53 protein-coding genes, 1 tRNA gene and 1 riboswitch (1 of these 55 only partly in view) are annotated in these 57,671 nt (G+C 38.1%); of the genes, 3 read left to right on the forward strand and 51 right to left on the reverse strand.

Going from position 1 to position 57,671, the window contains the following annotated elements; genetic code table 11:
* Window positions 1-141: 141 nt before the first annotated feature.
* From HBB17_RS15690 to HBB17_RS15720, 7 genes are all read right to left on the reverse strand, one after another.
* Window positions 142-2,505, reverse strand: a complete 2,364-nt coding sequence (locus HBB17_RS15690) for an ABC transporter permease (RefSeq protein ID WP_167958456.1) — start codon at window positions 2,503-2,505, stop codon at window positions 142-144.
* 9 nt (window positions 2,506-2,514) lie between these two features.
* Window positions 2,515-3,234, reverse strand: coding sequence for an ABC transporter ATP-binding protein (locus tag HBB17_RS15695; RefSeq protein WP_330588246.1), 720 nt, complete (start codon window positions 3,232-3,234; stop codon window positions 2,515-2,517).
* A gap of 121 nt (window positions 3,235-3,355) precedes the next feature.
* Window positions 3,356-4,531 (reverse strand): HAMP domain-containing sensor histidine kinase, encoded by a 1,176-nt coding sequence (locus HBB17_RS15700; RefSeq protein WP_167958457.1) that lies wholly within the window; start codon window positions 4,529-4,531, stop codon window positions 3,356-3,358.
* On the reverse strand, window positions 4,521-5,210 hold the full coding sequence (locus HBB17_RS15705) for a response regulator transcription factor (protein WP_167958458.1): 690 nt from the start codon (window positions 5,208-5,210) through the stop codon (window positions 4,521-4,523). Before HBB17_RS15705 ends, HBB17_RS15700 begins: the two co-directional genes overlap by 11 nt.
* A 135-nt stretch (window positions 5,211-5,345) precedes the next feature.
* Complete coding sequence (locus tag HBB17_RS15710; protein WP_167958459.1) at window positions 5,346-6,191, reverse strand: sugar phosphate isomerase/epimerase family protein; 846 nt, start codon at window positions 6,189-6,191, stop codon at window positions 5,346-5,348.
* A 27-nt stretch (window positions 6,192-6,218) separates the two neighbouring features.
* A complete protein-coding gene (locus HBB17_RS15715; RefSeq protein WP_167958460.1) occupies window positions 6,219-6,950 on the reverse strand; it encodes a ThuA domain-containing protein in 732 nt (243 codons plus the stop codon).
* 83 nt (window positions 6,951-7,033) lie between these two features.
* Window positions 7,034-7,897 carry an AraC family transcriptional regulator gene (locus tag HBB17_RS15720; RefSeq protein WP_167958461.1) on the reverse strand — a complete coding sequence of 288 codons (864 nt, stop codon included), beginning with the start codon at window positions 7,895-7,897 and terminating at the stop codon, window positions 7,034-7,036.
* Window positions 7,898-8,175: 278 nt separating this feature from the next.
* Between HBB17_RS15720 and HBB17_RS15725 the strand changes: the two genes are divergently transcribed.
* Complete coding sequence (locus tag HBB17_RS15725; protein ID WP_167958462.1) at window positions 8,176-11,196, forward strand: glycoside hydrolase family 2 TIM barrel-domain containing protein; 3,021 nt, start codon at window positions 8,176-8,178, stop codon at window positions 11,194-11,196.
* Window positions 11,197-11,466: 270 nt separating this feature from the next.
* On the opposite strand, the gene HBB17_RS15730 is transcribed toward HBB17_RS15725, so the two are convergent.
* Window positions 11,467-11,808: a YolD-like family protein gene (locus tag HBB17_RS15730; RefSeq protein WP_330588247.1), complete on the reverse strand. Its 342-nt coding sequence runs from the start codon at window positions 11,806-11,808 to the stop codon at window positions 11,467-11,469.
* Window positions 11,798-13,066 carry a Y-family DNA polymerase gene (locus HBB17_RS15735; RefSeq protein WP_167958463.1) on the reverse strand — a complete coding sequence of 423 codons (1,269 nt, stop codon included), beginning with the start codon at window positions 13,064-13,066 and terminating at the stop codon, window positions 11,798-11,800. The genes HBB17_RS15730 and HBB17_RS15735 overlap by 11 nt, the downstream gene beginning before the upstream one ends.
* A 218-nt stretch (window positions 13,067-13,284) precedes the next feature.
* Here HBB17_RS15735 and HBB17_RS15740 point away from each other — a divergent pair, with 218 nt between their 5' ends.
* Entirely contained in the window at window positions 13,285-13,452 is a 168-nt protein-coding gene (locus HBB17_RS15740) for a hypothetical protein (protein ID WP_167958464.1), read from the forward strand.
* Between the two features lie 48 nt (window positions 13,453-13,500).
* On the opposite strand, the gene gnpA is transcribed toward HBB17_RS15740, so the two are convergent.
* The 5 genes from gnpA to HBB17_RS15765 form a co-directional block, all read right to left on the reverse strand.
* Window positions 13,501-15,663: a 1,3-beta-galactosyl-N-acetylhexosamine phosphorylase gene (gene gnpA / locus HBB17_RS15745; RefSeq protein ID WP_167958465.1), complete on the reverse strand. Its 2,163-nt coding sequence runs from the start codon at window positions 15,661-15,663 to the stop codon at window positions 13,501-13,503.
* A 15-nt stretch (window positions 15,664-15,678) separates the two neighbouring features.
* Complete coding sequence (locus HBB17_RS15750) at window positions 15,679-16,731, reverse strand: glycoside hydrolase family 88/105 protein (RefSeq protein ID WP_167958466.1); 1,053 nt, start codon at window positions 16,729-16,731, stop codon at window positions 15,679-15,681.
* A 41-nt stretch (window positions 16,732-16,772) separates the two neighbouring features.
* Window positions 16,773-18,455 (reverse strand): type 2 periplasmic-binding domain-containing protein, encoded by a 1,683-nt coding sequence (locus HBB17_RS15755; protein WP_167958467.1) that lies wholly within the window; start codon window positions 18,453-18,455, stop codon window positions 16,773-16,775.
* Window positions 18,456-18,544: 89 nt separating this feature from the next.
* A complete protein-coding gene (locus tag HBB17_RS15760) occupies window positions 18,545-19,459 on the reverse strand; it encodes a carbohydrate ABC transporter permease (RefSeq protein WP_238483774.1) in 915 nt (304 codons plus the stop codon).
* Window positions 19,460-19,470: 11 nt separating this feature from the next.
* Entirely contained in the window at window positions 19,471-20,433 is a 963-nt protein-coding gene (locus HBB17_RS15765) for an ABC transporter permease (protein ID WP_167958468.1), read from the reverse strand.
* 395 nt (window positions 20,434-20,828) lie between these two features.
* Between HBB17_RS15765 and HBB17_RS15770 the strand changes: the two genes are divergently transcribed.
* Window positions 20,829-21,770, forward strand: coding sequence for a helix-turn-helix domain-containing protein (locus tag HBB17_RS15770; RefSeq protein WP_167958469.1), 942 nt, complete (start codon window positions 20,829-20,831; stop codon window positions 21,768-21,770).
* A gap of 155 nt (window positions 21,771-21,925) precedes the next feature.
* On the opposite strand, the gene HBB17_RS15775 is transcribed toward HBB17_RS15770, so the two are convergent.
* The 37 genes from HBB17_RS15775 to HBB17_RS15955 form a co-directional block, all read right to left on the reverse strand.
* Window positions 21,926-23,992, reverse strand: a complete 2,067-nt coding sequence (locus HBB17_RS15775; protein ID WP_167958470.1) for a beta-galactosidase — start codon at window positions 23,990-23,992, stop codon at window positions 21,926-21,928.
* A gap of 70 nt (window positions 23,993-24,062) precedes the next feature.
* Window positions 24,063-26,084, reverse strand: coding sequence for a beta-galactosidase (locus tag HBB17_RS15780; RefSeq protein ID WP_167958471.1), 2,022 nt, complete (start codon window positions 26,082-26,084; stop codon window positions 24,063-24,065).
* Window positions 26,085-26,122: 38 nt separating this feature from the next.
* Window positions 26,123-27,835, reverse strand: a complete 1,713-nt coding sequence (locus HBB17_RS15785) for a glycosyl hydrolase 53 family protein (protein ID WP_167958472.1) — start codon at window positions 27,833-27,835, stop codon at window positions 26,123-26,125.
* Window positions 27,836-27,868: 33 nt separating this feature from the next.
* Window positions 27,869-28,846, reverse strand: a complete 978-nt coding sequence (locus HBB17_RS15790; RefSeq protein ID WP_167958473.1) for a LacI family DNA-binding transcriptional regulator — start codon at window positions 28,844-28,846, stop codon at window positions 27,869-27,871.
* A 209-nt stretch (window positions 28,847-29,055) separates the two neighbouring features.
* Window positions 29,056-30,663 carry a DUF3502 domain-containing protein gene (locus tag HBB17_RS15795; RefSeq protein WP_167958474.1) on the reverse strand — a complete coding sequence of 536 codons (1,608 nt, stop codon included), beginning with the start codon at window positions 30,661-30,663 and terminating at the stop codon, window positions 29,056-29,058.
* Window positions 30,664-30,695: 32 nt separating this feature from the next.
* A complete protein-coding gene (locus HBB17_RS15800; protein WP_238483775.1) occupies window positions 30,696-31,619 on the reverse strand; it encodes a carbohydrate ABC transporter permease in 924 nt (307 codons plus the stop codon).
* Window positions 31,620-31,631: 12 nt separating this feature from the next.
* Window positions 31,632-32,567, reverse strand: coding sequence for an ABC transporter permease (locus HBB17_RS15805; RefSeq protein ID WP_167958475.1), 936 nt, complete (start codon window positions 32,565-32,567; stop codon window positions 31,632-31,634).
* Between the two features lie 234 nt (window positions 32,568-32,801).
* A complete protein-coding gene (locus tag HBB17_RS15810) occupies window positions 32,802-33,236 on the reverse strand; it encodes a hypothetical protein (protein ID WP_167958476.1) in 435 nt (144 codons plus the stop codon).
* Window positions 33,237-33,390: 154 nt separating this feature from the next.
* Window positions 33,391-33,951, reverse strand: coding sequence for a TetR/AcrR family transcriptional regulator (locus tag HBB17_RS15815; RefSeq protein ID WP_167958477.1), 561 nt, complete (start codon window positions 33,949-33,951; stop codon window positions 33,391-33,393).
* Between the two features lie 379 nt (window positions 33,952-34,330).
* Window positions 34,331-35,122, reverse strand: a complete 792-nt coding sequence (locus HBB17_RS15820; protein ID WP_167958478.1) for an ABC transporter ATP-binding protein — start codon at window positions 35,120-35,122, stop codon at window positions 34,331-34,333.
* A 36-nt stretch (window positions 35,123-35,158) separates the two neighbouring features.
* Window positions 35,159-36,238 carry a FecCD family ABC transporter permease gene (locus HBB17_RS15825; protein WP_238483776.1) on the reverse strand — a complete coding sequence of 360 codons (1,080 nt, stop codon included), beginning with the start codon at window positions 36,236-36,238 and terminating at the stop codon, window positions 35,159-35,161.
* A 30-nt stretch (window positions 36,239-36,268) separates the two neighbouring features.
* A complete protein-coding gene (locus HBB17_RS15830; RefSeq protein ID WP_167958479.1) occupies window positions 36,269-37,231 on the reverse strand; it encodes an ABC transporter substrate-binding protein in 963 nt (320 codons plus the stop codon).
* Window positions 37,232-37,268: 37 nt separating this feature from the next.
* Window positions 37,269-37,488, reverse strand: a riboswitch (cobalamin riboswitch).
* Between the two features lie 96 nt (window positions 37,489-37,584).
* Window positions 37,585-38,148, reverse strand: a complete 564-nt coding sequence (locus tag HBB17_RS15835; RefSeq protein ID WP_167958480.1) for a YIP1 family protein — start codon at window positions 38,146-38,148, stop codon at window positions 37,585-37,587.
* Between the two features lie 3 nt (window positions 38,149-38,151).
* Complete coding sequence (locus HBB17_RS15840; protein WP_167958481.1) at window positions 38,152-38,427, reverse strand: hypothetical protein; 276 nt, start codon at window positions 38,425-38,427, stop codon at window positions 38,152-38,154.
* A complete protein-coding gene (locus HBB17_RS15845; protein ID WP_167958482.1) occupies window positions 38,414-38,974 on the reverse strand; it encodes an RNA polymerase sigma factor in 561 nt (186 codons plus the stop codon). The genes HBB17_RS15840 and HBB17_RS15845 overlap by 14 nt, the downstream gene beginning before the upstream one ends.
* Window positions 38,975-38,984: 10 nt before the next feature.
* Window positions 38,985-39,392 carry a hypothetical protein gene (locus HBB17_RS15850; RefSeq protein ID WP_167958483.1) on the reverse strand — a complete coding sequence of 136 codons (408 nt, stop codon included), beginning with the start codon at window positions 39,390-39,392 and terminating at the stop codon, window positions 38,985-38,987.
* Window positions 39,393-39,409: 17 nt separating this feature from the next.
* Window positions 39,410-40,189 carry an ABC transporter permease gene (locus HBB17_RS15855; protein WP_167958484.1) on the reverse strand — a complete coding sequence of 260 codons (780 nt, stop codon included), beginning with the start codon at window positions 40,187-40,189 and terminating at the stop codon, window positions 39,410-39,412.
* A gap of 2 nt (window positions 40,190-40,191) precedes the next feature.
* Complete coding sequence (locus HBB17_RS15860) at window positions 40,192-41,064, reverse strand: ABC transporter ATP-binding protein (RefSeq protein WP_167958485.1); 873 nt, start codon at window positions 41,062-41,064, stop codon at window positions 40,192-40,194.
* A gap of 177 nt (window positions 41,065-41,241) precedes the next feature.
* A complete protein-coding gene (locus HBB17_RS15865) occupies window positions 41,242-42,555 on the reverse strand; it encodes a glycoside hydrolase family 125 protein (RefSeq protein ID WP_167958486.1) in 1,314 nt (437 codons plus the stop codon).
* A 290-nt stretch (window positions 42,556-42,845) separates the two neighbouring features.
* Window positions 42,846-42,931, reverse strand: a tRNA-Ser gene (locus HBB17_RS15870).
* A gap of 23 nt (window positions 42,932-42,954) precedes the next feature.
* Window positions 42,955-43,932 carry a DNA polymerase III subunit delta gene (gene holA, locus HBB17_RS15875; RefSeq protein WP_167958487.1) on the reverse strand — a complete coding sequence of 326 codons (978 nt, stop codon included), beginning with the start codon at window positions 43,930-43,932 and terminating at the stop codon, window positions 42,955-42,957.
* 114 nt (window positions 43,933-44,046) lie between these two features.
* Window positions 44,047-46,044, reverse strand: a complete 1,998-nt coding sequence (locus HBB17_RS15880) for a methyl-accepting chemotaxis protein (protein WP_167958488.1) — start codon at window positions 46,042-46,044, stop codon at window positions 44,047-44,049.
* Window positions 46,045-46,568: 524 nt separating this feature from the next.
* Window positions 46,569-47,399 carry a methyltransferase domain-containing protein gene (locus HBB17_RS15885; protein ID WP_083655179.1) on the reverse strand — a complete coding sequence of 277 codons (831 nt, stop codon included), beginning with the start codon at window positions 47,397-47,399 and terminating at the stop codon, window positions 46,569-46,571.
* Between the two features lie 168 nt (window positions 47,400-47,567).
* The gene (locus HBB17_RS15890) at window positions 47,568-48,197 is read right to left on the reverse strand and encodes a hypothetical protein (protein ID WP_075720625.1); all 630 of its coding nucleotides are present in this window, start codon (window positions 48,195-48,197) and stop codon (window positions 47,568-47,570) included.
* A 47-nt stretch (window positions 48,198-48,244) separates the two neighbouring features.
* Window positions 48,245-48,448, reverse strand: coding sequence for a hypothetical protein (locus tag HBB17_RS15895; RefSeq protein ID WP_075720626.1), 204 nt, complete (start codon window positions 48,446-48,448; stop codon window positions 48,245-48,247).
* A 10-nt stretch (window positions 48,449-48,458) separates the two neighbouring features.
* Entirely contained in the window at window positions 48,459-48,725 is a 267-nt protein-coding gene (locus HBB17_RS15900) for a hypothetical protein (RefSeq protein WP_167958489.1), read from the reverse strand.
* 115 nt (window positions 48,726-48,840) lie between these two features.
* The gene (locus HBB17_RS20370; RefSeq protein ID WP_207717367.1) at window positions 48,841-48,987 is read right to left on the reverse strand and encodes a hypothetical protein; all 147 of its coding nucleotides are present in this window, start codon (window positions 48,985-48,987) and stop codon (window positions 48,841-48,843) included.
* A 113-nt stretch (window positions 48,988-49,100) separates the two neighbouring features.
* A complete protein-coding gene (gene mef(A) / locus HBB17_RS15910; RefSeq protein WP_075720623.1) occupies window positions 49,101-50,327 on the reverse strand; it encodes a macrolide efflux MFS transporter Mef(A) in 1,227 nt (408 codons plus the stop codon).
* Window positions 50,328-50,517: 190 nt separating this feature from the next.
* On the reverse strand, window positions 50,518-50,679 hold the full coding sequence (locus tag HBB17_RS15915; RefSeq protein ID WP_153903692.1) for a hypothetical protein: 162 nt from the start codon (window positions 50,677-50,679) through the stop codon (window positions 50,518-50,520).
* 4 nt (window positions 50,680-50,683) lie between these two features.
* Window positions 50,684-51,061, reverse strand: a complete 378-nt coding sequence (locus HBB17_RS15920) for a TnpV protein (protein WP_009288846.1) — start codon at window positions 51,059-51,061, stop codon at window positions 50,684-50,686.
* Between the two features lie 300 nt (window positions 51,062-51,361).
* Window positions 51,362-51,856, reverse strand: coding sequence for a lincosamide nucleotidyltransferase Lnu(C) (gene lnu(C), locus HBB17_RS15925; RefSeq protein WP_075720624.1), 495 nt, complete (start codon window positions 51,854-51,856; stop codon window positions 51,362-51,364).
* A 143-nt stretch (window positions 51,857-51,999) separates the two neighbouring features.
* Entirely contained in the window at window positions 52,000-53,574 is a 1,575-nt protein-coding gene (locus HBB17_RS15930) for a recombinase family protein (protein WP_167958490.1), read from the reverse strand.
* Window positions 53,559-55,067 (reverse strand): recombinase family protein, encoded by a 1,509-nt coding sequence (locus HBB17_RS15935; RefSeq protein WP_167958491.1) that lies wholly within the window; start codon window positions 55,065-55,067, stop codon window positions 53,559-53,561. The genes HBB17_RS15930 and HBB17_RS15935 overlap by 16 nt, the downstream gene beginning before the upstream one ends.
* A 20-nt stretch (window positions 55,068-55,087) precedes the next feature.
* Window positions 55,088-55,288 carry an SHOCT domain-containing protein gene (locus HBB17_RS15940; RefSeq protein WP_167958492.1) on the reverse strand — a complete coding sequence of 67 codons (201 nt, stop codon included), beginning with the start codon at window positions 55,286-55,288 and terminating at the stop codon, window positions 55,088-55,090.
* Window positions 55,281-55,697: a helix-turn-helix domain-containing protein gene (locus HBB17_RS15945; protein WP_167958493.1), complete on the reverse strand. Its 417-nt coding sequence runs from the start codon at window positions 55,695-55,697 to the stop codon at window positions 55,281-55,283. The genes HBB17_RS15940 and HBB17_RS15945 overlap by 8 nt, the downstream gene beginning before the upstream one ends.
* Before the next feature lie 301 nt (window positions 55,698-55,998).
* Complete coding sequence (locus HBB17_RS15950; RefSeq protein WP_167958494.1) at window positions 55,999-57,537, reverse strand: glucosaminidase domain-containing protein; 1,539 nt, start codon at window positions 57,535-57,537, stop codon at window positions 55,999-56,001.
* Window positions 57,537-57,671: the 3' portion of a holin gene (locus HBB17_RS15955; RefSeq protein ID WP_167958495.1), read on the reverse strand. 75 nt of this gene lie beyond the right edge of the window; 135 of the gene's 210 nt are visible here — the last part of the coding sequence; its start codon lies off the right edge, out of view — the gene reads right to left on this strand; the stop codon is at window positions 57,537-57,539. The genes HBB17_RS15950 and HBB17_RS15955 overlap by 1 nt, the downstream gene beginning before the upstream one ends.

Consider the following 57,671-nt stretch of genomic DNA (forward strand, 5'->3'; position numbering starts at 1 on the left):
GCAAGATTCACTTGCACTCTCCTTTCATCCTTGTTTCTATATTTTACCTTTTTTTCGACAATGATGCAAGATATTTATCATATTATGGAATTATTTATAACCATTTATTGATGCAACAACTTTGTTTCTCCATATCCAAAATTATTCTGTTACCAATTCCCTTACTGCTACACTCTTTACTTTTCTTGCACTTATATAAGAGAAGAGGAAGAAACAGGTACATACCAAAAATGTTGGTAAGAAGATGGTACTCGTGGTGTACGTGAAACGAAAACTTGTTATTCCAACATAACGAAAGAGAATTAACATCATGTCGCTATTCCATAAAGCATTACAAATCAACCCAATCACCGTTCCAATCACTGCAATCAACAAAAATCGTAATGCAAATTGAACACGTAGCCGCGTAACTGTAAATCCCATTGCTTTATAAATTCCAATATCCTGCCTTTCCTTTAGGAACGTCTTCTTACAAACCATATTGACCACGATCAAAGCAAAGAGAATGGTATTGCAGTAGATAAATCCCATTACAACTTTTAAGGACAATTGAATCAGATCACTTAATTGGTCTGAATTCTTGGATTCGTTTGCTGTTAGAACATCACCATACGTTTCATTACACATAGTAATTATCTCATCCACTTTTTCTGTGTCTTTCACTCGCAGATATCCCTTTATCGGCTCGAATTCTCCAATCTTTCTCGCCCCTTCTAGGGATATACCAATACATTTTCCAACTTCAACTGTGGATTGGTAGATTCCGGATATGACATAGGTATCTTCCTTATCTCGAAAAGCAAGCGTTACCGTATCCCCCACTCCCTTTTCAATGGTCTTTGAAACCAATTCCGTTACTAGGATTTCATTCGCATACTTTGGTGCTCGACCTTTTAAGATACTCTTGAATTCCTGTGGGTCATCATAGATGGTTGCATTATATTGCGTTCCATCTACCGTAATATAGCGGTTTAAGGAAAATACAGAAAATGTTACCGGGGTAATTTCCTTGATTCGGTTCACTAATTCTTCCTGCTGTTCTTCATTGGAGTAGGTATCCTTTAGATCAAGCTCCACATCACTGACGATTCCTCCAAACACTTCATAAATCGTTTCAACGGAAATCCCCTTCGTTAAAATGGTAATTGACATTAAAAAGTAGATTAATATGGCTACGATGCACGTAATTCCAATATATTGTCTTCGATTGGATGTGAATTGTTTGTATGCAAGGCGTAGGCCCATTGCTGACCGTTTTATTGGTATCATTCCTCTGTTACTAAAATACACACTATCCCGTCCTCCCGAAATTGCGCGTACTGGCGATATTCTTGTTACTTTCTTTGTCTTAACGAAGATAAATACCGAACTAACTCCAAGGATTCCTGCGATAATACCGCAACAAGTAAGCAAGGAAAGATCACCACGTGTTAGTAAACCTGTAATCTGTTGAAAAACGGAACCTAGTATCTTGACCATAGGAATTGATATGACTAGGCCAACAACTGCTCCCACAAATTCAGCAATCAAATACTGTAAGAATAAGGCCAACCGGATCTTGCCTTTTGTGAATCCAAGGGCTTTCAGAACACCAAGATTAACATAATCCATCTCAATACCTGTACTTATGCTATGTCCCATTACAATCAAAACAATTACAAATAGCAATGCAACGAATACCAACAAAATATTCCCGAAAATTTCTGGTACCATCAATGTATATTCCTGCGAATCCTCCTTCGATAAAGTTCCAAAGGAATAATTAATCAATTTCGTATCGTCATTCAATGCTTTCTTAAATGCGATCATATCCAATTGGTGAGGTGTCTTTTGATAGATATGTAAGACATGATACGGTAGAATAAACAGCTGTTTTCCTACGATTTCCTCATCTTTTACTTCTTGTAACTTTTCAAAATCTTCTTTTGCTATATACCCTAATTTAGACGTAATTACATAGGCACCCTCAAGTGGTTCTTCTACAAAACCTTTAATGATAAATGTTTGTTCTCCCGCTTTTGTTGGAACCACACACTTGCTGCCAATTTCACAGTTATACATAGTACGAAAAGTAAGTGGTACTAAGATTTCTCCACGTTTTAACTCTGGTACCTTCTTTTGAAAACTCTTTTCCTCTTTGGTATAGACACGATCTTCAAATTCTTGGGACTTGTATTCACATAGATCAAAATATCCCTTTATCTTTTTCCCATTTACCGTACATTTTAAGGTTATGAGGGCTTTAATGTCGCGAATATGATCTACATACGAATTATCAGCCAAGGAAGACAATAGGGTATCGTCTACATTTTTTTCTGGAACTATCGCAACAAAGTCCCCTGTATCCGCTTTGTCAAGCGCAGTCTTCATCTGCTTTTTTAGATTATCGTTAACACTAATTATTACGGTCATTGACATGGTAATCAGAAGCATGAGCAATGTAATACTAATGAATACGCCCTTTCTTCTTTTTATATTTGCTTTTAATAATGTAATAATCTCCATCGCCATCACCTACCATTCCAATGAGGATAACCAAGCATTTACTTGTGTCTCTCGCTTCTTATCATCCTGACTGCCATATGGTGGTAACGTTAATTCTCCAACAATGGTTCCATCCTCCAGATACAGGATTCGATTTGCCCGAAGCGCCGCTTTCATATCATGGGTTACCATTAAGATACTCTGTCCATCTTCATGGAGCTGTGATAGCAGATCCAATACTTCATTGGTGTTCTTTCGGTTCAATGCTCCTGTGGGTTCATCCGCAAACAACAAGGCGGGTTTGCTAATCACCGCTCTTGCAATGGCGGCTCTTTGCTGTTCTCCCCCTGATACCTGTGATGGAAGGCGATTGTATTTATCTTGTAATCCCATGCGATCTAGTAATTGTTTTGCATAGGATTCTACATCTTTTGCTGCCATATCCTTGTTCAGATAACCCGATACCACAACATTCTCATACAACGTAAGATTGCTTACTAGATGCATCTGCTGGAACACAAATCCAAAATCCTTTTGCCGTAATTTTGCAAGTGTATTCTCCTTCATCTTACACAGATCTTCCCCTTTATATAGAATTTCTCCTGCATTCACACAATCCATTCCACTCAATGAATATAGTAAGGTTGATTTTCCCGAACCAGATGATCCCATAATAACTGTAAAATCTCCCTTATATATCGCAACCGAAACCTTTTTTAGGATATGGTTCTGTTTTCCCTTCATTGGCATAACTTTTGAATAAACTATTTGCTTGCAATATGCTTTCTCTCATGTTCTTTTTTCCTTTCCCTTTTTGATAGTTGCATTCTATCAGAAAAGATATTAAGAAATCCTTAAGGGTTGGTGTGACTTAACAACATGGAAATGTAATCTTCACTTCTAAGCCTGGTTCTTTGTTCTGTAACAAGATTCTTCCATTCATTCGATCCACAATATAGGAAACGATGTAAAGGCCAAGTCCGGCTCCATTTTCCATTCCTTGATTGGAACCACGATAGAATTTGTTCGTTACAAAAGGGAGTTCTTCCTCTGGTATGCCCAGACCATGGTCACGAAATCCAAGCTGTACTTCTCCTGCATCTTCAGTTACTGTGATCCATACATCTGTCTTAGCATACTTTCTTGCATTACCCACAATATTTTCCACAATCTGTACGAATCGTTTTCGATCAAGGGATACTAGACACTTGTCCATTTTCTTTTCTAGATGAATGTCCTCTTTATCCGATGATAACTCCTTAATTGTTTCTTCTAGTACCTTTATGATGTCATACTTCTGTGGTTGTATCTGCAATTTATCCAAATCCGATAAGAAATGCAAGAGCAGATCCTCTGTTAATGCCGAAACTTCATCACATTTATTCATGATTACCCTGGTATACACCGCTCGTTTTTCAGGTGAATCATCAAAATTAGCTTCCAAAGCCTCTGCATAGGCACGAATGGAAGCAATGGGTGTTTTAATATCGTGAGATAAGGTTGCAATAATGGTCTTATTGTTTTCAATGGCTTCTTGCTCACTGGCACGCGCTCTTGTCACTTCACAACGCATCTCATCAAAAGACCAGGTAAACTCTCCAAAGTAATTGGAACGTTCATAATTAAGTGGCAGATCAAACTCTCCCCTAGCAATCATCGAGGTATATTGTTTCATCTTCTCAAATGGCCGTAAAATGGCTCGGTCAATATACAGATTCATCATATAAAGGCAAGCAATACATATCCCACCTACGATCATCCACGCAATCTTATCTCGTTCCACTTTATCTTGTTGCTCTGTGCTCTTTATAAATTTTCTTTCATTGGCAATGCTTGTATAGAATTCATTCGCTACATCTTGGTTTTGTTCCTCAATGGCCTGTTTGGCCAACTGCTCCAATTCATTCAGTCGCAATAACTGTTCTTCTGTGTTTGTGGTATTCTGGTTTGTTGTTTCATAATCTTGAATCTTCAATACCATAACGAAAAGAATCGCCAGTAGACCCAATGCAAACACCGTTGTAATCCTTTGTAATCTACGTCTCATTCTTTACCTCCAACATATATCCCACACCCCAAACGGTCTTGATATATTGTGGTTTTGCAGCATCTTCCTCTAATTTTTCTCGTAACCACCTGATATGAACCGTCAACGTGGAGGGTTCTACCTCACTGAATGCACCCCATACTTCACATAATAATTGTTCTTTCTTAATCGCTTCATTCTTGTGTTCTGCAAGATACGCCAATAGATCGAATTCACGTAAGGAAAGAGCAACATTCTTCCCTTCTTTATGTACGGTTCTTGCTGTAGTATTTACTTCAACTGTTCCAAACTGTATCTTCTTTTCTTCTTTGGTGAAACCATACGTACGACGAATCAGTGCATTTACCGTAGCAAGAAGTTCTTTCATCGAATACGGTTTTTTCAGATACCCGTCTCCCCCCATCTCCAAGGCAGTAATCCGATCATCTTCACTGGTGCGTGCACTGGCGAAGATGACAGGGACCGTTGATACTTCACGCAGCTGTTCACAGATTTCAAACCCAGTTGAATCTGGGAGATTGATGTCAAGAAGGAGCAGATGAAAGGTTTGGTTTGTTAACTGTTCCAATGCCTCTTCCTCATCTGCTGCACATGTCACATCGTACCCATAATTACACAACATCTCTTTCATAATAAAAGAGAGATCCTGATCATCATCGATAATTAATATCTTTTTCATCCTAATACCTGCCTTTCAAGAAGTCAGCTTTATTATCTATTCAAACTTCGCACTTAGATACTTCGTATACGTAGGTGATTTTTTGATATGCAAAGTTTGCGTTATAGTTAGGGTATCAAAAGCCCTTAGCAAATCTTACACTGCCTTGAGAAACTCTGCTGACTGTTGTAGGAACGCAATCTGGTCCTCTGCTCCAAAATGCTCGATTGCAAAGTAATCCTCATATCCATTACTTCGTACCGTTCTCACCATTTCACCAATTGGCATATAGCCTACACCTACTGGACATGGTACTAACCCATGATTAAACCGATTGTTTTTGTTACACGCTACATCCTCTCCACGATCCTTACAATGTACATGAACCACATACGGTTGCAATATGCGATAGGCTTCTCTAACATCTTCATCGCTATACGCAAAGTTTCCCATATCGAATGTATACTGTAATCCAGGGACATGTTTCATAAACCATAACAATTGATTCATTCTTGCAAATGGTGCAAGAATGGAGTCAAAATCCTCCAAAGTTACCGTAATCCCATACTCCTTGCCATACTCCACTAAGGTGATCAGATTTTCTTTCATTTGCACCACAGCATGGTTTTGTTCCATTGCAACAGATTGGTTTTTGTACTCCTTTGATGCTGACTGAATGCCTTTTGCTTCTTCCTCTGCCAACAATCCTGGAACAACTAAGATCTTTTTCGCTCCTACTTCCTGCGCCGTTCGTACATGTTCCTTTGCTTTCTCCATGGAAGGGTCATTTCCCCAGTCATAAAATTCATAGATACAACTGATTTCCATACCCGCATCTTTGATTAAGGATAAAATCTCTTCTTTCCGCTGCAATAAGCAAGTAAGATTGATCTCAAACCCCTGAATTCCAGCTTCTTTTGCAAAGGCAACTGCTTGTTGCTCTGTTATGTTTCTTTGTTCACACGCTTCTACTATATGGTCATAAAATACAGATAATTTCATACATTCTCTCCCATGCTTTAATAAAGATCAGTTACTTTTAGCCGACTCCAAAGGCCGTGTAATCTCTGGACAATCTAACCGCGTTACTCTTCGAATCTGGGGTTTTGCCCAATGTACTGCATTTCGAATAATCTGCTGAATTTCTTTTTGATAATAAACCGGATATTCCTCATGTCCCGGTTGGAAATAAAAGATTTTTCCCAACCCTCTTGTAAATGTTACTCCACTTCGAAATACCTCTCCGCTAGCAAACCAACCGATAAAAACTACATCATCTGGTTTTGGAATGTCAAAATACTCTCCATAACACTCTTCCTGTGGGATTTCAAACTGTGCTGGTACACCCGCTGCAATGGGATGCGCAGGAGCAGCGCACCAAACACGTTCCCGGTCTCCATGATGCCAACGTAAAGTCATGGAAGTTCCTAATAATTCTTTCATTGGTTTACTATAGTGTGCAGAATGTAAGGCAATCAGCCCCATTCCCATATGTACATGGTCTCTCACCCTCTTAACAACTTCGTCACAAACCTCATCTTGCCTTGCATGGCTCCACCAGATCAATACATCGGTGTCAGCAAGCACTTCCTCCGTTAACCCATGTTCTGGCATAGCAAGCGTAGCTATGCGCACCTGTACGTCTTCCTCTTTCCCAAGAAATTCTGCAATACATTGATGAATTCCTTCTGGATAAACGTTCTTAATTTCCTCTAATTCTCTTTCATGTATATATTCATTCCATATCGTTACTTTAATCATACCTCGTATCCTTTCTTCCTGGTAGGGTGACAGAATTATTATACCCCTTTTCCTATGCGATTCCCAGTCCCTTTGACCTCCCTCTACATAGTAAGATTCTCTTGTGTCATCTGACTTCGATACGCAAGAGGAGAAATTCCTACTGTTTGTTTAAACAATCGGCTAAAGTATAAAGGATTCTCATACCCTACCAAATTGGCGACTTCTGAAACAAGAATATTTTCATTCGTTAAGAGATCTTTTGCCCGTCGCATTCGAATCTGAATAATATACTGTTTCGGTGAATACCCTGTATATTTCGTAAAACTATCAATAAATCGGTAATAATTTAAATGCTGTTCTTTGGCATATTCTTTGATCAGGATTTCCTCTTCTGCTCTACTGTGAAAGTAGCGAATTGCCTTTTCCACCTGAAAATTATATGCATATGGTTTATCCTTTTTCTTATCCATATTTCTTGACATTAGCAGCAATAATTCCATAAGTAGTAAAGTCGCCGATTGTTCATAATGTGACTCCTTCATCTGCAATTCCTGTATGATTTTCATAAATAGTTCCTCATACCCTGTATGTACCCCAATGTCAAAGATATGTTCCTTGTCAAACGACAATTTTTCCAGATAAGGATGTCCCACCTCACAAGAAAAATGAACCCAATATACATCGGTTTGATCCTTTTTCTGGTATCGATAATACTGTGCTTCACATGGGCGGTATAAGACACAACACCCTTTTTCTACCATGACAAGCTTATCATTTACCAAAAATTGTGCTCTTCCTTCTGCAACATAAAGCAGTTGATACGTCTTCGTCCCCCACTGCCGCCTCGTCTCGAATTGTTCCCTATGGATCATCTTATATCTACCACAACAATGGACAAAAAAATTCTCCTTGGATACCGTCTCTTCAATCCGCTGGTCATCATAATATCCTGTTATTGTGTACATTGCTTTTCACCTCTTCTACCTTTCTTACATTATTGCCCTCTCGATCTTTCCACTCAACAGCCGTGAACCCATTGCATTCCGATTGATTTGAACGATAGACACCTGAAGGAAAGATTCGCCTAACCGAATACACAAACATTTGCACTCCAATTTAAACAAAAGTGAAAACTTTGTGCATATCCTTAATACTTTGTGTATGGAGTATATCATAATTTTCTGCTATATTCAATGCAAGGCAATCGTTATATCATAAATCACCGTTGAGAAAGGAGCCTTTTATGGAAACAAAGACAATACAATTACCAAAATACTATGAAGACCCAATGTCTCTTCATGTTAATACGATGGATAATCGTTGTTACTATATTCCTTATTCTACATGCGACAACGAGCAACACTCGGAACAGATTCTACTAAATGGAACATGGGACTTCAAGCTCTATGAAAACCCTTTTATTGTTGAAGATTTTACTGCTCCTGGTTATTCCTATGCAGATTTTAAGGCAATACCAGTACCTGGTTGTTGGCAGATTCACGGATTTGATCACCATCAATACACCAATGTGAACTTTCCATTTCCTTATGATCCACCTTATGTACCAAGCCAAAACCCAACTGGTGTCTATCATCATACCTTTTTCATACAGAACGAACAGCTAGAACAGAACATTTCCATTAATTTCGATGGTGTTGATTCCTGTTTCTATCTCTATATTAACAATGTCTTCGTAGGCTATAGCCAGGTTTCACACTGTATTAGTGAATTTGACATTTCAAGTTTTGTTAAGGCCGGTGTGAATGAGCTTACCGTAATCGTCCTAAAATGGTGCGATGGTAGTTACTTAGAAGACCAAGACAAGTTCCGTATGACTGGTATCTTCCGTGACGTGTACCTACTTGTTCGTCCAAAAGAACACATCTACGACTATTTTGTAAAAACCAAACTGGACCAAGGCTATCATACTGGACAATTACATGTTACCTTCACTTATTTTAACCAAGAAATACCTACTACTTGTACCTTGCTTGATCAACAAGGCAATGTTCTTGCCATAAAGCAGGTTACAAACAAGGAGTTAAGCATTTCTGTTGAAGAACCAAAGTTGTGGAATGCAGAAAATCCATATCTCTATACCTTACTGATTGAAACCAATGAGGAAGGTATCAAACAGCAGGTCGGATTCCGCGAAATCACCATAGAGCAAGATATCGTCTACATTAACGGACAGAATGTGAAGATGAAGGGTGTTAATCGTCATGATAGCGACCCTTACACAGGCTTTACCATCAGCAAAGAGCAAGCCATTCACGACCTAACTTTAATGAAGGAACATAATATTAATTCGATTCGTACTAGCCATTATCCTAATGCTCCTTGGTTCCCAATGCTTTGTAATGAATACGGGTTCTATGTAATTGCCGAAGCAGACCTTGAATGCCATGGTGCAGTCAATTTCTATGGTGGTGGTTATGATAAAACCTATGGAGATCTGGTACAACGTGATTTCTTCTATAAAGCAATTATGGACCGAAACCAGAGAAATGTCATTCGTGACAAGAACAACCCTTGTATCTTCATGTGGTCAATGGGAAATGAAGCAGGATATAGCAAAGCGCTCGAGGATACGGGACGCTGGATCAAAGCTTACGACGATACCCGTCTGTTACACTATGAGGGAAGCATCTGGGAAACTGGTACTCATAAGAATGATACTTCCATGCTTGATGTGTACAGCAAGATGTATGATTCCATAGAGCAAGTCGACGAATACCTTGCCAACAATCCAAAACCTTATGTCTTATGTGAATATGTACATGCGATGGGAAATGGACCTGGGGATATGGAAGATTACTTCTCTTATATATATGCACACGATCGTTTCCTTGGAGGCTTCGTATGGGAATGGTGTGACCATGGAATCTACATGGGCAAAACCGTTGATGGACGAGATCAATTCTACTACGGCGGGGACTTTGGTGAATACCCTCATGATGGCAATTTCTGTGTCGATGGTATGGTAGCTCCAAATCGAATTCCTCATCCTGCATTACTAGAATATAAGAATGTCATTCGTCCTGTTCGTGCGCAATTCATTGATGCAAAAACAGGAACGGTTCTCCTTACGAATAAACTTGATTTTACCAATACGAACGACTTTCTATCCATTGCATACGAAGTAACGGTTGATGGTGAGATTCAATCTACGGGTATGCTTGAGACGCTGGAACTTGCACCACATGAACAAAAAGAAGTAACGCTATCTTATACCCTTCCAAAAGAGATTACTGGTCGCTGCTATCTTAAGTTAACGTATATTCAAAAGACGGATTCTACCTTGACCAAAGCTGGTCATATACTTGGTTTTGACCAACTATTAATTCAACATGCGGCAACGACATATGAAGACGTGACCGTATCTCAACCTGTTGGTGCACCAAAAGAACAGACACCTGCATCAATCAAAGAAACACAAACAACGATCACCGTTACTGGATTAAACTATGAATATGTCTTTAATAAATTAACGGGTACCTTCGACACGATTGTTGTCAACCAATCTGCACGAATTGTAAAACCATTGGAATTCAACATCTGGCGTGCTATGATCGATAACGATCGACGCAATGCCCAGGACTGGTTAGCAGCTGGCTACGACCGTAGTAAAGTACGTGTGTATGCTACTCAAGTAGAAACCGAAAAGAACGTTACCAAGATTCAATGTACGATGGCTATTACAGCTATTCAGATTCAGCATATTCTTGACTTAGATGTTACTTGGATGATCGGTCAAGACGGAACATTATCCATTGCAATCAAAGCCATCCGTAATACCGATTTACCATTCCTGCCTCGTTTTGGACTACGCTTCTTCTTACCAAAAGATTATGAGCAAGTTACTTATCTAGGCTATGGTCCTACAGAAAGCTATATTGACAAACATCATGCAACGTATTATGGAAAATTCCATGCAGCAGTAAAAGATATGTACGAAGACTATATCTATCCACAGGAAAATTCCAGCCATTATGACTGTGACCGCGTTACCCTCCAATCAGACCGCAATGCAATCTGTGTCACAGCAAAAGATCCGTTCTCCTTCCAAGCTACTAATTATTCCAGTGAGCAGCTTGCCGAAAAAGCACATAACTACGAATTAATACCTGAAGATTATACCATATTCTGTCTCGACTATATGATGAGCGGCGTTGGTTCTAGTGCATGTGGTCCTACACTGGATAAAAAGTATCAACTTCTTGAGAAAGAGATTAATTGTGAATTCACTTTATCCTTTCAGTAATACACGCAAACTTCACACTTGAAAGTTTTGAACGTTTATGTGATAGCGATATTCAAAGGAAAAACACACTCTCCTTTCGCTTCACACGTATCGGTACTAAGGTTGCCCATACTAAGTAAACAAACAAATGTAAGTGAACAAATGTAACGAACAAACACAAACTAAAAAATCTACATGAATTTTCCGAATAGAGAGCGCCGAGAAGGGATCCTCTTTAGCAGGAATTCATGTAGATTTTCTATTATTATTCTATTTTCAATTTAAGTCGTCTTACTCTAACCACTGGATTCTTCCCTGTATATCATAGATATCATCAAAGGAGATTTTGGTATTCACAATCTTTATCGTACGAGATGTCGTATCTAACCTTGAAACGAGTCCTGTCACTTTCAGATATACTCCCTGTTCGAAATAAATAACTGTGATCATATCATTTTTCTGTACTTGATGCAGTTTTTCGTCTAATATGCTTTTGGCATAGTCTGATAACTCCACTTTTGGTACAATAATCTTCTCTTTCTCTCGTAATGCCTCTCGAAATCCTTTCAGTGCATCAAAGGGCATGAACTGTTTTGCTCGTTCTGCTGGACTCATATGCCTTCTATTCCCCACTTTTATGCCCTCCAATCTGATGATTTCGCTCGATGGTCGTCCCACCTGCCTGTAGATTCATTCCTTTTAAAATTGCATTGTTACCAAATTTCTTCTTGATGGAAAGCATTGCTGTCTGCATCTTCCGTTCTCTCTCAAGTTCGGCAGGATCACAGAATAGATCATATTGCTGGTAGGCTTCTTCCACCACTTGATTAAATGTCAGATTCACTCTTCGAATGGGAACATGGCGATCCACAATCTTTTCATAAAGTTGTTCCACATGCGAGAGGATACTTCTTGCAGAACTTGTTGCCGTATTCATAGAAATCGTTCCTCTTGCCGAATCCATTTGAAATTCTTTGGCATATCCTAGATATAACGAAATCGATTCGGTTACCAAGCCTTTCTCTACCAGATCCAAACTAAGGAGATCTGCCATCTCTTTTACAATCAGTTTCCCTTCTTCAAAATGGTAGTCTCTTGGCAGTATTTGACCACTGGACAGACAATTTGTCTTCGCCTTATATGCGTGAATATCTGCTATCGTTGTGGTTTCCCTTCCCCATGCATGATCAATTAATAACTCCGCATCAATCCCAAACAAACGATACAGGATATCCTCGTCCGCCTTCGCAATCTCTCCCATCGTGTGGATTCCGACTCCTTCTAACCGTTTCGCTGTTCCTGATCCCACTCGCCAAAAATCCTTCAATGGTTTATGATTCCACAACATGCTTCGATAGCTTTCCTCATCTAATATACCAATGCAGTCCTTTGTATGCTTCGCCGTAATATCCAAAGCAATCTTAGCCAGATACAGATTGCTCCCTATCCCACAAGTCGCTGTAATACCTGTATTCTGCATGATATCCTGCATGATTCGTACTCCAAGTTCTTTTGCTGTCATTTGATACATGGCAAGATAATCTGTTACGTCCATAAAAGCTTCATCAATGGAATACACGTGTATATCTTCTTTTGCAATGTATTTTAGATAGATTGCGTAAATCTCAGCTGAATACGCAATATACAACTTCATCCTTGGTGTTGCCATAATATAGTCCACCTGCTTTGGAATTTGAAATACCCTGCATCGATTGGGAATACCTAATGCTTTCATAGAGGGAGAGATTGCTAGGCAAATGGTCTTCTCGGAACGTTCTGGATCCGCCACAACAAGATTGGTTGTTAGGGGATCTAAACTCCGCTCCACACATTCCACTGAAGCATAAAAGGATTTTAAATCAATACATATATACGTTCTTTCTGAAGCCATTCTTCTCTTCCTCCCTCCTAACTTCGAATATATGTTCTATTATAGCACATTCTTATTTGTTTGAAAAGCTATGGTCGTAACTGCTATTTCATTTCAGTATTACATTTTTCTCCCATTCTATAACAATACATATTTCCATATATTTCAACATGACTTATCGCATAAATCCTCTTCCTATTTGCACATACTAATTTTAACACTTCAAAGGAGAATCCATTATGTCCTACGTAGCACCCAAAGTTCAACACCAATTTGAAACGCTCTCCATTGACTTAAAAAACGAGATTCTCAAACGTGATGTTGAGATCTACGATCTTACTGATCTTATCCGCGTATTAAATGAGATAACAGAAGAAGCAGAAAAGGTGCCCATGCAAAAGGGATAATAGTCCCTGGGGCGACAACTCCGTCGTCCTTGCATAGCACCTTTTCTTCTATTCCTTTACGGTTCGAATCTGAGACTCGTTTGCTGCTAATTGAAAGATTTCCTCTCCATATGGTGTTCTAACCTTTGTCTCTTGTATTTCCTCTGTGTTATTTATAGCGACAAGTGTTTTAACCTTTGGATAATACGCACATTCTGTGTTTGGATTATCCGTTATATACATTGGTTCTTGGTCCTGATGAACTGCTTGTAACAGAATCTGTAATAACATTCTTGTATTCTCGTTCCCATATTGAAAACTTGCCAGATAGACACCTCTACCTTTTCCATATTCATGAGCCGTTATGGTTGGAATACTATTTTCTTCTGCATAGACTTTCGTATCTTCACATACAAGATAGCGATTTTCTCTTCCAGAAACAGAGGCACCTTTCGGTATCATATCCTCTGATGGAGAACATTCATAGCTCCATTTTCCATGACAGACCCGTTCTCCTCTGTCCTCGTCAATTCCAAGAACATGTGCCATACGAAAGAAGGTTGCATAACCACCTACTGCAGATGGTTCATTAACTCCAAGAAATGTACCGCCCTGATGAACCCATTCACTCAGCTTTATTACAACAGCCTCATCTTTCCAGGCATCTCCACCGCTCCATGCACTTCCTGCAGGTCCGGCATTCACGATTACATCAAATTCCGTTACTCTTCCATTCTTCACATCTTCAAAATTCAAAAAATCAACAGAAACAGGTAATCCAGATAACGCTTCGTTTATATGAATCAAATCAAACTGATCCGTTTCATGAAAATGTCCAGATAAACTCCAAGCTCGAAGTTTTCCCCAACTATGCAATACCCCAACTTTACAAGGAAATTGATAGACTTCACTTATTTCATGCAGTTTTTTGATTCTTCGGAATTCATTCGCAATCTCCTCCATATAATCGCAAAACTCCTGATATGGTTCCACCAGATGAAGATAACCACCCAGTCCAATCCGTTCGATGGGTTGACGCAAAAGCGCCCGTCGAATATTTCTCCAATAGTTTCTTGCATCCGCAGTAGGGTCTCCACCTTCGCTAAAAGTTGGTGTCCCTCCTAAACCAATTGGGAATAGGTATGGGTGCAATCGAATCTCATGTATCTTAACAGGAACATTGGCACAAAGTCGTACCTCATATCCTGAGAATACACATTTGATTATCCCGTCAAATCCCAACTTAGGGAATCGTGAACTATATGGCTCCACTCCAATCCAGCTATCATCATAGAACACGTACGCTTTTTTCCCAAACTGGTGAACCAAATCCACTAGCTTTCTTCCTAATTCCACAACAAATTGATTGGTAAAATGAAGATAATCCAATTGCTGTTTCGTAGGTGGCATATGGGTAACATGGAATTTCCCTTGATTTATAAAATCTTCTGCCGTTAGTGCATATTTATACTCTTTTTCAAACTTTCTTAACGCTTCTGGACTCACTGTAAAATCATAGGAAGCCCAGTCTGAGTATAGAGAACGACATCGCGAATCTTCTCCCCAAATCCACGTAAAATTATAAAACAAAGACGTAAACCGTACCACTGTCGTACTTGTATGTTCCATACACCACTTCTTTAGCCACCCATATAGATACTTTTGCGCTTGTTCCGACCTAGGGTCAATGGGCATCAGATGCTCTTTCTTCCAATCATTCGTTACATGATTATACATCGAGATTTCTTCCCATTGACGATATGCCAAGAAATTAACCGAATACTCATGAAATGGCTTTGTGGACTGCACCACGATATTTCCAGCTTCCTTTTCATAGGTCCACAGATATCGTGGTACCTCCTTGTTTATGGTACGATCAAATACTTGCCAGTATCTTAATGCATCTTCTTCATCGTTAAGGATAAACTGCTCTGTAAAATAGCCTTTTAATAGATGAATTACAAGATAATGCTCTTTCGCAATCTCCATCTTAGACATTAGAAATGTTTGCTGTAATTGATCCATATGCTCTTTCGCCCATTCATTATGGTCTCTAATTATACAGATTGTAGAATAGATACCATAACCAGATTGGGTAATCTGATCCGATAGTTTTGTTCCATCACTATCCCGTATTACATCAGCTCCCCATTTCTTTGCCAAATCCAAAGTCAGTTTTTCAAAGCCGGCTTCCCCTGGTAGCGTAAAACTTCCTTTCTCATCAAATACCATTTCCCAGCCTCCTAATTATAAGATTTCTGCAAAGAAAGTTAGCGCCAGCCCTTGCCCCCAGCCTTGTATCCACTCTTTTGTAATCTCACGGTACCCGTGGCGGTCTTTCATTACTGCTGTACCAGCAGAGACATTACGAACTTTTCCATGATCACTAATATTCTTTCGAACTCCAAGTAATGCTTTTGCTATGTATTTCTGATGAAGAGGGTTTCCACTTACCGCCATTGCTGCTGCAATTCCACAAGAGGCAGAGACTTCTTCGTAAGATTCCTGATCATCTAATATGGTTCTCCATAACCCATTTTCTGTCTGTAGCAGCTTGATTGCGGATAACTGCTCGCTGAGGGATCCTGCTATTTCCATGTACTTCGGATACAAGTAGCATTCCGGAAGGATACGCCCTACTTGTGACATGGTATATGCCGCCCAAGCATTTGCTCTTCCCCAATAGAAACCAGACATATGATTCTTCTCGATGTTATTATATCCGTGGTACCACAACCCCGTCTCTTGATTCTGTAGATACTGAATGTGCCAGTAGTACTGGTTTAACGCGTCTTCAATTACCGTCTGGTCTTGTAGCTTAATACCCACACGTAGTAGGAAAAATGCTGCCATAAACAACGTATCCGCCCAAGCCTGCTCCGGAAAATCATTTTTAGATGACACGGTGTGTTGTAAAACTCCATCACCAAATCGAAGGGCATCTTTCTGCAAATAAGCTAACTTACTCAATACAATATCCCAATATCTTGTATCTCCCGTTGCTTCATATAAGGTAATCAGGCTATGTCCCATTGCACATGTATTCACATTCCATGTTGGTAGTCCCAATTGAATTAATTCATCTATACGCTCTTTCATAAGGGTAAGATACTTTTCATTCTTTGTTGCCTCATAAGCTTTACTAATTCCATAATAAGCAACACCACATGGCCAATCCCAAGTCAGATCCATCTGCATCGTACGTTCCACCATATGATTTATACATTCAAGAAGATCATTCTTATCCATTTCCTCTCCTGTTACCTTATCGCCTTTTTCAAGTACTTTCACTGTTTTCATTCTCTGCCTCCACTTAATTATGTTAACAATGTATTTGCCTGCTATTCGCTGAGATACTCACCTGCATCAAGTAGTTCCTGCTTTTCATCCAGTATTTCCTGATATCCACAATCTAGATATTCATCACAATACGATGCATACTTGGACTCAAATTCATCTGGAGAGCAAGTCACACAATCTACATAGAATTCCTGCCACATGGCATTTAAGTCAGCAGAATACTCACTTACCGATTCAATAGATTTTGTAAAGATCGGAGTAATCAAGCCATACTCTGCATTCTGTTTGTAATAATCATATGCATCCTGAATCAAAGACTCATACCCTGCAGGTGCTAATATTTTCAGATTGGCCTTGAAATTCAGTTCTTCATCCCCATAGTTAGCAACTTCTTGAACAAGGCACCAATAATCTTTGTTATTGTTATTGGATAATTTAGATTCTCCATTAAAATCTGCAACTGGTTCTGCAATACCATCTGCATTCTTTGTATAGTTTGTACCTTCAATCCCATTTTGTAAATAGAATAAATTATCATCTTGAATCATCCAGTTTAAGAACAGCCAGATTGCAGCACGTTCTTCTTTCGAAGTGGTTGAATTAATTCCCATAACCATACCATAAGCAGGATACTCATAGTAATATCCTTTTCCATCTGGTGAACCTGCTCCCGTATTCATGGTAGCCACTTTTGCATTTGGATCATTGGCTAATAAAGAGCTGATCACATCTGTTGTACTATTGATATAGAAACCATAGGTTCCTGTCTTACCTGCAACAAAATCTGCTTTTGCATCTGCATCTTCTTTATTCAGATAAAATTCTGGATCGATCAATCCTTCATTGTACTCTGCATTCAATGTTTGCAGATATTGTTTGGAAGCGTCCCAAGTAAATGGTGCCACATTCAGATCCAGATATTTTGCCAAGTCTGTTGTAGAAGTATCTGCTGCTATAAATGGATATTCATAGGTAAAACTCTTTGTAAGCAAGGTTTCCCCTAATGTTCCAAGTCCTGCTTCTTTCCAAGCTCTAGCTACATCTTCTAACTCTGCACGATTTGTTGGCATTGCTTTTCCAACCTGATCAAGCCAGTCCTGACGAATCAAGGTAACCCAGTTATAATAGATTGCTTCTCTTTCTGCGAAGAAAAATGCATTCTTTCCATCAAGTTTTCCATACTTTTCAATGGTATCTTTTAATTTACCATAATAATCTGGTGCATAATAAGCGATCTCTTCTAAATCCAAATCTTGAATCGCTCCTTCATTATAATAATTTACTGCTTGTGGCATATCATAGTGCATGATAATATCTGGTGCATTCCCTGCTGCAATCATCTGCATGTAATCCTGTACTTCTGTAGTTCTTCCAATTGCAACATATTGTACCTTCACATTGTATTTATCACCGAATTCTGACTGAATCCATTTCGTATAATAATTATCCGTTACATTCCATCCTTCAAATGCACGGTCATATACAGGAATCTGAATCGTTACTTGCTCTTTAAATCCATTGGAATAATCTGTATATCCACTTTCTGCTTCTTTTGTATCTTCTGTCTTCGTATCATCTGTGTTTACGTCTTGTGTTGCCACAGGATCATCAGCTGTTGTATCGGTATTCTTCTTTGATGATTTTCCACAACCCGTTACCATACTGACTACAAGTGTTGCAGTTACAATAACTGCTGTTAGTTTCGTTACCATTCTCTTTCTCATCGAATTCCTCCCTTTACATATCCATATTGATTCATTTTCCTACCCAAATTACTGTTCTACCCATTCTGCTCCACATGATGCTTCTTGTTCTATTCTTTCACTGCACCAACCATTACGCCTTGAACAAAATATTTTTGCGCAAACGGATAAATACAGATAATCGGTAACGTTGCAAAGATGACACAAGCAGCTTTTAATACCTCTGGATTCGTGATGGTTCCAGTTGCAACCCCTTCTGCCTGAAATGACTCTTGTGCTGATACGATTAGATAGTATAATTTTAACTGCAATGGACGTAGATCTGTTCTTTGTTTTATGTAGTATAGTGCGTCCTGATAAGCATTCCACCTTCCAACTGCATAGAACAAGGTTATCGTGGCTAATATTGGTTTTGTTAGCGGTATTACAATATTTTTCAAAATTCGAAAATGGTCAGCACCATCAATAATTGCTGATTCCACCAAACTCTCTGATACACTAGCAGAAAAATTATTCCGCATGATTAAGAAATTATACGCGGAAAAGGATAACGGTAAGATTAAGCACCACCAAGTATCTAACATATTCAGATTACTCATAAGCAAGTAATCTGGAATTGTACCACCAGCAAAATACATGGTAACCATGATCATAAATGCCATCACTTTACGTCCCTTTAGCTCTTTCCTACTCAATGCATATGCTGCACTTGTTGTTAAGAACATACCGATCATGGTAAATGCGGTAGTTACTATGATCGTAACAAACATGGAACGTAAGATTGACTGATCGGCAAAAATCTTCTCGTAAGCTTTTAGACTAAACCCTTTCGGAAACAACAATACTTTATTAGCTATAACATATGCTTCCTTACTAATTGATTTTGAAAAGATATGTATAAATGGTAACACGCAAGTCAGGGACACTACTCCTATCAGGAAACAAAATACGATCTCATATATTCGATTTTTCCTTTTCATTGACTTCATCTTTTCTTTCTGAATGAACTTTTTCTCATTTCCCACACTCTCACCCCCTAGATTAGTCCATCTTCTCCAAGTTTTTTAGCAATCTTGTCTGCTAGTAAAACGAGTAGTAATCCAATTACAGACTGGAACAACCCAAGTGCTGTCGCTTCACTGAATTTTCCACTTTCTATACCCCAGCGATAAACCAAAACTGGAATGGTTGTTGCATACTCTGTTGCTTTGGAATTTGATAAGGCATAGATTCGTTCAAAGGAACCTTGCATGATCTTACCTAGATTCATAATAAGCAACGTTACAATTGTTCCTCGTATACAAGGAAGTGTTACATGAAAACACTGTTTTAAACGACCAGCACCATCTACCCTCGCTGCCTCATACAATTCCGTATTTACATTGGTAATTGCAGCTAGATAAATAATTGTTCCCCACCCCATGGATTGCCATACACCAATTGCTACGTAGGAGATCAACCACCAGGTATTCTCTTGCAGAAAAGGTATTGGACTCTTTCCCATGTTTGCAATGATGGTATTCACAACGCCATTGCTTAAACTAAACATCTGATATGCCAATGACCCAATAATGATCCAAGATAGAAAATGAGGTAAATACAAAAGCGTTTGTGATACTTTCTTAAACCATTTTGTACGGATTTCATTCAAAAGCAGTGCCAATAAAATCGGCATTGGAAAACTAAAGATTAAATCCAAAATATTCAGATATAATGTATTCCAAACTGCTTTCCCAAAATTTCTTTTTGCAAAGATCTTTTCAAAAATATCCATCCCTACCCATTTACTATCTGCAAACCCCTTTGCAACTTTGTAGTCTTTAAAAGCAATGCTCAATCCAAAATAAGAACCAAACTTGAAGATGATGATAAAGGCCATTGGCAAGATCATCAGTGCATAAAGTTGCCAGTTTCTCTTCATATATAATCGAAATTTATTTTTTCCTTGTTTCTTTTGGAGTTGCTTTTTGCTGATTGCTACTTCCATAGATTCCTGCATACATTTCCTCCTTTTCGATTTGTAGCTCCGATTCATTTATACAGACATTGTATCGATTTTCCTGTACTACTTCTCTGCAAGCTCATAGAAATACTATGCATTTTCAACCATTTATTTTTCCCCGAAACAACTCCCTCTTTCCTTTTTTTCGTCATTATTATAACTTTAACACTTGTCCCTCTTTATTTTTTATTACTTTTTCCCTAATTTTTTTGTTTTTCATACTATACTGTAATTTTCTTTAGATATTTTTATTTTTAAGAAGTCGTATTTGCTCATTCTAATCTTGCTTGTTTTTGTAACAGGAACTATACTAGGAATAGACAGAACGAATAAAGTTAATGCTCTTTGTTTTTACGGTATACGCGTATAAAAATTTAGGAGAGGTGAATTCTTTGGGACGACGAAAGAAAACGATTATTGAATATCGAAATTATGAGTTATTGCCTTACTTTCCAGTTCTCCTATTAACTGGTGAGAAGTGGCGAATCTCCGACATTCCATCTGGAAGACTTCATTTTCACAATTGTCTTGAGATTGGATTATGTGAAACCGATAGTGGTACAATGGAATTCATGGATACCATTCACTCTTTTTCTGCAGGTGATGTTACCATAGTTGCCAGTGACATACCTCATACTACGTATTCAAAAAAAGGAACCTCCAGCAAATGGTCCTACCTTTTTTTGGATATTGAAGAGCTTTTTCATCCATTTTTCCAACTTCATTCTTTGGAGAATTCCACTGGCCTTCATCGATTACTCCATGATTATAGTGCAATCTTATCTCGAAATACTTACCCGAACATACATACTCTTGTAACAATGATCATACAGGAATTAGTACAGAAAAAACAGAACTATCAATTTACCGTTCGTGGATTAGCGGTTGCACTTATGACAAACTTGCTAAATATATACTCGCAAACCGAAGCACACCCTACCATACAGATTCACGAGAATTCTCTTGCAATTGCTCCTGCACTTGACTATATGGAGTTAAATTATAGAAACACTTTCTCTATGGATTGTTTGGCAAATGAGTGTAATTTAAGTCCATCACATTTTCGTCGTCTCTTTTTGGCGATTATGAATATGACTCCACTTGATTATCTCAATAACCTTCGTGTTCAAAAAGCATCTGTACTCCTTCGTTCTACAGAAATCCCGATCTTACTCATTTCGGAAGATGTTGGCTTTGGTTCTCTGTCCAGTTTTAATCGGCATTTCTACAATAAGTTTGGGAAGACGCCAAGAGAGTGGCGCTCCCAGCTATCGTATATACGAAATCAATCCATCCAGATGTATAGCGGTTGGCTATTGCCACCATCACAGTAGACTCATATACTCTTACCGTCACAAAACAACAGGGAAAACAACAAAAGAAGCTATACAAAATTGCATCGCAAGATGATTTTGTACAGCTTCTTTATAAGAATATTCTAATGTCCAGTATAACTCTATTTTCCTCTGTAATGATAGTAATCTTCTCTCTATAATACGCGAGTTACCGTTTCAATATCAACACGAATTTGATTTAATTCACATGCGATTCCATTATAGAACTCTGGCCATTTTTCTAAGTATCGTTCTTCCTTCCATCTTAATGGTAGAATCTCAATTTGAACTGTTTTAGGGAACCCAAATCTCTTCAAGCCAATTTCCCATGTCTCCCCAGTATAAAACCAATCATCAACCCATTCTGAATCCACATACAATTTCGCCTGGTCGCCGCCGAAATCCACTCGCAAAAAGCAGTCATTTTGTTGTTCAGGATAGCTAATGGTAACCTCATATATCATTTTATCATCCGTTGATTCTAATTTTTTATATGTTACATGACCTTCTGGGTGATTTCCCTTACATTCATAAATGCTGAATCCTCTACAATCTTTTCCCAACAAGGAGTACCCTTCTGGTATACTTGGTAGCGCAGGATATGCAAGTATCTTATCACTGGATCTAGAAAGAAGTTCGAATCCGTCATCGGTTTCTACAACCTCCCCCTCTGTACAGAGAAGATAGTCTTTTCCCCTACTAATCTTCCATGCATTCAATGCTTCGTTACGGGATAAGGTAAGTACACTGGCATTGTGTGGTTGTTTCTTCCAACAGTATTCAGGGTCTATATCCGCATAGAATACATACCGTTCCTGTCCATTCTCTTGTATCTTACATAATGGTGTAGCACATGCTTTCTTCAAGATTCCATCTCCCACCTTCATGTTGAATGGGAGGAAGAAGTAATCCTGATTCTTAATATCCATCACTGGATACGTGATTGTTTCATTGTCCAATTCTACTTCTAAAGTAGTTTTCCTATGTTCCTTCATTTGATGGCCTCGCTGATAATTGTTCACAAACAAGTATCCTTGCTCTCCATCTCTTCTGATCGATGTACGAAGATCTTCCCAGTTTTCTGGTGAAAGTGGATTAGTTGCTGGGAAGAATGCTTTCATTTTACATAGATCACTTCCAAAATCAGCAATAAACATTGCTAATAGCTTTATCTCCCGTAACGTCTTCGACATTTGTCCAAATTCTCTAATTGGTGCTGCAAAATCATAAGAGTATACAGGAAGATCATTCAAATATCCAGTTGCCCTTGACTCTTGCAATGTTGAGAGTTTTCCCTTCGGATTCGTTCCTCCATGATACATATAGTATCCAAGTAGATTAACCCCACTTCCAAGCTTAACCATAGACATAGCTCCAATGTCCTTTGGCCGGGCAACTGGTCGTCTGTGATGAGTAACCTGAAGTCCACCACCGAGTTCTGCTGTTAAGAACGGGAATTTTGTCATATCAAAGGTAATCCCATAACCAATCTTGTGATCGCTTCCAATATTATGATCATTTCTTTCGGCAGTAAAGATATAATTACCACTTGGTTCAATTTCCGTCAAACGTTGATCCCATGGAGCCTCGCAGTATCCGCCCATAACCGGTAACAATCCACCTGTTACAGCACCGCCCCAGCCAGTTGCCGTATAGTAAGGAACTACCAATCCTACTTTCTTGGCTATTTCCGTCAGTTTTCTCATGTGGGCTTCCCCTTCTTCTCCTTGAAGACCTCCACAATGTCCATATTCATTTTCAACCTGTATTCCAATGATTGGTCCACCATCCTCATAAAGCAGTCCCTTTACTTGCTTTGCGATTTCACCATAATACCGTTCAACTTTTGCAAAATACTCTGCCGTATTCGTACGTGGTTCATACTCTTTTTTCAACAACCAATCTGGAAAACCTCCGTTTCTCACCTCTCCATGACACCATGGTCCAATACGAAGAAACATAGAAAATCCACAATGTTTTACGGTTTCAACAAATGTTCTTAAATCTCTCTGTCCTGTAAAATCAAAGACTTCTTCCTCTTCCTCATGGTGAATCCATATGACATAGGAAGAAATTACTTCAATTCCTCCCGCTTTCATTTTATAAAGCGATTCCTTCCAATATTCTTTTGGATATCGACTATAATGAAATTCTCCCATCATTGGAAACCATGGTTCTCCATCTTTGGTCAGGTATTCGTTATTAAAACTATATGTATTCATAATTTATCACGCTCCTTATCCCTTGCTGTTTCCTCTTATTTTATCCAATTGCATAATCATTATTGCTGCATTATTCTCCAATTAATTTCTTAACCAAAACCTTCGTGTCATATGGCTCTATTAAATCATTCCAGCCCCCCAGCAAAACAGAATACGTGGTATCTGGCAATTCCATTCTTATTGCTTCTCTTCCAAAATTCTGAACAAAGAGATAGCGATGGGTGTCTGTCTCCCTCGTTGTAACTTCAATTCCATCTGGTAATCCATACACGAATTCATTCAACTGTTTCTCTTTCACTAATTCTCTACATAAATCATCATAAAAATCTTGCTCAAAATCTGCACATATATAATATGTTTTTCCATTTCCATACTGGTTCCTTACAAATGCGGGATACCCTGCGTAAAAATCTTTCTCATACATAAGCAAAGTTTCTGCTGTATCCGTACAAATTAAATCACAAAAATTCCTACATTCATATTGCTTTTTTTCTGCCCAATATTCATCTGTTGCTATACCATAATTTGACTCTTGATCATAAAGTGCATCCAGTTCCATGCTTCTCAATCCTAATACATCCATTAACTGATGAGGTGTTCCTCCTAGATGACACAGATCGGTTTCATTTACAATTCCAGACCAGTACGTCATGACTAGCGTACCGCCGTTCTTAACATATTCTCGAATTTTCTCTTCAATCCCACACCGAAACATATAGAGCATTGGTGCAAATACAATTTCATAATCAGTTAATTCATCTTCCATATCAAGGATATCCACATTTAATCCTTGTTTTCGAAGTGCTGCATACATCTTCATCACTGTATCCATATAATGCAGCCCTTTATTCCTTGGTCCTTGTGCATCTTCCATTGCCCAACGGCTTTCACAATCATGTAGGATTGCAACTTTCGCTTTCGTATCACTTCCCACAATTTCCTTTATCTTCAACAGATCACTTCCCACTTCTGTAACTTCACGGAAGACACGTGTATCCATGCCACCATAATGATCGATCACTGCACCATGAAATTTCTCACTAGCTCCACGACTTTGTCTTATTTGGAAATATTGAACACTATCCGAACCATGTGCAATGGCTTGTAAGGATGCTGCACGAAGCATTCCTGGTCGCTTTAATTTACTGACGCTCTGCCAATTGGTTGCAGTAGGACAGGATTCCATCAGTAAAAATGGTTTCTTTAATATGCTCCGCATGAAATCATGTTGAAAAGCAGTATCTAGTGCTGTTTTCTTTTCTTCTTCTTTATGCCATACAGGGTAATTATCCCAAGATACAAAATCAATCAAGTCTTTGAACTTTCGATAATTAAGTCCTGTAAAATCGTACATCATATTAATGGTTACTGGTAGTGTAGACCCCCCCTCTCTTATGGCTTTCTTTTCCCAAGCAACAAAATCTGCTGTTTGGTCCGTTACAAATCGTTTCCAATCAAGGTTTAATGCATGAAGCATCATCTCCCCTTTTGGTGATGGGCTCTCAACTTGTGCAAAGTTTTGATAATCATGACTCCAGAAAATCGTATTCCAAGCTTTGTTTAGATTCTCAATGGTCTGGTACTTCTTTTCAAGCCACTCCTGAAATGCTGCCTGACAATAAGAGCAGTGACATTCTCCACTAAGTTCATTCGATATATGCCAAGTAGTTACTGCAGGGTGCTTTCCAAAACGTTCACTGAGTTTTCGATCAATCTGGCTAATTTTTCTTCGATACACAGGAGAAGTATAACAATGATTATGCCGTCCCCCAAACAGATTTCGACTTCGATCTGCATTCACTCGCAATACCTCAGGATATTGATCTGCCAACCATTTCGGTCTTGCAGCTGAAGGTGTTGATAATATAACAGAGATACCATTTGCATAAAGTTCATTGATTAAGTTTTCTAACCATGCAAAGTGATAAACGCCTTCTTGTGGTTCTAATGTTGACCAAGAGAATACCCCCAAGGTTACTTCGTTGATATGAGCTGCCTTCATATATTCGATATCTTGTTTCAGTATGTCAGGTGAATCTAGCCATTGTTCTGCATTGTAATCTCCGCCATATATAAATTCTGTCTGATCCATAATTCATTACTCCTCATCTATATTTCGTATTTTCCGTCTCAGGTGGAATGAGAAAAGCTGAATTTTCGTATCATTCCGTAAACTGGTGGTGCTGATACACGAATGCCAACTGTAACCATCTGTGGTTTACAAAAAACCGGTTTCACCTGAAAGACGCCCCATTCATGTTCCGTTGGATGAATCATCGTCTCTGAAATTCCATCCATCGTTTCGATAAATAAATGGATTTCAACATTTGTTGTATCTGTTCCCTTATATTCCACCTGTAGAGTATAGTACCCCTCCCTTTGGATCATTACTTGCTGATGTATGGCAAAGGTAAAATTCTTAGGTGATTCAATTCGAAGGGAATTAACAGGTGGAGCAGGAAATGGATCTATAAAATCTGGAGAAAGCTGTACCACTACATGTTCTTCTGATTTTTGTACTTCCCACTGTGTTAACCCTTCGTTCCAATTAACATCACGAAGAAGATTCATCTCTTTTGGTACTTCTTTCAGAACCACTACCTTGCAAAAAACAGGAAATGGAATTGAGTCCATGTTACCAGTTATCCTATGTTCTCCCATTTCCCATTGTTTCTGTTCAATCTGCCACTCTACGTGTTTCTTTTGAATTGTACCATCGTAGAAGAGAACAGGTAATTGTTCTGGCAATCCTGGTTCTTCATCAACTGTTATTTGTATATCTTCTGGTTCATAAACTTTTGCTGGTTCTCCTACACGAAGTTGCTCTCTGGTAAAACCGAAGGACTTTATTCCTGGAAGAATTCTTCCTTCTTCATTCAAAAGCCCCATATTATCTGACCAACCGCCTTCTCCTGGCACTGGAATACACAATGGTTCCCAATAGTATACGCCACATCCCATCTGTCCTGGTATTGAGGCTACAATGTTCATTACCAAATCCAATACTTTTTGCTGTCCTTCTGGTGTTGCTGCAATTCCAGCAATCTTTTCTTGGCTTTCATCAATAAATCCCGTGCTGCTTTTTCGCCAGGCATGTGCTGTCTCTACAACCATAATTGGCTTTTGATATGTATGAATTAAGTTCATAAGTGATTGCTGTAAATCATGAAATGTTCCATGCCAGAATGGATAGTAGGACAAACCAATGATATCAAAATCCAGTAAACCTGTTTCTATGGACTTGTCAAACCATTCTTTCAGATAGAAAAAACGTCCGCCTTGATCGAGGTGAATCATCACTTTCATGGTTTCTGCATCCGCAACAGACCTTGCTCCACGTATCCCGGCATTCACCAACCTTACCATATGTTCATAATCAGGTAATTCTCCTTCTGGAAACAATAACCCGCTACGAATCTCATTTCCAATCTGCACGATATCTGGGAGAACATCTTCTGCCTGTAAGGCAAGTAGTGTGTCTCTGGTATAGGTATATACTGCCTCTTCAAGTTCATCAAAACTAAGATTTTCCCAGTCTTTTGGTTTTACCTGTTTTCCTGGGTCAGCCCAGAAATCCGAATAATGGAAGTCAAGCATAAAGTTCAGATGATGTGCTTTGATTCGTTTTGCCATCGCTATGGTATGTGTAAGGTTACAAAAACCTTTTGCCTCCTCAACATATTCTGGGTTATTCCATAAGCGAAGCCGAATGGCATTCACACCATATTTCGTAATCAGTTCAAAGGGTTCCATGACTGTACCATCTAGATCCTTCATCTTCACAGCTTCTGCCTCTAGTTCTGGCAAACCCGAAATATCCATACCTTTGTAAAATTCAGCCATAATTATGTTGCTTCCTTTCTATCTAATGTTCACTTAATTCGTAGATTTACGGAATAATATATCATAGTCAACCATTGCCCTTGTTTCATAACTTTTACCAAGCAAATGTTGGATCAATTGTTTTCCTGCAATATTTCCCATCTGTGTTGCTGCAACATTCACTGCTGTTACTGCCGGAGAATAGCACTCAAGATTTGAACTATTATATAGAGATGCAATAGCGATATCTTTTGGTATCCGATATCCTTCTGCCTGAAGTCTGGACATGATCATCGTACAAACTTCATCATCTCCACATATGATGCATTCCACCTTCTGTGCAATCAGATCTGCGATAATGGAATCCAAGAATTCCATCTTAATGGAGCCATTATAGAACAGTTGATTCTTTGCAGAAATTCCATTTTTCAATAATGCTTTACAGAATCCATCATGTCTTTTTTTATCAACGCTAAAATGCAAATCTTTAACCAGCAAAGCAAATTTTTTAAATCCTCTTGCAATTAACATAGATGTCATTTTTTCTGCTGCACCTTCATTATCGGTGTCCACTTGTATAATTTCTTTGTATTGGCATGTACCCGTAATTGCTGTAGGGAATTGCATTTCCATCAAATACTGTAACGCTTTATCATCCTCAAGGCTTCTTGTTAATACAATTCCATCGACTCTTCTGTTTTCTACCAATTGTTGAAGTTCTGTTATATCATGCATCTTTCCTGTGGTAATCAATACATTATAGCCAAATACGGATGCTGCTTCACAGATTCCTAATAGACAATTTTGGAAGTAAGCTCCACCTCCATAATATACGTCGGCAGGAAGAACGACGCCGATATTATAGGTACGATATTGTTCTTCTTCTTTTATCCTTTTCATACCGTCATGTTCTTTTATAAAATTCTTAATCTGCTCACTGGTTTCCTTACTGATTCTTCCTTTTCCAGATAACGCTCTTGAAACCGTACTTTTTGATACTCCTAATTTATTAGCAATTTCATCTAATGTCATAACCACTCCTACAATTATCTCAAAGATTTTCTATGGATAGAACAAAGCGTACACTCTCGCATTAATAACAGCTTCAAAGTACGTTTTGTTCTCCGCGCCGAGCACAGTCAGCTTCAGCTGACTATCTTATGTGCGAGTGCGCATCCCCCCGGTGGACTTTTCTATTATATGAAAGATAAGGCTGCTACATTCAGTAGCAGCCTTCCTTATTAATTAGCCTGCTTTTGTGCAACATATGCTTCTGCCTGTGCATTCAATTCTTTAAGAATATCTTGTATTCCGGCACTTTCTAATGCTGCTTTCATATCTTTAATTGCTTTATCTACATCATCTACAAGTCCATTTTTCAATGGATCATAATAATTACCAAGTGCTGCTTCAACTGCTGCAAATTGGGTACTTACATTGGTTGAATCAAAGTTAAATCCATCATATACATGTTCTGCTTTGATATTGTTATTGAATTTTTCTTGTAATTCATCAAATCGATCATCTAAAGCTGTTCTGTTTTCGATATATTCTTTTCTTTGGATTTCACAGTTATTCCAACCCCAGTTACAGTTGTTGCTAACACCATATCCGCTTTCATCAATAACTTTGTACTGGTCATCGCCAACAGCTTCCCAATGTTTACCCTCAACACCTAACATAGCAAGATCATATACTTCAGGGTTTGTATAGAATTCATTTAATACCATCATAGCTCTTTCTTTGTTCTTGCTGCTTGCATTGATTGCAACACCATTGTTGATATATGAGTTAACTTTCTTTGGTTGATTAGCAACTGGATCTACGATTGTTACATTCCAATCTGCATTTTCATCATTTGCTTGTTTTGCATATGTATTACAACTTCCAAGGTTCCAGATCATACCAGCAGTTCTTCCTGTTAAAAGCCCTGTTTGTCTTTCATCACTTGAGTTCAATACATCACTTGACCATGCACCTGCATCTGCAAGTTCTTTCATCTCTACGCAGAACTCACGGAATCCATCCCAGTCTAAGATATAGGTAAATCCTAAATCATCTGGATTTTGTGTATTGTAAAGAATTAATTCACCACCTTGTGGTGTACCACTTGTTGTAGTAAGTCCCTGTGATTGGAAGTATTGATAGTAAGGGCTTCCGTTACTTGCATACATACCATCTGCAGCACATGCTTTATAGAAGTTCATTAATTCATCCCATGAAGCGATGTCTTCAAAGCCATACTTCTTCATTAAATCACCACGAACTGCCATAACATCTTGGCCGAATTCGTTTGAATAGTTTGGTACCATGTAGATTTCACCATTAATCTTTGCTTGTTCCCATGCCATCTCTGGTACAACATTCCAGATATCTGGAGCGTACGTCTTAATGAAATCTTCTGATAATGGTGCAAAGCCGCCTAATGCTACGGTTTGTTCATAATGACACCAGCTAGATGCGGTAAAAATCAAATCAAAATCTTCCTGTGAAGAAAACAGAAGGGAGTATTTTGTATCATGTTCACCCCATGACAAGAATTCTACATTCAATGTACAATTCAGTTTTTCTTCTAGGATTTCATTGATTTTTCCATAAACCTCATCAAAATCCTGTGTTCTGTCACCAATTAGGTACATTGTAAGATCCACATGTTCAGAAGTATCCACTTTCGATGTTTCCCCATTGTCACCAGATGCTTCTGCAGTAGCTTCAGTAGTTACCTCTGTAGAATTTCCTGAATTTTGCTTATTGTTATTGGATTTGTTTGATCCACAACCCGTAAGCATTCCTACTGCCATTGCAGTAGTTAGTAATACTGATAATAGTTTTTTTGTCCTTTTTCTCATAAGAACCTCCTCTTAAATTTATTTGATAAAATTTAACCCTTTACTGCTCCAATCGTAATACCTTGAACGAAGTACTTCTGAACCAGTGGATAGGCTAAAACGATCGGTCCTGTTACTACTATAGTCAGTGCCATCTTTAAGGTTTGTGTTGGCAATGACATTGCACTTGCCACTGCACTGCTAGCGGCATTGTTCGCAATTAGTTTCTTATATGCTTCAATATTGTTAACCTGTTGATATAAGAAATACTGCAATGGATATTTACTTGGTGACTTGATATATAACATTGCGTTGTACCAGTCATTCCAATATGCTAAAGCAATGAAAAGTCCAACGGTTGCAAGTGCCGGCTTAATTAAAGGAATAACAACTTTGAACAAGGTCCGGAATTCTCCACAGCCGTCCATCTTGGCTGCATCGATCAAGGAATCTGGAATTCCCATGATATAACTCTTCATAATCAGTAAGTTATATACACTGAAGATCATTGGAAGCAATAGTGCTAGGTAATTATCACGTAAATTCAGCGTCTGTGTAATCAGAATATAATAAGGAACTAATCCACCAGAGAATAAGGTTGTAAAGTAGAAGAAGAACGAAAATTTATTCCTCCATTCAAAATCTTTTCTGGATAATACATAGGCTGTCATTGTTTGAAGTAATAATCCAATAACCGTACCTGCCAGTGTCAGTCCAATTGTAGTTGCATATGCAGTAAGTACTACAAGTGGTTCTCTGAAAACCGTCTTATAAGCTGCAAGACTAAACTTCTGTGGTAAAAGATTGAACCCATTCTTAATAATCGCGTCTTCTGAAGAAAAGGATCCGGAAATAATCATAATAAATGGTATTAAGCAAAAAAGAGCAACAAGACCACAGAATCCATATGAAATGATATTCAGCCAAATTACATCAGGCCCTTTTTTGATTTTATTTGAATGCTTGGTATTTCCCACTTTTATCCCCTCCTAAAATAATGTATAGTCTTTGTCATATCTACCGACAAGTTTATTGACGAGAACGATTGTTACGAAACAAAGTACCGACTGGAATAAGCCCATGGCAGCTGACATACCAAAGTCATTACTGGTTGTCAAAGCTCGGAAGGTTAATGTATCAATAACATCTGTATAATTATAAAGTAAACCATTCGTGCCAACTAAATTATAGAACATATCAAAGTTTCCTTTGAATATTCCACCAACAGACAAAAGAAGGAGAATAATTGTTGTCGGCATAATCATTGGTATTGTAACTTTGAAGATTCTCTGGAATACATTTGCACCATCAATTTTGGCTGCTTCATATATAGAAGTATCAATTCCCATGATTGCTGCCAGATACATAACCGAACCGTATCCAATTCCTTTCCACACATTAAATAGTAGAAGAATAACCGGCCATACCTGTGGGGTAGAGTAAAAGGAAATCTTCTTACCACCACACGCTGTAATAATTCTGTTCAAAAAGCCATAATCAGAACTAAATAAATTAAATGCCATAACTCCTACAATAACCCAGGAAATGAAGTATGGGAGAAACATTAATGATTGTGTAACTTTGCGGTAACGTTTATTTCGAATCTCTGTTAACAAAACAGCTACAGCAATCTGTGATATGGTATTCACTGTGATAAACAAGATATTATACAAAACTGTATTTCTTGTTACCAGTCCCGCCTGTCCCGATTTAAAGAAAAACTCAAAATTCTTTAGTCCGTTCCATGGGCTTCCCCAGATTCCACCGGCATAATTATACTTTTTAAAAGCCATTACAATTCCGGTCATCGGATAGTATGCAAAGATCAGCGTATAGATTACTGCTGGAGCAAGCATTAGAAGAAACACCCGATACTTATAAAGTTTTTTGAAAAAACCTCTCCAACCGCAATTTTTCGTCTTCATATGTTTTTTCCCCCTTTTGCGCAACAATTTGTTGTTCAAAGTTTATTTTTTATTTATGTATTTATTATAGACATTCGTCATTATATTGTAAATCTGCATAATTTCTAATATATTTTTGTGTAAATCGTGCAATATGGCTATTTTTTAAGGCAAAATGTGCAACATTCCGTCTCTTGTTGTTGCGCATCTTGCCTTATAAAAAAAAGCGATTATCATTTTTGATTGTATAGAAATTTAATCGTTCTTTTTTGCTATTATTTGCCTAAATGTTACCAGAAATGCAGATAATATCAAAATATGTAATACTATATGATATAAATCCGGTATGAGTACCGTATCAGAGGCTGGTATAATATGATAGGTATCTTTAAAACACGCGTTATAGGAGCGCAATTTTTCTTCACTAACCCCAAAGATCGTATAGAACCAGTGACAAAAAAATTGCGCTACAAACCACATGAACAACCAGCCTGCTAATACAAACTTCCCGATTTTTTCTTTCACCACATATAGCACAAATGCAACCAACGCGATTACAAGAAATATACTGTCACTAAGCTCCCTCTCTACCAACCATATGTTACCAATGCGTAATCCTGTTAAACAAAATGCAAACCAGACTAATAGAATTGCGTTTGCAAGCAATGTATTCCTTCGATTTTTATTCATGATATATGTCCTCCCTTGTTCAACTAATCATTTGTTCTTACAAGCAGCTCTTTTACAAGCAATTACTTTACAACCAATCATCTCTTCCTTAATACCTTCTATTCATCAACTCCTAATTGATCCTCTTTCAATCAACACCATGCACACTATTTTTTTAATCTTTATTATGAAGGATATGGCAATACCCTCTATACGAATCGAGAAGAAGGGCGGTAATCTCTTCTTCTGTAAAATCACAAGCATTTGTCGCTACCATTGAAGCAATACCATGGGTAACTACTCCTAGATAGACCAGTAATTTTTGCGATAACTCCCTTGATAACCCTGTTGTTTGTTGTATAATTGGCAAAATGCTGTCATCATCTCCGATTGCTCCCAATGTCTTAACTTCTAGATAATCCGACATGAATAGTAATCGGTAAAGATTTCTCTCTTTCTGTGCATATTGAATATAGGTTAAACCCACTGTTAAGAAGGATCGTTCCGATTGTCGCATATTCTCTTGCAATCTTGTTTGAAAATCCTGTTCAACTTGTTCGTACACTACTTTTTTTAATTGTTCCATATTGGTAAATGCACGAAAAACCGGCTGTGTTGAACAATGCAATTCCTTGGCAATGCTTCTTGCATTCACATGATCCCAACCTTCTCTCCTTGTTATGGTAATCGCTGCTTGAACTACGTCTTCTGCTGTTGTCTTTATTGTAGGTGGCATGATTCCACTCCCTTCTCATTTTGTTGTTTTTTTGTTGTTTCTATTGCTGTTTTTTGATATTTCTCTGCTGTTTATTTCTTCTATTATGTTTTATTGCTGCTCTCCTTCTGGCTAAAATACTACCTTCACAGAACATAAACATACTCGGATATACGTATCGCATGATCCACTTCTATTATCAATCGTATGCTGTTTCAATCGATATAATATAACAGCAGTTACATAACATCTGTTATTTATTATGCTATAGAAAAGATCATTTGTCAAACAAGAACAACCGCTTCGAAAACGTGTTCTCTTTGTCACAAATGATCTTCTAATCTACTTTTATCTTTTATCTTATATCTTTTATATTCTCAGTCTCTCTTGCCTTCTTTTTCTATACCCCACCACTATTCGGTATAAAATACCGGTCACCTGTATGGCTATTTCGTTCCATGTAAAAATCAATCTCATATACTGCTTTTAGATTCTTAACAGTTAAAACTTCCTCTACAGGACCAGCATCATATATTTCTCCATCTTTCATAAGAATGATCTCATTACAATATTTTGCAGCAAGATTTAGATCATGAAGGATTGCGATTACTGTTTTATCCTTCTCTCGGTTTAATGTTCGAAGGGTATCCATCAAATCAACTTGGTGTTTAATATCCAAACTTGCAATGGGCTCATCTAGCACAAGCCATGGGGTATCTTGTGCAATGGTTCTTGCCACCAACACTCGTTGCGCTTCTCCTCCACTCAATTGGGTAAAATATTGATCTTTTAGATGGATGCATTTTGTTGCTTCTAACGCTTGCAATATGATTGTCTCATCTTCCTTACCCAGTCCTTGAAAATGTTTCTGATAGGGTGTTCTTCCCATTGCAACAATATCATACACCGTAAATTCAGCATCGATAGCCGTTTTCTGAGGAACGAACGACACAAGTCTGGCAAACTCCTCTTGCTTTAAGCGCGTGATATCCTTTTGATCCAATTGAATCTTTCCTGCTTTAACCGGAAGCAACCGAAGTAAATGACGCATCAAAGACGTTTTCCCACTTCCATTGGGTCCAAGTATGCCATAGAAATTACCTGCTGATAGCTTACAGGTGATTTCTTTAAGGATCATTCGGTCACTCGTCGTCGGCTTCCAGCTCAGTTTAGCTATATTAATCGTCTTCATATCGTTAACCGTACCTTTCCCATCTCAATTTTCCTCTTACTGCATGTGCATTCTTTTTTGTCTATAAAAAAGTATAAATATAAAATACGGTGCACCAATGATTGCAGTTATGATACCAACTGGTATCTCCGAAGGTGGTACTGCCATACGGGCAATGGTATCGCTTAAGATCATAAATATTGCACCAGTAAAGAAGGAATAAGGAAGTAAGGTTCTGTAATCCGGTCCACTAATCAGTCGGACACAATGGGGAATAATCAATCCCACAAAGCCAATGATGCCACTTACTGATACACTGGCTGCTACTAATAACGAGGATATAGTAATCAAAATCTGAATCACTTTCTTCGTATCAATTCCTAAGGTTTTCGCTGTTTCTTCCCCTGTTAGAATAACATTTAGCTCGCGGGTAAAGCACAGCAAAATTGCAAACCCTAGCAATGTGAAAATCAGTAAAAAGCGGACTTTATCCCAGGATGCCGAACTAAAACTCCCCAGTGTCCACATATAGACTTTTTCAATCTTATCGTGATTGAAGGTCATTAATAGTGATATGACTGCTGAAAACATCGTACTTAACGCCGTTCCAATCAGTAGCATATTGACAACGGATCGCCCCACTCCTATCTTTGCTACTCCATATACAAGAATAACAGCAAGTATTGCTCCTATAAATGCGAATACGCCAATAACGCCAAGTCCAAATAAAGAGATCTGTATTCCACTTAACATGGCAAGAGTTGCTCCCAACGCAGCTCCCGAGGACACTCCAAGAATATGAGGGTCCGCCAGAGGGTTACGAAAAATTCCTTGAAAAGTGGCACCTACAATTGCCAACGCACCTCCTGTCAATGCAGACAGGAATACACGAGGAAGGCGCACATTCCATATAATTGCATATGTTGTTTTCTTCACATCATCCGCGGATATCCACTGATTAACTATTGGGATCTTAGAAGCAATCACTTTCCCAATACTAGCTGGTGATATGGAGGCAACTCCAAGAGAAGTTGCAAGGCACATTAGTAGGAATAATACAACCAACAAACCACCTGTAACCAACATGCATCTTTTCTTATTGTATTGTCTCGTTGCTCTGCTCGTTCCTTTTTTCATATCGACTCATCTCTTCACTTTCGTATCGGTTTACTTAAATGCATCTGGATGAATGATTTTCGCTAATTCCTCTAATCCTTGCGCATTACGGTATCCTTGACGATCTAGTAGATTATTATCGATTTCATACACCTGACCGTTCTTAACAGCTGTCAAATCCTGATAGCCATTGGCTGTCATGAAACTATCTTTTGTTCCAGCACTTGCACTTAAGATAATAATATCTGGATCTTTCGCTAGTAAGCTTTCTAATGAGTAATTCCAACCAGATACATCTGCTGCTACATTCTCACCACCAGCCATTGTTAATAGATTCCCAACAAATGTATCTCCACCAGCTGTGTAATCGCCAAATTCACCAAATCCAACTACATAATATACCGTTGGTTTGTCAAGATCTTTGACTGCACTTACTACCGCTTCTTCTTTTTCTTTCATTTCATTGATTGTAGCAACAGCTACATCCTGTTTATTTAATACTTTACCAAGTATTTCAATAATCGAATATACACCATCAACAGAATTTTCATTATATAATTCAATGACTGTAATTCCTAAATCATTTAATTTATTAAAGTTTTCTTCACTAAAATGTGTAGATGTAACAACTACATCTGGTTCTAAACTAACAATTTTTTCAATATTAGGCTCATTCATTGATCCAATGGATTCAACAGAAGTAACTTCTTCTGGATAATCACAATAATCTGTACGACCAACTAATTTGTCACCTGCATCTAATTGATAGATTAGCTCACTGATATTAGGCGCAACAGAAATTACTTTCTGAGGTTCTGCATCAACGGTTACTTCACTGCCAAAGGAATCCGTAACGGTAATTGGATACGTGGTTTCTGTTGCCTGTTGTGTCTCCTGTACCTGATCTTTGGAAGCATTCTTATTGTCTTCCTTGCTACATCCCGTTACCATAACACTAAGTACCAATACGGTAACCAATAACATACCTACGAGTTTCTTCATTCTTTTCTTCATATTATTCTCCATTCTTGTGTAACTTCTCTCCCAAAGAACACACGATTTTGTTATGGCAGGTTTCCTGGCTCATGACTTAACCTTACTCACCGTACCTTCTCGAACACATACAAAAGAAATTCAATCTACCAATCTCTCTTCCATGCACCAATGGTTAACAACGGTTTTCATCATCACTTACAGTAGTGGGGGCTGCTGCAGACTTACACTGCATTCCCTTTTAACTTAATAGATAAGCACCATACAAATTGCCCAACCATTATATCGAACTTTTTAACGATTTACAATGGTTTATTTTCATTTTATTAATATATACCAAACTGAGTTAATTTATGAATGCTACTATTTTTCTTCTATAAAACTGGTGTCTTCAGTCCAACAAATCCATTGAGAGCTGCCAGAAGCAAAATGATAACACATAGGAGCAATCCTGCGCCTACGCATGCTTTTCCTTGTAATTTTGCCACTTCTTTTAGATAGATCGCAAAAAGTAGGATCTTCCAAATTAAAACACCAACAAATATAATATTAAAGACCATTCCCCAAATAACATTGTTCCAAAATACATAAAAAAATACTTCCGTTACTGTTACGGTCACTGCACAAATCGCAGTAGGAATATATGTGATTCCCCATGAAAATAAATGATTTTTACATGTTGTCTTACTACCAAAGCACTTACAAATCCCCCATAACCCTACACAAATCAGCACATAGGACAGAATACCAAGGACAAGTAATCTAAGCATATGTATGTAATCGATACTTCCTTGGTTGCTGTTCTTACAATATCGAAGAACCGGTTCAAATACTGCATTAATTAGTACCGTTAGCAACACAAGACACCAGGAAAGTACCTTCCTTTCCTCTTGAAATGCTTGAACTGGATGATTTATTGCTTCCATTAATTTTTTCATATGTTACCCTCCGAATATTTTCAAAAATAGATTCGTATATCTTGTACCGAATATTGCCGTAAAGACCATTGTCTGAACAACAGAAGTGAGCAAAGCAAATCTCCATGGGGTTTCAACAATTTTTCTCTTAATTTGTTCAAGTTTAGTAATCGGTTCTACTACCTTCCCCTTTGCTAAGACATAGGTAAGCATCTGTTCTTTTTGTTGCTCTGTCGGAGTTGAATCTTGTTTTATCATTTCAAGGGCTTCTATTACGATATCGCTCTTATTCTTCTTCATTACATTTCTCCCTCCTCACTTCATCCATATAATTCGATATAAAACTTTTCTTTGCTCTCTGTAATAAGCTTTCCGTCGCTTTTGGGGTTTTCCCAATAAGGGAAGCGATTTCTTTTACACTTCTTCCATCCATGTATTTTAAACTCAATATAATCCTATACTGTTCGGACAATCTCTCCAAACACGTATGTACCGTCTCCTGTTCCAACATCCGAACTAGATTTTCTTGTAAATCTTGCATGGGATCTTCTATTTGTTCTGTCATACGGTCATTCATCTCAACAAACTCAAACTTACTACGATATTGGGTTCGATAAAAATCATTTAACTTATTCTTTGCAATATGGTACACCCATGTTCGCTCCGAGCACAACCCTTTAAATGTTAGGAGTCCCTTATACACTGCTAGAAAAATCTCCTGCGTAAGATCTTCTGCTAACATGGAATCAAACCCCGTTCGCAAATATATGAACTGATAGATTTCATCAATATACGAGTGATAGATTTTAATAAATCTTTGCTCTCGTTCCTCTCTTAATCCACTCATTCTCATTCCCTCATTGGATATTACACTTCTTCGTTAATAGAACAGTATCTTTATATCGTATTTCAATTTTGATTGTACCTTTCGTCACCTGATCTGCTTCCAATTCATAAACAAGGATATCTTTTTGATCCTTTTTCGTTGCCTTTGTCTCTGCTTTGATTTCCTCATCATTTCGATACCATTTAACAGTATATTCCACTCCCTTTGGACTTTCAACAAAGAAGATACTTGCAAAAATCGCATTTCCTTCTTCCAGATTCTCCTCTTCTTTTGCATTCTCAAGTTCTTTTTGCGATTCATAACCTTGATTTGCAATTACACAAGCCTGGATCGTATCCTGATTACCGCACAACCGTAAAAACGTAGCTACTATTAGAATTACTGCAACACATAATAACGCTATCTTCTTCCCTTTCATATCCATTCCTCCTCTTCCTATTCCCCATAATTAAATTCATCTTGTTTCCTAAAAATTCCGTATGCTACCGAGCAAAATATAAGAATACTGCCTCCAAACATAAGCATCGCTAAAATAAAATGCGGTAAATCTGAAGTTTCCGACAATGCTTGCATCATTACTCCCGGTGCTAGTAATTGTAAGTTTTCAACCATACTTGTAGATAAATGTAATGCCTTACCTACACCCTCCACAATCATGACAAAAAAACGAGGCATTAATACCAATCCGATTGCAAGGCTCCATATTAATGCCCCCTTGGATGACCTAGCTATCACAGAAATTAAGATTCCCATTGACGCATATACCATAATGTAGCCCCATAAAGGAAGCAAAAATTGGATTAGGATCTTCATATGTCGTATATCTCCACTTACCGCAAGAATTACACTGGTAACTGGTAATAGATAAAGGAATGACAGTATTAGTGATAAAACCACGATAACGAACAACTTTGATAGCATCACTCTATGTTTGGGTATCCCTGAACAAAGGATACAGTCTAATACGTTATGTTCACGATCTGAAGAAAATAGATCATAATATGTTGACAATACTGCCCAAGAACCAAATATCATATGAGGAAGAAATAATGTTATAAATGAAACCTGATTATTTTTAATCAAATTACTTTTTCCTCCTGTTGCATAGAAGAAAAAGATCCCCATTCCTGCCAAGGCAACCCATATCATTATGGTTCGTGCATTCATAGCTTTTCGAAAATCTCGAACAAACAGCGTTCGTACTCTACCATTCATTCTTACACCTCCTTTATATGAAGCTGTTCTTGTACAAGTTGACTAATATTTGATTCTTTTACCTCGTATATATGAACTTTACATTCACATAACCGTGCAACAAGTGTTGGCACTTGTTCCCTACTTATATGTGCAGTAAGTGTTGTTCTATATACATCAACAGAAATTGCTTCTGCTGTTCCTGTTTTCCAATCCTCTTGTAACAATTCATTCACTACTTCTTGGGAGATGATTGATGTAGTAAACATATAATACGGATGAATCTCTTTGTTATACGTAAGATACCCTTTATCTAGAATGGCAATATTCGTGCATATTTCATCCATATCTTGAAGGATATGAGAAGAGATCAGAATACTTTTTCCTTTCATATGAATGTTTTTTATGATACGCTTGATCTCTACTGTTGCCATTGGATCCAATCCTGCAGTTGGTTCATCAAGAATATAGAAGTCTGGATTACCCGCCATAGCAATCACAATTTGTAATTTCTTTTGCTGTCCTGGTGATAGGTGTTTTACTTTTTTCCTTCCTTCTAACTTCAATACATCAAGAAGAACAAAACTCTCTTTCATGTCTGCATTTCTTAATTTTGTAAAAAAGCGAATGGTCTCCTCTACCGTTAATCCATCATCAAATCGGCAACTTTGTGGCATATAGCCAATGTATGGTTTTTGCACTTTTAACTGAATGGACCCTTTTGTTGGTTTCATTAATCCACTCAGCACACGCAGCAATGTTGTTTTTCCAGCACCATTTTCTCCAATTAAACCATATACCTCCCCTTGCTCGATCGACAGATTAATATCATGTAATATTTCCGTATTTTGAAATGATTTTGTTACATTCTCTGTAGAAAGAACATATTGTTTCATAGCAACTTCACTCCTTCCTCTGCTACTTTTGTAGCTTCATAAGAATAGTCGCTATAATTATATAAATCCTTCGTTTTTTTTTTATTAAATTATTAGATTTTGTTTCTATGATCTCATCTCTTATCATCAAATGTTTTTTTAGAACATCCCATAACACTTTCATCTATATTATGAGAATTATTGTTTTTCCCTTATCCTTTCGTTATGTTTTATTCCATATCCACAATAATCCAACACCAATTCACAAAAAACAGAATTCGCCCAAGAAAACCATGGTCTTGAATATGCAGTTGGATCATCAACATCAAAAGATTCATGCACGAGATTTGTTCCTGCATCATTTGCAGCAATAAGGTCCAACATCTCCTTCTTTTCCTGCATTGAGTCCGAAGTCAATCCTTGTATAGCAAGAGCCATCGGCCATATAGAGCGACTCTTCGTATGCGGACTTCCAATCCCTTTTGCCTTTGTTCCATAATAATAATATGGATTCTGGTCACTCAGTACGACTTCTCTTGTATTCCGATACCGTTCTTCTTGGTTGCAGCAATAACCGAAATATGGCATAGACAAAAGACTTGGTAGATTCGCATCATCCATAACCAGATACTGACCAAATCCATCCACTTCATATGCATAATATTCTTTCTTTTCACCAGGAACAATTGCCAGTTTCTCAATTGCTTCCCGTACTTCCCTAGCAAAATTCCTTGCTTCCTTGGCAAATATGTCATCAGCATAGATATCCTCTGCGATTTCTGCCATCTCATCAAGTATCACAGACGCTAACATATTCGACGGAATCAAATACCCATATACACAGGCATCATCACTAGGTCGAAAACCGGACCAGATTAGTCCAACATTGCTCTTAACCAATGCACCTTTCCCTTCTCTTGATAAGGTATCTGTAAAAAACGTGTTATCCCGTTGAAAAGAATAGGAAGACCTGTTCTCATGATCTTGTTCTGTTCGAAAGACATTTACGATCATCTTGGCTGCTTCTAACCATTCTTTTGTAAAATGTGAACTACATCCAGTATTCTTCCAAAGTAAATAGGATAATTGTACGGGATAGCATAACGAATCAATCTCATACTTTCTCTCCCATAACTCTGGTTTCATATCTGTCTGATCCTTTGCCCAACACCTTCCATTCGCTGTCTCATTAAATGCATTGGCATAGGGATCAATCTGTATACACTGCATTTGCTTCTTAATCAGTCCACAGATCAATTCTTCTAATTCTGGTTCCTCTTTGGCTAACATCAAAAATGGTCGAAATTGACATGCGGAATCCCGAAGCCACATCGCTGGAATATCTCCTGTTATGACAAAAACAGAATCATCCTCCAAAACTTTAATGGTTGTCTGAAGGGTATTGGATATACATTTTTCAAACATCACAGCTAATTTACTTTCTGCCCCGAATTTTTCTTTTACTAATTGGATAGCCTGATTGATTGCTTGGTACTGTTCTTTTACTTTCATACGTTGATCCTTTCTTTTCACTTATTATCTTTGGTGGTCTATGTACATAGTATTACTATTTCTTTTATCTCTATCACTCTCATTTTACCATACTATAGGTATTTATAAATCCGCAATATGTAAATATAATTCACTTTATAGCGCCTTGTATTTATTCTACTTGTTCATGTTTGGAAAACGTTTCGTACATCTAAAAAAGCAAAAATACCACCATGATTGGACTTAAATAAGCAAACTATTCATCTTTCACTTATTTTAAGTCCCACCATGGTGGTATTGGTTTCTTATGACGGAGACGGCGGGATTCGAACCCGCGTGCCCTTGCGGACTACTTGATTTCGAGTCAAGCTCGTTACGGCCTCTTCGATACGTCTCCACTGGTACAAATTAGCATTTTTTCTATTTTGTACTATATTTTACAATTAATAATTCTACTCCAATTTTATCGATTAGTCTACCCGTTTTTACATTTTCCTCTATGTCTGCACAGGTGGTTAATGCCTCTTTTAGAACTGGTGTTGTGAAATTATTGGTTTGTGCCAAGTACTTATTAACAGCGAAGGGTGGCACACCCGCTTTCTGACTCATGGCAGATGTTGCAATACCAATTCGCTTCATTTCTTTGATCTGTAGCAATATATTAAAATGTCTCGTAATCAAGAACAGAATGGACATTGGTTTTTCTTTTAAGGTAAGCAAGTCGTAATACAATGCCAATGCTTGCTGTTGCCGTTTATTGGCAATAAAATCAATCATCTGAAAGATTTTATTCTCTAACTGCGTGGTACAGATTGCATCCACGTCTGCCTCCGTAATTATATCCCGATCCATTGCATAGCATACTAATTTTTCTACTTCCGTCTGTAGATTCTCCATATCAGAACCTGTTTTATTCAGAAAATAGACTAAGGTCTTTTCTGTGATTTTCTTATTGTCTTTGCGTAATAAAGATGCGACCCATATCTTTAGATTCGTCTCATCCATTCCATTCATTTCCGATATACGACCAACATCTTTCACTGCTTTGTACATTCTATTTCTTTTATCAACTTCGTCTTCAACAAAGATAAAATGCGTCGATTCCGGTATGTTCTTCATATAATCTGCAAGATCACTTGCATTTTTGAAAAAACCACTATTTTCGATTACAATTACACGATGATCCGCAAAAAAAGGTAGCGTATTGGCAATTCCTATCACTTCTGGCACATCGATTCCTTTTCCATCAAAATGAGAATAGTTCATAGAATCCCCTTCTCCAACCATCGCAACTTTTAATTTATTCTTATATAAGGTTTTCAGATATGCTTCTGTACCATAAAGCAAGTAAGCAGGCTTAAACTGATTTAGCTTGATATCTTCTTTTATAAATTTCATTCTGTAAACTCCTTTAATACTACAGACCTACCAAATTATTTATTAACTTCATTGACTACATAATTATTGCTGAATTTGTCTGTTTCTTATTGTAACATAACTTTAGATAGATATCTACTCTGTAATGCTCCCACTATTCACTTGAAAGGTATCCGATAAGGTTTGTAATTCTTCTGATATTTGAACCAGTTCCTTGCTGTTTTTATCCATTTGTGCTACAGCTTGTAGGCTTTCCTTGGTTGATTCATTTACTTGCTGTATTGCTGAGGAGATACTCTCTGCACTTGCTGTCTGTTCTTCTGAAACTGCTGCTAATGTCTGTGCATTATCCTCTACTTCTCCAATCCGATTAAGAATATTGTTAATTTCCGTATTTACCAAATTAACCGACTCATATATCAACCCATAACCATTCTGTGTTTCCTCAATATAAGCAGCGGATTGATCAATCTTATTCACATTTACTTTTGTCTGTTCCACTGTTGCTAAAATAATGGATTTCACTTCGGTTATTAAACAAGCAATGTCACTTGCTGAATGTGCAGACTCTTCTGATAATTTTTTTATTTCCTCTGCTACAACTGCAAATCCACGTCCATTCTCTCCTGCCCTTGCTGCTTCTATGGAAGCATTTAAGGATAATAGATTTGTCTGGTTCGCAATACTCTGTATTACTTGGATAATTGTATCAATCTTTTCCGTTGCTTCTTTCGCTTTCCCGACTGTGTTTGCTAGCTCGGCAATGGATTCTTTTACATTTTGAATATCCTCGAAAACTGTTTTCATCTGGGTTAAACCATGCTCAGTGGAATCCTTTGACTGTATTAATTTATCTTTGGCAACTGTTCCTTCTTCTACAATTGCATTTACCATACTCGTAACATTTGCTGCCATATCCGCAACTGTGGCAGAAGCTTTCACAACTTCCTTCATGATATCAGACACTTCCGTTGCATTCTGTGTAACCTGTCCCATCTGCGTCTTAAGATTCACCGAAACACTTTCATTCTCTTTCGACTGGTCCATAATCGTTATTACCGCTTCTTTCATCTTTTGAATGATTTCGCTAATCTGATCCATACAGAAATTAGCTGACACGATCATTGTTCCAATCTCATTCTGGTATTTTGAACGATAGGTAATTCTTCCCGTCAAATCTCCTGCTGCAACTGCTTCAAATTGTCGACTTACACTGGTTACTGGTTTCAATAATTTATTCAATATATATGCCATTAAAAGACTTAACACAATCAATACAATTATTACTACAATAATAAAGATAACCCCAATTGAATAGCAGTTTGCCAAAATTTCGGATTCTGGAGTTAATAAAAGCAATGACCAATTCGTATTCGCAACTTGTGTACTTTGCGCTATATAGGTTTTATTCTTAATTTGATACTCTTCTTTTACTGTATCGGCACTAAGATCAGCTTGCGCACTATTACTGATTTCCGATAAATTCACACCCACAGAATCCACATCTTTACTTGCAAGAATCATTCCATTCTGTTCAACCAGATAAACCAAGCTACCATTAGAAATCATTACATTCTGTAAATCTTCTGTTATCTCTGATAAATACAAATCTGTCCCTAATACACTTCCATCTTCTAATCGCACAGATAAAGTTACACACATTGTTCCAGTAACGGTATCTACATAAGCTTCCGAACAAAGTACCCCATCTGTTTCCTGCGATTGCTGGTACCATGTTGTCTGACACACATTAAAATCTGCTGGAAGGCTTCCTGTATCAATTCCAGGATAGGTTAACTGTGAATCTGGGTAACCGATGTAAAAACCAAAAGGCATTGCTGTATAGTGATCTTTTATAGAATCTAGATAACTTGCACGTTGTTCTCGATCTTGAATACCATGCAAAAAATCTTTACAAGTATTTACTATCATCTGATTTGTACCGATCCAGTTGTTCATCATCAGTTCTACTTCATCTGCTGTGATCTCTAATTTATGCATATCTGCCTGTTTCATTTTCTTTTCTGTTAATAGAAATGCTATAGAAAACGCTACGCTTAACATGATTGCCAATAAGACTACTATACATGATATTACCTGTCTACTAACTTTTTTCTGTTTTTTTACTTTCAATGTACTTCCCCCCGTTGTTGTTTCTGTTCGTACTATATCGCAGCCATCTGTCATTGTATGGTAATTATTTACCTTTTACCCTCATTTTATAATACTTTATTGTCATTATAAAACATGCTCTTGAAAATTACCACAATTTTCCCTTATCAAACTGTATTAAGGTATACCATTTTTTCATACTACATATTCCTATTACTATTTTCATCTATACTTTATACACGAAAGTGATAGGATAGCTCCCTACTCTATGCTCATTCCCATATCCTTATTCCATCGGTCTTTAGCTCGATCGCTCCCTCCTCTTTTGTAATCCCTATCTTCATTTGGTACTGCTTTAGTCGTTCCAGTGTTTCAAGATGTGGATGTCCATATCGATTCGTTGGGACAAAGAAAATGATACAATCTTAACGATTGTACCATTTGGGGTGTTCAAAGGGGTGTTCATTTGAACACCCCTACTAAATGCATTATTTCTTGTTAAATTCAGTATCCTTAACAAAGGTCCAAACTGAAAGTTTCAAGCGTTATAGACTTCCCACAAATATCTCTGCATCAATCGTCAAAGTTTTTAGCTTTTTGAAATCAATCTCAGTTTTATCTACATGGAAGAGCAGTGGGGTCATGTCTGCAAAAATTTTAATATCCTCTAACGGCATTTCATATGATTCTGAAACTCTTTTTTGGTAAATAACAGAATACTGCTTCTTGAATAAGTTAATCACATTCTCATTGGAATACTCTTGATTTTTCAAATGTTCTTTTGCAATGTTTCTGAACTCCATCAGATGTTTATTCCCAGGAATAACCTTTACAATATAGCCGCTATCCGTCAGAACTCTATTGAACTCCAAATAATTAGCTGGTGTAAATATGTCCAGTATACAGTCTACTGAGTGGTCTCTAATTGGCATATTTTCCAAATCACCCACAAACCACTTTATAGACTTACTACCGTCTCTTTTTGAAGCAAGGGAAATGGCATCTTTTGAAATATCAAAAGCAACTATATCTGCTTGAAATAGTTCTTTGATTTTTCTAGAATAATATCCTTCACCACATCCGACATCAAGAATAGTTGTTATGTTTTCAAGCTTGCTCAATATATGTGTTATCTCCGTAAGAATATGTGAATAGTATCCCTTTTCTAAAATATCCATTCTGCTTTCAAAAGAAGTTCTGCTATAATGCTTAGATTGCTTTTGATTTAATGCAAAATTCACATATCCTAATTTAGAAATATCGAAACAATGCTTATTACTACACAGCAAACTATTGCCTACCATCTTTAACTTTCGTTTACATATTGGACAACGAAAAAGCTTTTCGCTGTCATTAAATCTAATAATTTTATTCATGACATCCTCCATTATTACATTCTTGCCCGAAAGCGAGTTATGTAATACGGATGTACCGCAACACAACTCGCGGTATTATCTTAATCTCATATATGCTGTCATCTTATCACCTCCTCAAATTCAAGTTTTTCTAATTCTATTATATCATACGAAATTTAATTTTTCACTCTATATGTTCATGATTGGCTGTCTTTTCATACCATCAAGGATTTGTTTAACAGCCGATTCATAATCAGATTTTATTTTCTGAATCTCACTATATTCCAATGAAATGCTATACTTTGCATCTTCTGGCACATCAAAGTGTTCACTACTTTCAATCTTACCATCCGGGAAACTAAGTGTACCTATCGTAAGGCTTTTAAGTTCAAAAGTACGCTCTTCGTATTCACAAGCCAGCATATAAACTGTGCATCTAATAATCTTCTCTACTAATTCATCAGGAAAATATTGCAGAAAGGCAGCAATCAACAAATTCCCTTCAAAAACAATTCCATGACATTCTACATTACAGTCATTTAACTTTTTAGTCTTTGTCTGAAGACGCAATTTGATTATAAATGGAAGATTAAATTCCTCCCTATACTTATCAATCATTTTACTAACCTTCTTACGGAAGGCTTCCTTTGCCCTCTTCTGCTTATCATATTCCGTGGTACCAAGACCCATTATATGCTTAATAATCTCCTTATCATCACAGTTCTTTGGTGCCACTATTTCCAAGAGACCATTCTCATTCTGTGATGAACTCACTTCTTGACAATCTTCTTTTGTTACACGAAAGAATAAGTTATCCATAAAAACAACCCCATTTCTACCTAATAAATTATATTATACCATATTCATCATTTCCCGGATACAAGATATTCATGATATGCCTCTTCAAATTCGGCTGCAGTCATATTGTCTAACGCTTGTTGACACTCATATAACACTTCCGCTTTTTTATGAACACCACATCCAGATTCTCGTAAAGCTACTGTAACAACACCCATCACGATTCGATTGAAACTTCCGGTATCAAAAATTGCATTAATATCTTTTCCCATACTTTTCTCCTTAAATAAAAATCCTATCATCTAAAATATTCATTACAAAGTTTTTCTCTTCAATCGACCATGATTCATAGGTTTCTTCAATTATCTGACTTTCTTCCCATCTAATTTCATGAACCAACCCTTTATGCATATAATAATAGCTACCATATCTTTTTCCGAAGAGTGTGATGTCATTCTCGGATTCCAGTTGTTTCAAATATTCATTTACGAAATCATCGTACTTTTCCTTTCCTATATTATCTGCAATTATCTTCATTTCCTTAGCCATCTTAACACTCCCCCTTCTGTGCTAATAATTTTTTATCATTCTAACACCTAAAATATATTATGTAAACCAAAATAAGCCGACTGGATCCACTCCTGCCGGCTTATAAAACTTGTCACTATTTAATTAATAAAACTGAAAGTTTTCTACGCATCGCTTTTCTATTTTGGGTGGAATTTGTTAACGAAACTAATTCATCTATATCTAAACAAGTGCGTCCTTTAAATTCCACACGAATGTCTTTTGCTTTTAATATCAATTCCATAACATTTTCCTCCTGTCTATAATCGCATGTTTTCATTTGCTTGTACGCAGGGAAAACCCTGCGATTTTAGCAGGAAAAATTACATGAAAATTAAATACATAAAAATGGCCCTCCTATGAATTTTGTTTTAAATCTAATTTTCTAATCTCAGTTATCATTGGGCAAACTATTGCAATGCAAATAATTAAAATACCTGATAGTAAAAACCAATGATTTACACCGATTCTATCAGCAAAGAATCCAGAAAGAATTAACCCAATTGGCATAGCAAGAGACATGATACTTCCAGTTAAAGAAAATACACGTCCTAAATATTCAGGCTTAATTTTCTCCTGAAAAAGAGCTGTTTGCACACCGCTGTAAAACGGAACCGAAAGCCCCATTATTGCACAGCAGACTACAAATATGAAAAATCCACTTTGGGGAAGTAATCCTGAAATGGTTAAGCTTATCCCCATCATAAAAATGGATGCCGTTATTAATAAGATTCGCTTTTGGTAATTCCCAAATAACCCTAATAATAGACCCCCTATCAACATACCAGAGGCATAAGCAATCTCCGTAATAGAACTATGCATCGGTGTACCATTAAAATATTCCATAGTGATTAAAGGATATAATGCATTTATGGGCATATAAACAAACATATATAATGTTCCAACGAGTAATAAAGCGAATAATCCTTTATTTTGCCGTAGTACAGCCATTCCTTCTTTCATTTCTCGTATGAAATTTGGTTTCAAACTTTGCACTTGATCACCCAGCTTAGGAATACGTACAATTGCTACCGTAATAGATGCAATCACAGCACCCAATACATCGATGGCAATAATAGCATTTAGTTCCCAAACGGAGTATAAGAGTGCTGCAACCGCCGGACTAACAATATAGCTTATAGACTGCAAAGACTGACTATAGCCTGCACATTTCGTAAGCTGTTCTTCTGGTACTAAAAGTGGCGTAACCGCATTGAGAGCCGGGGTGTGAAAAGCTGTTCCAATGCTACGGATAAACAATACTACCATAACCATCCAGATAGGTAGCTCCATATACAATGCAACAATAGCAAGCACTGCCCCAGCTGCTGCGATAATTAAATCAGCACCAATCATTATCTTCTTCCTATCATGACGATCCACTAATACACCAATAGCTGGTCCAAAGACCGCATAGGGTAAAAAACCTACTAGTGAAGCCATAGACAAGACCATCGCAGATCCTGTTTTCTCTGTAAGGTAAAAAATGATCGCCATTTGCAGGATGGCACTAGTGATTAATGATACTGCCTGCCCTGCCCATATTGTATAAAACTTAAGTTTCCAATTGTTGTATTTTTCCATTTATATTATCTCCTGCATATTATTTTGCTTGAATTTCTAACAACAAAAAAGCCTATCATCGGGGATAGATTCTGCTTTTTTTATTGCCAGCTTATCTTAAACGCATTGAGGCTGTCATAGTTTCGGTTCCTCCTAAACTCTTATTTGTATCAGCATATATTTTAACACAATAAGTTGTTTTAAGCAACGTTTAAAATTGAAAAAAGCCACGGACAGCGATAGCAAAATACGCAATACCGTCAATGGTCTCGATGAACAGTGCAAGCACTGCCATTGACGGTATTTCTTTATTTTGCTTATGAGCAGACAAGGGCAGTAAGCCAAAAGCTGGCTTACCGCCCCAATCACTCATTCTGTTATGCGTAGATAATCTCGCTGTAAATGATTTCTCTAACTCTGGACTGAATTTCATTCATTTTCTGTACCCACAGCATAGCATTATCTGCTTTCAGTTGCTCGGTCACATTTTCCTGCTCTGCAATTTGCTTTGTCAGCAGGAGCAAACGCTCCTGTGCCTGTCTGTCAATATCTGCAAGGTAGGAGTTTAGTGTACCCTCAATCAGCATTGTGGTATAGAGGAACTGCTTATGCTCCTTTAGATACTGCTTGTGGCGTTGTCCCCACAAACCGATAGGCTGTGTTTCTTTTTCGGAAAGTATCAGACAAGGGATATAATAATCTCCCTGCAATTCATACCATAAACCATTACTCTCATCAAAAATGTACTTGTCCATATAATAAATCCTCCAGTATAATATATTCGCACATACGTCACAGTTCTCCGATTGCCACATTCTGTTATATCTTGTTATCAGATTTTCTTTCCCTTGTGTTTGCCCTTATCAGCTTCCAAGGGAAGAATAAGCATAAGTGAAATCGTATAATAAGTTAAGGTGAGCATTTTGCGATAAACTCTTTATTTTCAAGGCTTTTGGAGGATTTTATTAAAACCCTGTGAGGGTTAATAACCACTTATAAAATTGTGGTTTTCAAATTCAAATTTTTCTAACAGTTTGCTAAATTGGAATTTACAGTTATCTATACTCATTTGGAATTTCGATATGAAATGTCTCACACAACAGCTTCACATCATGTACATCATTTTCATCAAATTCATATCCCAAATGGAACATTACTTGACTATGTGGTTCAATACAAGAAACCTCTATCTCCTCAATTTTTCCTTTGCCAGAAAAAGTTTCTACCGGAAAGTAATCCCCCTCATAAAGAATTTCACCTTCGCCCGTATATTCAAAACAATGCAAATCAACAATCCTGTTTTTCGCATCTTTCCATACAGTATGGTTCAATGTTGTATATTCCATCTTAATCTCATAAAAGTCATTAGCTTTCATTATCTCTATAAAGTTCTGATAATCTTTCTTTTCTACAAAAATATCAATATCGTTATGGACTCTTGACTGATGTCCAAGCAACGCATCTACCCCCCAGCCACCATCAAGAAAGACTTTAATCTCGGCATCTATCGCGAGTTGAAGAATCTGTTTTACATCTGTAATATTGACCATCTTATCATCTCCACAAATTCAAATTTTAGCGAGCATATACTTTCGCTCATATAATAAAATATAATATCATAATAACTGTTATGTTTCTACCACAAAAAAATGACACCCAAGCATTTCTGCCTGAGTGCCATCAAATCCTATTTCTATACTCTTACTTCAAATCCGTTCTTGAATATGAATCTTATATCATCCTTGGTCTTAACAATCACTTCCTGCACAAGGCTACTCCAAATCCCGGCATCAAAATCTTCCATTAAGCCATCCTGCTTCTCCAAAGTTCGAATGAAGCCTTTAAATAATTCTCTCTTCGCCTTCTTGCTTTCTATCTGCTCTGCGATGTCATCATACTTAGCTTTTGCCTTTTCATACCTTGCCGTAAGTTCGGCATAGCGTTTTTCATACTCATCCTGGTCTAATGCTACCCGGCTGTTCTCTGCAATGGCAATCTGCATCTGCTCCGAGATGATATTAAGTTCTGTGATGCTATCCTGTAAATCCCTGTCAAGGGAATCCGTTTCACAGACCATTTCCATCATAACTTTGGTGTTGGCAAGAATCTCTTCCCTTTCAGAAAATAACTCGTTGGCCGCCTTGATAAACAATTCCTTTAGTTCATCCTCGTTGATGTGTGGTGTTTTGCACTTGCAGCCATCAGCATATTTGTTATTGCATCTGTAGATGACCTTTCTGTACTTATCATTGGAATGCCAGACCTTGGCTCCGTACCAAGAGCCGCATTCTCCACACTTTATTATGGAAGAAAACAATCCAACTCCACTGTACTTCTGCATTCCCTTTCGCCTTAAAATCTCTGCCTGAACTTGGTCGAACTGGTCGGCTGTCACAATGCCCTCATGGTGTCCTTCCACATAGTACTGTGGTACTTCTCCATTGTTCACTACCAGCTTATGAGTCAGAAAGTCCTTTGTGAAAGTCTTCTGCAAAAGGGCATCCCCTTTGTACTTTTCGTTCTGAAGGATACTCATCACTGAACTTGGATGCCATTTATCTTTCCCAGCAGGGGTCTTCACTCCCATTTCAGTAAGTTCGCAGGCAATTTTGTATGTGGAATACCCCTCAAGATAGCGCTTGTAAATATATCTGACGGTTACTGCCTGTTCTTCATTGATGATAAATTCGCCATCTGGTCCTCTGTCATACCCAAGGAAATGTTTAAATCCAATGCTCGCCCTTCCGTCTGCGAACATTTTTCTTTTTCCCCATGTGGTATTCTCTGAAATGGATCTGGATTCCTCCTGTGCAAGGGAACTCATTATCGTAATAAGAAGCTCCCCTTTTGCATCAAGGGTCCAGATATTCTCTTTCTCGAAATATATCTCCACACCTTTTTCCTTCAGTTCCCTGACCGTTGTAAGGGAATCAACAGTATTTCTTGCAAATCGGCTGACCGACTTTGTGATGATAAGGTCTATCTTTCCGGCAAGGGCATCCTCAATCATCTGATTAAAGCCTTCTCTTCTTTTGGTGTTTGTAGCTGTAATACCCTCATCAGAATACATCCCGACAAAAATCCAATCATCACGGGAAGTAATGTAGTTGGTATAATAATCCATCTGAGCCTCATAGCTGGTAGCCTGTTCTTCATGCTCCGTTGAAACTCGGGCATAGCCAGCAACTCTACGCTTGGTCTTCTCTGCTATTGGCTTTGCTGTATATCTGTTGACCGATGCCGGGATTCTCGTTATCGTCTTTGCCATACCTTTTTGCCTCCTTCCTTCATATAAAATTCGATTCTGTCATTGTAAGATATGGTTTTCTCGATTTGTAGATAAATCTCCATATCCAAGTTTTCTTCCGTGCCGAGGATGGATTGGGCTGCACCATACAGTTCTCCATCCGACATAAGTTCATGCTCACATCCGGCTTTATCAGCTTTCTTTACACTACACATCCAACAGGTTCTTCTTTTATTGCCACCCATTCGCACAATACTCGAACCACAGTATCCACAGAAGATTTTTCTTGAAAATGGCGTTTTGTTAAATCCATCTCCCGAATATTTCCTAATGTGACTCTTTACTGTGCCGTCCTTCATAAGGAAATCAATGTGTCCGTCAAATAATGTAATTCGCTCCACATTCTCCCTGCACCCGGCTATCTGCTCCATTATGCCTTTTAACTCCAACTCTCTGATGGGAAGTAAATCACACTCCTTGGTCTTTCTTTTGTTACATTCAATATAAGCCTTGTCTGCAGGTTGCCTATGATAAAGAACATGGTTGCAGGCATACCCACACTTACCGCATTTCACAAGTCCGGCAAAGAAAGTCTTTTCATATCCGTGGTTGTGTGCTGCCTTTGCCCTTCTATTTAGCCTTTCCTGAACCTTCGCATAATCTTCTCTGCTAACAAGTGGTTCATGCGCATTCGATACAAGTATCTGCTCCATTTCACCTTCGTTCAGCTTTGGCTTATGGATTTCCGGGGAGAAATATCTTTGAAGAAGCAAATCTCCCACATAGGTTTCTGTAGAAAGAATCCTGCGAAGTGTAGTCCTTCCCATCAAATCTCCCCGCTTACCCCTTACACCTTTTTCCTTTAGGTCGAGGGTTAGCCCTTTAATGGAAGCCCCGCCAAGATACTGTTCATAAATATACTTGACCCATTTACCTTCCTCTTCGTTGATGGTAAGGCTCTTTGTTTCAGGGTTCCAATCATAACCAAAGCAAAGGATACCCGTGTTTGGTTCTCCTCTTTCAAATCTCTTTTGAACTGACCATTTCTCATTTGCAGAGATGCTCTCTGCCTCTGCCTGCGCAAAAGAAGCAAGAAGTGTAAGGAGCAGTTCTCCCTCGCCGGACATGGAATGGATTCCTTCTCTCTCAAAGAAAACATCTATTCCCAAATCCTTTAGGTGTCTTGTGGCATTAAGCGTATCAACCGTATCTCTTGCGAATCGGCTGATGGACTTTACCAGTACAAGGTCAATCTTCCCGGCATCGCAGTCCTTCATCAACCGATTGAACTCATCCCTTTTCTTTGTGGATGTTCCTGTGATTCCTTCGTCAGCATAAACACCTGCATATTCCCATTCAGGATTGCTCTGTATTAAGGAACTGTAATGACTGACCTGGGCAGAAAGCGAATGATGTAAGAGTTCTGTTTCCATTGAAACTCTGGCATAAGCAGCCACTCTTTTTCTTCCACCGAGCCTTGGTATATTTGGCTCAATCCTTCGTATTTTCGCCATATAATCCCTCCTTGTCAGTGTCACATATTCCCGCATTTCCCGTAGTTTATCAAGTTAATATCCGTGAATAATGTGGAGAAAGATACGGCATATTGTTCCTTGAATTTTGTATCAATTTGACAGTACTCTTCCTCTGAAATAATGCCCTGCTTTAAGAGATTCTTGGCAATGGACATCGTGGCCAGATAGCGTTTTTCTTCTTCCATCCGTTCCTTAGTCATGGCTGCCACCCCCAAATCTGTCCTCTATGTAGCACTCATGGGAACAATACTTTCTGTTCTTATTTCCATATGCTGTAAACGGCTTTTTACAACATGGACATACATACTCATAATTGGCTTTTCTCTGCACTTGGTCGAGATGGCTGTTCCACCACTTATTTCTGCAACGGTCTGAACAGAATCTCTTTTCTTTTCTCCCAGATGTCTGCACAACAGGGATTCCACAGCAAAGGCAGAAATGCCCGGCTTCATCAATCGGAGCAGGTGTTGCGACTACTCCGCCAAGTCCGTGTCTCCTACAGTAAGTTTTTATGGTATTGGTGCTAAGTCCAAGTGCGTCAGATATCTTTCCGTAGCTTAATCCCTCTGCTCTTAACTTCTCTATCTGTTGTCTTTGTGTATCGTTCATCGTATCCACCTCCATCGAACTTGAAGGGAATAACTTTTCTGGTTTCATCGTTATGATGTTTTCCCTTCACTATCCCACGGACATAAAAATCAAAAATGGGCGGTAGGATTTTTCCCTTCTAAATGGGTTAGTAAGGAAAACCATAACTTTCCTATTTTCTCTGAATCTTTTTCCCTTCACAGACGGGAAAAGTTACAACCCTTACAATCCTCCCAATTACAGAAGGAATAGAAATGAACGAGAAAATTGGCGAAAAAAGAAAGGCTTGAAAGGATTTCTCCCTCCAAGCCTGTAAAAAATACTATTTCAATATTTCATTGACCTTCTTCTGAATAACAGAATAATCATATTCGGCAGCCGTAAGTTTCTTCTTACGCTCCTCCCCGTTTCCCCAATCTCCACGGATGACTTCTTTTGCTATCTCGTCTACCGATTTGGTACTTGAGGTCTTTGGTGTTTCTGTAACCGTACCTTGAACGGTACAGTAGGATGGATTTTCAAGCCAGATCCAACCTGCTCCACTCTTAAGTCTGCCCCATCCGTCATTCACTTCCACAATGGTAAATACACCCTTGCCTGTCTGTCCCTTAACCGCTCCATTCATTGATGGTTCGCTACGATAATTCAAATCATCAATGAGAACCTTAACTGTAAATGGTGTAGCCGGGAACTCCGTCACGGTATCTGGTGTTGATGGTACAGGTTCTTGTGTTTCCAAAACATCATACTGTGTCAGATTCCACTTCTCGATAATGGAACACAGCTTATCTACATAGGTAAGGGAAGTCGCATAGCCACCATCCTTGATAAGCTGTGCTACTTTCTTGTAGTCTGTCATTCCCTTAATACCCTTATAACGGAGTGACCTTCCATTCTTGGCACCAAGCAGATATGCAGAATGGTCTGCAACCGAATCTTCCACACAGGAATACTTCCTGAAATCAGCCGTGATGGTTTCATATGAGCCATCTGCATTCTGCTCCTGTGTCTTCTTGGTATAAACGGATGTGCCATCCCAAGTAGAGCCTGTCCATGTGTTCCCGGACAAGGATTTCTTCATGCCAAACATATTATTGGCATTCTGCCCGAGTTCACTCTTACCATATCCACTTTCAAGAATAAACTGTGCTGCCGAGATGGATGCAAGGATGCCACTCTTCTTCATATCTTCTCGACACAATTCCCCAATAACCGACACGGCATCTTTCTCTGAAAGCCCTGCAAACACAGCTGCCTGTGTACCCTCTTTCTTGTTTTCAGAGTCACTCATTGCAGATTTCACGGCTTTACGGAAGGTATCCATTGTGTATCCCATTCCAAGCTGTGACCACAAATGCTCCGGATCACCGTGATTGGATGCAATTCCCCTGCTGTGTCCTTCCTTGTGGCTGATGATGACACCATCAGCGAGTGGGTCTAATGAAAACTTTTTACAGAGCATGGCAAACAACTCCACGGCTGCCTTATAAGTTCTTTCTGCCACAGCTTTTGCCGTAGCAATGTCAGAACACTTGAATGTTGCCCCGCCAACATAGGTAATGCAGGATGGCTCACACATCTCCACCCCGATATGGGTATTGTTCGCAGAACCATTGATGGATGAACCACAATGCCACCCACGATGATTCCACGGAAGTGTCTGATAAACCGTGCCGTCATTTCCATCAATAAAGCCATGAACACAGGCTCTGTCAAATGACGGACTGTTCCAGTTCTTGATAAAAGCAAGAGCACTCGGCTGGGAACATCCAACCGAGTGCAACATAAGACCTTTTACTTCAATTTTTCTTCCTGCCGTATAGCACGGATTCTTTGTAAGAATACTCTCCACAAGTTTCATTACTCATCACTCTCCTTCACTTCCGGGATACCTGCAATACTTGTAAGCAATGACAAAATGCCAGCAAGTGCTGATGCAGATGCCACCATAATCCAGTTCACATCTCCCAAAACGGCAGATGTACCAATCGTTGC

The organism is Anaerosporobacter faecicola (genome assembly GCF_012070565.1).
GTDB lineage: Bacteria > Bacillota > Clostridia > Lachnospirales > Lachnospiraceae > Anaerosporobacter > Anaerosporobacter faecicola.

What these genes read in the sequence shown, in the direction of transcription:
- HBB17_RS15690 (WP_167958456.1), bottom strand. Translation starts at nt 2,505, where the DNA reads ATGGAGATTATTACATTATTAAAAGCAAATATAAAAAGAAGAAAGGGC.
- HBB17_RS15695 (WP_330588246.1), bottom strand. Translation starts at nt 3,234, where the DNA reads ATGCCAATGAAGGGAAAACAGAACCATATCCTAAAAAAGGTTTCGGTT.
- HBB17_RS15700 (WP_167958457.1), bottom strand. Translation starts at nt 4,531, where the DNA reads ATGAGACGTAGATTACAAAGGATTACAACGGTGTTTGCATTGGGTCTA.
- HBB17_RS15705 (WP_167958458.1), bottom strand. Translation starts at nt 5,210, where the DNA reads ATGAAAAAGATATTAATTATCGATGATGATCAGGATCTCTCTTTTATT.
- HBB17_RS15710 (WP_167958459.1), bottom strand. Translation starts at nt 6,191, where the DNA reads ATGAAATTATCTGTATTTTATGACCATATAGTAGAAGCGTGTGAACAA.
- HBB17_RS15715 (WP_167958460.1), bottom strand. Translation starts at nt 6,950, where the DNA reads ATGATTAAAGTAACGATATGGAATGAATATATACATGAAAGAGAATTA.
- HBB17_RS15720 (WP_167958461.1), bottom strand. Translation starts at nt 7,897, where the DNA reads ATGTACACAATAACAGGATATTATGATGACCAGCGGATTGAAGAGACG.
- HBB17_RS15725 (WP_167958462.1), top strand. Translation starts at nt 8,176, where the DNA reads ATGGAAACAAAGACAATACAATTACCAAAATACTATGAAGACCCAATG.
- HBB17_RS15735 (WP_167958463.1), bottom strand. Translation starts at nt 13,066, where the DNA reads ATGGCTTCAGAAAGAACGTATATATGTATTGATTTAAAATCCTTTTAT.
- HBB17_RS15740 (WP_167958464.1), top strand. Translation starts at nt 13,285, where the DNA reads ATGTCCTACGTAGCACCCAAAGTTCAACACCAATTTGAAACGCTCTCC.
- gnpA (WP_167958465.1), bottom strand. Translation starts at nt 15,663, where the DNA reads ATGGTATTTGATGAGAAAGGAAGTTTTACGCTACCAGGGGAAGCCGGC.
- HBB17_RS15750 (WP_167958466.1), bottom strand. Translation starts at nt 16,731, where the DNA reads ATGAAAACAGTGAAAGTACTTGAAAAAGGCGATAAGGTAACAGGAGAG.
- HBB17_RS15755 (WP_167958467.1), bottom strand. Translation starts at nt 18,455, where the DNA reads ATGAGAAAGAGAATGGTAACGAAACTAACAGCAGTTATTGTAACTGCA.
- HBB17_RS15765 (WP_167958468.1), bottom strand. Translation starts at nt 20,433, where the DNA reads ATGCAGGAATCTATGGAAGTAGCAATCAGCAAAAAGCAACTCCAAAAG.
- HBB17_RS15775 (WP_167958470.1), bottom strand. Translation starts at nt 23,992, where the DNA reads ATGAATACATATAGTTTTAATAACGAATACCTGACCAAAGATGGAGAA.
- HBB17_RS15780 (WP_167958471.1), bottom strand. Translation starts at nt 26,084, where the DNA reads ATGGATCAGACAGAATTTATATATGGCGGAGATTACAATGCAGAACAA.
- HBB17_RS15785 (WP_167958472.1), bottom strand. Translation starts at nt 27,835, where the DNA reads ATGGCTGAATTTTACAAAGGTATGGATATTTCGGGTTTGCCAGAACTA.
- HBB17_RS15790 (WP_167958473.1), bottom strand. Translation starts at nt 28,846, where the DNA reads ATGACATTAGATGAAATTGCTAATAAATTAGGAGTATCAAAAAGTACG.
- HBB17_RS15795 (WP_167958474.1), bottom strand. Translation starts at nt 30,663, where the DNA reads ATGAGAAAAAGGACAAAAAAACTATTATCAGTATTACTAACTACTGCA.
- HBB17_RS15805 (WP_167958475.1), bottom strand. Translation starts at nt 32,567, where the DNA reads ATGAAGACGAAAAATTGCGGTTGGAGAGGTTTTTTCAAAAAACTTTAT.
- HBB17_RS15810 (WP_167958476.1), bottom strand. Translation starts at nt 33,236, where the DNA reads ATGAATAAAAATCGAAGGAATACATTGCTTGCAAACGCAATTCTATTA.
- HBB17_RS15815 (WP_167958477.1), bottom strand. Translation starts at nt 33,951, where the DNA reads ATGCCACCTACAATAAAGACAACAGCAGAAGACGTAGTTCAAGCAGCG.
- HBB17_RS15820 (WP_167958478.1), bottom strand. Translation starts at nt 35,122, where the DNA reads ATGAAGACGATTAATATAGCTAAACTGAGCTGGAAGCCGACGACGAGT.
- HBB17_RS15825 (WP_238483776.1), bottom strand. Translation starts at nt 36,238, where the DNA reads ATGAAAAAAGGAACGAGCAGAGCAACGAGACAATACAATAAGAAAAGA.
- HBB17_RS15830 (WP_167958479.1), bottom strand. Translation starts at nt 37,231, where the DNA reads ATGAAGAAAAGAATGAAGAAACTCGTAGGTATGTTATTGGTTACCGTA.
- HBB17_RS15835 (WP_167958480.1), bottom strand. Translation starts at nt 38,148, where the DNA reads ATGAAAAAATTAATGGAAGCAATAAATCATCCAGTTCAAGCATTTCAA.
- HBB17_RS15840 (WP_167958481.1), bottom strand. Translation starts at nt 38,427, where the DNA reads ATGAAGAAGAATAAGAGCGATATCGTAATAGAAGCCCTTGAAATGATA.
- HBB17_RS15845 (WP_167958482.1), bottom strand. Translation starts at nt 38,974, where the DNA reads ATGAGTGGATTAAGAGAGGAACGAGAGCAAAGATTTATTAAAATCTAT.
- HBB17_RS15850 (WP_167958483.1), bottom strand. Translation starts at nt 39,392, where the DNA reads ATGAAAGGGAAGAAGATAGCGTTATTATGTGTTGCAGTAATTCTAATA.
- HBB17_RS15855 (WP_167958484.1), bottom strand. Translation starts at nt 40,189, where the DNA reads ATGAATGGTAGAGTACGAACGCTGTTTGTTCGAGATTTTCGAAAAGCT.
- HBB17_RS15860 (WP_167958485.1), bottom strand. Translation starts at nt 41,064, where the DNA reads ATGAAACAATATGTTCTTTCTACAGAGAATGTAACAAAATCATTTCAA.
- HBB17_RS15865 (WP_167958486.1), bottom strand. Translation starts at nt 42,555, where the DNA reads ATGAAAGTAAAAGAACAGTACCAAGCAATCAATCAGGCTATCCAATTA.
- holA (WP_167958487.1), bottom strand. Translation starts at nt 43,932, where the DNA reads ATGAAATTTATAAAAGAAGATATCAAGCTAAATCAGTTTAAGCCTGCT.
- HBB17_RS15885 (WP_083655179.1), bottom strand. Translation starts at nt 47,399, where the DNA reads ATGAATAAAATTATTAGATTTAATGACAGCGAAAAGCTTTTTCGTTGT.
- HBB17_RS15890 (WP_075720625.1), bottom strand. Translation starts at nt 48,197, where the DNA reads ATGGATAACTTATTCTTTCGTGTAACAAAAGAAGATTGTCAAGAAGTG.
- HBB17_RS15895 (WP_075720626.1), bottom strand. Translation starts at nt 48,448, where the DNA reads ATGGGAAAAGATATTAATGCAATTTTTGATACCGGAAGTTTCAATCGA.
- HBB17_RS15900 (WP_167958489.1), bottom strand. Translation starts at nt 48,725, where the DNA reads ATGGCTAAGGAAATGAAGATAATTGCAGATAATATAGGAAAGGAAAAG.
- HBB17_RS20370 (WP_207717367.1), bottom strand. Translation starts at nt 48,987, where the DNA reads ATGGAATTGATATTAAAAGCAAAAGACATTCGTGTGGAATTTAAAGGA.
- HBB17_RS15915 (WP_153903692.1), bottom strand. Translation starts at nt 50,679, where the DNA reads ATGAGTGATTGGGGCGGTAAGCCAGCTTTTGGCTTACTGCCCTTGTCT.
- HBB17_RS15920 (WP_009288846.1), bottom strand. Translation starts at nt 51,061, where the DNA reads ATGGACAAGTACATTTTTGATGAGAGTAATGGTTTATGGTATGAATTG.
- HBB17_RS15930 (WP_167958490.1), bottom strand. Translation starts at nt 53,574, where the DNA reads ATGGCAAAGACGATAACGAGAATCCCGGCATCGGTCAACAGATATACA.
- HBB17_RS15935 (WP_167958491.1), bottom strand. Translation starts at nt 55,067, where the DNA reads ATGGCGAAAATACGAAGGATTGAGCCAAATATACCAAGGCTCGGTGGA.
- HBB17_RS15940 (WP_167958492.1), bottom strand. Translation starts at nt 55,288, where the DNA reads ATGACTAAGGAACGGATGGAAGAAGAAAAACGCTATCTGGCCACGATG.
- HBB17_RS15945 (WP_167958493.1), bottom strand. Translation starts at nt 55,697, where the DNA reads ATGAACGATACACAAAGACAACAGATAGAGAAGTTAAGAGCAGAGGGA.
- HBB17_RS15950 (WP_167958494.1), bottom strand. Translation starts at nt 57,537, where the DNA reads ATGAAACTTGTGGAGAGTATTCTTACAAAGAATCCGTGCTATACGGCA.